We start from the raw sequence: 57,066 nt of genomic DNA, 5'->3' as shown, positions 1-57,066 counted from the left end.
TATATCACCTAGTTTGTAAAAAACATTAAGCATTGTTTGATAAATTTTGTTGCTACCTACAACCGAAATTCCCAATAGATGCTTCAACTGACTTAACACAATAATAATTGCAGCTGCGGAAGTAAAACCGCTAATAACAGGTTTGGAAAGAAAGTTGACCAAAAAACCCATTCGAAGTATACCCAATAGTAATTGAATTGAACCAACCATGAGGGCCAAAACAACCACCATTTTTATGTAGTTCTCTACCCCTGTAATCGCCAATGTCCCAAGACCAACTGCAACCAACAACGAATCCATCGCTACTGGCCCAACGGCAATTTTTCTTGATGTTCCTAAAAACGCATACGTAAGTACCGGAAACAATGAAGCATAAAGACCATGCACTGGAGGTAGACCTGCTATCATAGCATATGCCATACCTTGCGGCACTAAAACAATACCAACAGTAAGACCTGCCAGTAAATCTTTAATAAAATAAGCTTTCTTATAGGTAGATACCCAGTCCAGAAAAGGCAATAGATTCCTCACGAAGTAAATTTAATCATTTAAAAGTGCTTAGAATAGGTTTTAAAACCCCTAGTCTTATGGGTTGAGTAATTTATTGAACTCCATAGCTTTTATAACCCAAAAATATAAGTCATCTTCGCTATCAAACCCATCCGGTCCAATAAACAAAAATCCGCGTGTAGGCTTTCCTGTAAAATCCATTGGCTTACTACCTGGCAATTGCAATAACGTTTCATAATTCAATTTTCCGACCCGTACCATCAACTTATCCTCCTCACTTTTCTTATCAAATAAAATACCAATACACATTTTTCCATTGACCATAAATGTGAGTCCGCCCATCATTTTTTTCTCCTCAATTTCACCTTTACCTTTTAATCGTTGACGAACACGATCCGCTAAATACTCGTTATATGACATCAATTAAAAATTTAGTTCTTCAAATTCCAGTTCTTTATATTGAATTTCATCAGAAATAGAAGCTACATTTCCCACGTAATTTTTACCTCTTAATTTACGTACCGTGTGTGCGTCAAGTGCCACATAAGTATCAGACTCCAGTATTGATTTAAGCTCTTTTTCAAAATCCTGATTTGAATCTAACCACTGCTCCTCCGTCTCGCTAGAAAGCATCAAAGGCATACGCGGTTCTTTTAATTTCGGATTGTTATGAATCTTAGACATCATACTGTTCCCTTTTGTAGTTACAATTGAAAATGAGTGAATGATACCACCGTTATCTGGATTTATCCATTCAGACCAAAGTGCGGCAAGTGCTAAAGGTTCATTATCTTTTCGATGAATAAAAAAAGGATACACCCCATTATTAAAATGATGATGTTCATAAAACCCATCAACATAAAGAATACATCTTTTCTCGTTTGCAGCATCTCTAAATGCCGGCTTTTCGCAAATGGTTTCTACCCTTGCATTTAATGTGCTATTCCAAATTTTTTTCTGTTGCTCAACGCTATTTACCCAATGTGGTATAAGTCCCCAAGTAGCTACTATAGGGTAAAATGGGTCTTCATTGGTATAAATCAATACCTCTGGATGCGAAAATCCTGATGCATGATGAAGGGGCAAATCTGTTAGTGGAGCTAATTTTTCAATAATTTCTTCTATCGCCTTTACATCTTGATTTCTGGTCGCTCGTTTTAATTGGGCCTCTAAACTGGCTTTTATATCGTAACACATTTCTCCGACATTTAGGGTGAATTAAAACTACATTGGTTTCAATACTACTTTAAAATGCATCGGCTTATTTCCCAATTGCATAAATCCGTCTGCCAAATTTTGCTGTTTCACTGCGTAAGGATAAAAAGTAATTGGCTCTATGCAAACCATATTTGGGACTTCGGTCCAAAGCATAAAATGTTTGAATCCTTCCGTTGAAATTTGCAACTTCTTTTCATCATTTAAACTAATGACATTTGTGTCTGGCACTTGCAATGCTCTATTGCCTACAGCCATAACCTCATCTATTGAAATTTCCTTATTACCTACCGAAATCATTGGGGTTTTTGAATGAAGCATAAAAGCAGGGTGGTACCCCAACATAAATGGCATTCCTTCTTCGCCAGAAATTGTAAAGGTTATAACTAGCTCATTATCTTTAAGTTCGAAGATCTTTTTAAATTCAAAATCATAAGGCCAACTAAGCTTTTCAGCGGTCGATTTTGTTGGATATTTAGAATTCGGCACTTCATTGTTTGCACTGTACTTTTTACTAAACACAGCCTTACTTGCGGCACTTTCTGTCAACACATAACGCATCTCTCTAAGTAGGCCATGTTGGTCTTGTGTGGCATGACCCTTTGGTGTATGTACCTTAAAACCCGCTTCATTCGTTGGCCCAATGATAGGAAACATCTCTGTATCAACATTACGCCAACCGGGATTCCCTTTTTGATGCATAAACTCGTACCCAGAAACTTGGTAACCTACTAGTTCACCCGCTTCAATAGTAACATTTTGATTTCCGAACTTCAGTGTAGTTGTATTACTCATTTATCAATCTATATATTAATAATGCCGTTCTTTTGGTAAGAGCTTCAATCGTATTTAAATTAACCGTTTCTTCTGGTGTATGGGCAGCATTCCCCATAGTTCCTAATCCATCTAAACAATCTACATATTCAGCAACAAATGAGGTATCTGCAGCTCCTCGTTTACCCGGGTCATAAGCTAAAACTTCACCTTGATTCAAATCTAGGCTAACCTTATTCAATTTTACAAGCAATGCCTCGTTACCTTTTGTCGGCTGCATGGCAGGGTAACTATCTTCAAAAGTTACGGTTGCTGAAGTATGCGGTAAATTCTTCGATACCACTTCTCTCATTTTATCTCGTGCGCGTTCTTTTTGCTCTTCGGATATAAATCTAAGTCCACCTCGAACTTCTGCTTTTTGTGCCACCACGTTCGTTTTACCAAAAACAGTTCCTTTACTCGTCATTTCATCGAACTCAACAAAAGTACCACCAAGCAACGTTCCCGGATTAAAGGTCAATAAATCTTCCCCTTTTACATCGGTATAAAAACCATTTAAAATTCTTGACATTTCAAAAATGGCCCCTGCACCGGTATCTTCACTAAATATTCCTGAAGAATGTGCTCGTTTACCTTCCACTACCACTTTCCAATCAGATGAACCTCTGCGCGCTACGGTGGCATAATTAAACCCGGTTGAAGTTTCAAAACCTAAAGCAATATCACTTCTTTTGGCGGCTGCAATTAAATCTTTCCGACTTTCTTCTAAAGGGTTACCCGTACTTTCTTCATCTCCAGTAAAAGCAACAATTATCTGAGCATCTTTCAAAAATCCGTTTTCTTTCAAAGCTTTTAATGCATAAAGTATAATAACATCGCCACCTTTCATATCATTACCTCCTGGAGCATGTGCGATAGAATCATTGACCATTTCAAAAGTCTGAAACGGACTATCTTCTTCAAAAACGGTATCTAAATGACCTATTAGCAGTAATTTCTTTCCTTTAGAACCTTTAGTCTCCGCAAATAAATGTCCGGCTCTGTTCATTTCTTCCGACATCGGTATCCATGTAGTCTCAAATCCGATTTCTTCAAAAGCAGTTCCAAATTCTTTACCTACTTTTTGTATTCCTTTTAAGTTTAAAGTACCACTATTGATATTGACTACCTTTTCTAAAAAGGAAATCGCTTCAGTGTTATTCTGCTCAATATTTTTGATGATTTTCTTTTCGTTCTTAGTTAGTTTTTGGGCATTTACGATGACCATGAACAAAAGAAAAATTTGGGTAAGAAATAATTTTTGACGCATCTAATGTGTTTTACATCAAATTTACCAAAAAGGGGTTTAATGAAAGATTAAAAATGGAATTAGCTACTGAAAAACTATTACTCGAATCTAATAGCTTTAACTGGGGTTATTCTTGTTATAATATAAGATGGAATCAACAACATTAATAGACAAAGGAGCAACACTCCAATATTTAAAAGTAGAATTGTACCTAAATCTATACTTACTGGAATGTATTCGATGTAATATTCTTTTGGGTTAGGGAATTTGAACATTCGAAACTTCTCTTGCAAGAATATAATTCCAAGACCGATTAGGTTACCCCAAAAAAGACCAACACCTATAAGATAGGCTGCATTATACAGAAACACTTTTCTAATACTCCAGTTGGTCATACCTAAGGCTTTTAATATACCAATCATTGGTGTTCGTTCTAAAATTAAAACTAGAAGGGCCGTTATCATATTTATACCACCAACAATTATCATGATACCAATGATCAAAGCGATATTGAAATCGAAAAGACCGATCCATTCAAAAATCTTATAGTATTTGTCCTTTATCGATTTAGTGTCTAAGCTTGCAACCGTTTCGCCATATATTTCATTACTTTTTTCATCGATATCATCGAAGCTATTCAGAAATATTTCAAAATTACCAACTTCGGTATCCGTCCATTTATTCATATGTTGAATATGACGTATATCAACAAAAATGTAAAGCCCGTCAATCTCTTCAAATCCGCTATCGTAGATTCCGGTTATCGTAAATTTTCTTTGGTTCGGTATTCTATCGACTGCATCATCCCGAAGAAAAAAGGTAAAAAAAGAATCACCTACTTTTAGGTTCAACCGATTTGCCATTATTTTCGATATCAACACATCTGAATTCAGTTCGCCACTATAATTAGGCAAAACTCCGTCAATCAGAAATTCTTCAAATGGTGCCCAATTATAATCCTTACCAACACCTTTTGCAATAATACCCTCAAAAGTTTCTTCGGTTCGTATTATACCCGCTTTTGTAGCTACAGCTTGTATATGAACAATGCCGTCTACCATTTTAAAGTCTGGGTAAAATTCTTGGTCAGTACTTACCGGAACCACAGAGACTTCAGAATTATTATTATCGTAATTGTAGATTTGTACGTGACCGTTAAAGGCAGTTATTTTTTCTCGAATCTTCTCCTTTAGACCTAGTCCGGTCGCAATGGCTATTAACATCATGATGACACCAATAGCAATTGCGGCAATTGCTATTTTTATTATTGGTGCGGATATACTAATTTTATGCTCCTTACCCTTTATAAGCCGTTTGGCGATAAAATATTCTAGATTCAAATGATGTTATTATTATCCAATTTCAAAAGTACAGTTTTATTATGGTTTTTGGTATTGGCTACCTGCGGAAACGAAACCGAAAAGGAAGCTTCTACCACAACACCAAATGTTGAACCACAAATTGAAAAAGCCGAAAAAGAAATAATAGTTGCCGCCAACAGAACGGATACTTACCTCCCATTTTTAAAAGGAAAAAAAATAGGCATTGTTGCCAACCAAACAAGTGTCATTTTTAAATCTGGCGGTTATACACATTTAGTAGATTCTTTGCTTTCTTTGGGTGTCGACATCAAACATGTATTTGCACCAGAACATGGATTTAGAGGTGATTTCGATGCAGGTGAACATGTAAATAATAGTACCGACACAAAAACAGGACTAGAATTAATATCTCTTCACGGCAAAAACAGAAAACCAATTCAAGAACAATTGGAAGATTTAGATTTGGTGCTATTTGACATTCAAGATGTTGGTGTTCGCTTCTACACCTATATTGCAACAATGCAATTAGTAATGGAAGCATGTGCAGAAAAAGGAATTTCGGTGATGGTTTTAGACCGACCAAACCCTAACGGACATTATGTAGACGGACCAACCATGGAGACAGCACATACCTCGTTTTTAGGAATGAACGAAACCCCATTGGTTTATGGCATGACGATTGGAGAATATGCTACCATGATTAATGAAGAAGGATGGCTAGAAAATGGAAAAAAAGTCGATTTGACCGTCATCCCTTTAGAAAACTGGACACATAAGAGTTTCTACAGTTTACCAATTCGCCCCTCCCCTAACTTACCTAATGATACTTCTATAACGCTTTACCCTAGCCTCGGCCTTTTTGAAGGAACTAATGTAAATGCAGGTCGTGGTACAGAATTTCAATTTCAACGGTATGGCGCTTCATTTCTTGACAGTAAGGTGTATGATTTCACGTATACTCCAGAACCAAATTTTGGGTCAAAGCACCCAAAGGAAGAAGGAAAACTATGCTATGGTGTAGACCTTTCTACATCTGAGCGAATGAATGAAGTAACTATGGATTATATCATCGATGCTTACAACCATTCTACAGATAAAAGTGCCTTCTTTCTAACCAGTGGGTTCACCAAGCATGCTGGCACCGATAAACTACAAACACAAATAACAGCGGGACTTTCTAATGCTGAAATCAAAGAATCGTGGCAGCCCGATTTAGATAAATTCAAAAATATTCGCAAGAAGTATTTACTTTACTAAAGGTTGTTCTTTAATTGTATCAGTAGTAGGCTTTCTGTATTTTACAAATGGATATTTTAAGAGTGAGCTAATTTTTCCATTTGCGACCTCATCAGGAAAAGTGTCTACACCATAGACAATTTTCTCTCTATCTAAATGTATGTAGGTCCCAAATAAACGGTCCCACCAAGAGAAGATATTCCCGTAATTACTATCGGTATAAGGCAATACATAATGGTGATGCACTTTATGCATATCGGGGGATATGATTATATAACTTATCGCTTTGTCTATACTTTTTGGTAATTTAATATTGGCATGATTAAACTGTGATAATACCACCGATAGACTTTGGTATAGCATAATAACACCAATAGGAGCCCCTATAATAAACACACCGAATAAGGTGAAAAAATAACGAATTAAACTTTCTAAAGGGTGGTGTCTATTCGCGGTAGTCGTATCAACATTATGATCTGTATGATGTACCAAATGTACCATCCATAAAGGTTTTACCTTATGCTCTACCCAATGTGCCAAATACGCGCCAATTAAATCTAATAGGGCGACACCTAAAAAAACATAGGCCCATAAAGGCATTTCTGGTAACCAATTGATAATTCCAAAATCATTAGCAACTGCCCAATCAGATGTTTTTAAGAGCAAAAAAGCCAATGGAAAATTAATTATAATTGTAGTTAATGTAAAAAAGAAATTAGGTAAGGAGTGCTTCCATTTGTCATAGCGACCATTAAACAAAGGAACAATACCTTCTAATATCCAAAAGAAGGTTATACCTCCTACCAAAATCAATGAACGGTGAGCAGCCGGTATGGTTTCGAAATAAGATATGAGTTGTTCCATGTAGTAAAAATAGTGGTTATCGATTTAAGTTTAATCTGGACGAAGGGTTTTCATTGGAGGTGTTGCTTTGTGTAGTTATTATTTCTTTTAATTCGCTGACCATTAAGTCCATTCGTTTTTTTTCCACAGGATAGCTTATTCGTACCATCAAGGCGGCAAAACCCCATCCAATAAGTCCAAATAACATAGCACCGTAATTCCCAGATTCAATACTCATTCCAACGGTTCCAGCTGTCCAACCGACTACCCAACAAAACAAGAAAAGAGTTGGTCCTAATGGCATTCTTGCTTTAATTTCTACTCGACCATTAACCGTAATCTTTGCAGTTGCTTTGAATGGAAAAAGCGTTGTCGTTCGGAAAAATTTCCCAAAAAAGAATTGAGATAAAAAGTAAATATAACCATCCTCAGTAAATTTAAATTTACCCTCATCTTTTTTTACTACCTCTATGGGCCTTTTGAACCAATCATATTCATCAATCTTCAAAGTAGTTTTATAGACAGGAATTCCAAAACCAAAGAAGAGTCTGGAAAATGAATGTATTGCAATCATTTCAATGATTACGATAAACCATGAGACAAAAGCTAACATAATCGCTAAAATGAATAATTGACTTGACACTTATATACTTATGTTTTTTTTAATTCCACACGTCGATTGAGCTAATAATAGTAAGGAGGCAAGGAAACTTTTGGTTTCCGTCTGCGCACGAAACTAAAAGTTTTTGTTTAGTTTTATTTTTTCTTCTCTAAAGCTAAATCCATAAGATTTAGCGACTTCTTAAATACACACAGACCTTTCGATTTAGCTCTAAAGACCGCATTAAGTTTAGGTTTTGCTAGCCAACGTTATTTTTACCAAAATTTCCACCAAGGATTAGATTCCAATTTCATTGACTTTTTATTCTTTTGGTTTGGATTTATTTCTGTGATGAAATAATATTGATTCAAGTCTAAGTCTATAAAATTATAATCTTGAAGTTCTTTACTTAATTTTTTAACTCTACCACCAAAATCATAATTATAATTCTCGCCAATTTCATTTACAATACTTACTTCATCTACATCTGTATCATCTTTTGTCATAAATAATTGAACCCAATTTTTTGTCTTGAATTCAAAATTGTCCGCTATATTATTAACTTGATAGAAACCCTTGATTTTAGGCTCGAATTTATCCAATTCAAATGGCAGATATAAGTAATTAACAAAATACGCAAATCGTTCAAAATCGGGTAAATTAGTAAATACAACCGAAAATAAATCGTAGTTGTCTTTTTTTCGATAAAGTTTTATTTCGTCAGTATAACCTGAGTCAGAATAGAGATTTGCTAAGTCTTGAAGGGCTTTTAATAAATCTCTTTCAGTTACATTTTCAATATAAATAAAATTATTTTGATTTGACATATGTCTTTAATGGTGGCTAACAAATGAATAACATCATTAATGATATCTTGTTTATGTATCCAAGTTAATAATCTTAAAATTAGCAAGAATTATACAAAACTATTTAATCAACTTCTTCATCTCCTCCACTATATTAAAAGCCGCAGGGCGTATCTCAACATTTTTTATAGTAAGATTACTTATTTGCTGAAACTTCTTTCGGGCTATATACGGAGTGTTACAACCAGTTTTTATAATACTTGATTTATTCGGTATTGATTCAGTAATTCCATCTATTCTAGTTCAAAAACAACATTTCTCTCTTTATTATTCTTATAAATAGTCTTCGGAGTAATCTCTCGGTTAGCAGTTGAACAATAGTTTTTACTATTTGGGTTTAGAATATATTCGAGTTGATGGGCAATCATTTTTTCAAAAGGAATAAGAAAGTTCGTCGTATCGCATTGTTCTACACCACCTTTCTTAAATAAATTTAAGACCGTATAGACTGATTCAATAGTACTAAGGCAAAGAGATTCTGGCTGCTGCTTGATAATAAATTTCGATTCTATACTATTATCAAAGCTCACTCTTTTTAATTTTTGCAAGTTCTTACTTAGTTTAAGCATTTTACGGGCACAGGGCCATGTGCCATCGAGAATGAAGATGTGAGGATCCTCACCCATAAAAGAATTCATTTCTGAACCTTTTCTTTTGGATAGGTTAAAATTATCTTTTCCCGGGTAAAGTAAGAAAGAAAGACTTTTTTCATTGGTCAATATTTCATTTACACGATCGTTATTGTTAAAATCGACACCAACTATAATTTCTGAATTTTCAAGTTGAAGATTAGTCATATACCCCGTTCCGTTCTTTTCTTTTTTGTACTCCTTCGGGTGCATAAGAATAATGAAACGAGTTTTTGTCTTGAAAGGACTAATATGTCTACAAATACACGTACTTGAAGGTCTCATGCATTTGTAACATTTGATTCTTGGATTTTTTATTTCGACTTGCAATGTATATTTCTTTTCATTTTTCTAATTACTTACAATATTTAAATAGCATCATTGATGATATCATCTTTATATATCCAAATCTTTACTCTTTTAATTAAATCTTACACCAATCAACAAGTTACTTCATTAACTTTTTCATCTCCTCTACTATATTAAAAGCCGCAGGACATATCTCAACATTTTTCAAAGTAAGATTGCTTATTTGCTGAAATTTCTTTCGGTCGGTATGCGGAAATTCACGACAAGCTTTTGGGCGAACGTCGTAAATAGAACAATAATTATCAGCTCCTAAAAACGTGCAGGGCACTTGTTGCAGTACAAAATCATTTTCTTCATCAATCCGTAAATACGTGTCAATGAATTTTTGAGGCTTCATTCTAAATGACTTGGAAATTCGTTCTACATCGGCATTTGTAAAAAGCGGTCCCGTAGTTTTACAGCAATTGGCACAGGTTAGACAGTCCGTTCGTTTAAATTCTGCCTCATGCAACTCTTGCATAATATAATCTAAGTTCTTTGGTGTTTTCTTTTTTAGCTTTGCAAAGAACTTCTTGTTTTCGCTATGTTTTTCCTTAGCTTTCTTGGGTAATTGACGCAAAACCTCATCCATAATCTAAATTTATGACCCAAAACTAGGAAAGTAGTTCCAAAAAGAAAGATTTTTGCAACCAGAAATAACACGAATTTGAAAGAAGACATATTAGGCACCGCACTTTTAGACTATCAGCAAGGTAATTACAGTGAAGATATTACCACCTATTCTTCACTAGATGAGGAAGACAAGTTACCCCTACCTTATATGTTCAGGTCTTTCAAAGACATGCCTGAATTAGAAAAAAAGGCGTTAAAAGAATGTAAAGGTGCAGTTTTAGATGTTGGTTGTGGTGCAGGTAGTCACAGTCTGTACTTGCAGAACAAAGGTCTTTTGGTTACCAGTCTCGACAACTCACCAGGAGCTATCGAAGTCAGCAAACTACGAGGTGTAAAAAACACAATTAACGAAAATATCTTAAATTTCGAAGGCAAAACCTTTGACACTATTTTAATTTTAATGAATGGTGTTGGGTTAGCCGGCACTTTAAATGGGTTAGAAAAATTCTTCTCCAAATTAAAATTACTATTAAAAAAAGATGGACAAATACTCTTAGACTCTAGCGATATCATTTATATGTTCGAAAATGATGAGGATGGTGGCTATTGGATCCCTGAAGGCGTGAATTATTATGGCGAAGTAAGTTTCACTATGGCATATAAAAATAAAAAAAGTGAACCTTTCCCCTGGCTATACGTAGATTACAACACATTACAACGAGCAGCAAATTATAGCAATTTAGACTGTGAGCTTGTAATGGAAGGCGAACATTACGACTATTTAGCTAGATTGACTCACACCAAATAATAGCACAACTATTTTTTCGTTATGCTATCAGACAAACCAAGATTATGAATATTTTTAAAAATTTATTATTAGTACTTCTAATTGCTTTCACTGTTTCGTGTTCGAAAAGCACTTCAGATTCAGATAATGAAGACACCTCGAAAGTGGACAAAGCAGCTAATTTATTAGCCACTGGAGATTCTGCCAACGATATTCTCTCGAATGATAATTTTGATAAAATTTTAATCGAAATTGCATATGTAACCGGCTTCAAACCTACAGAATCTGCAATGACCCAGTTCACAGATTATCTGAAAGAGCATACGTTTAAAGATGAAATAGAACTTATTTACAAAGAACTGTCTAGCCCTGTTGAAGACGAACTTACTCTTCAAGAAATTGCAGATTTAGAAACAAAAAACAGAACCATCTATAATTCAGGTAGCACTTTAGCTATCTATATTTATTTTGCAGATGCACCTGCGGAAGGTGATGACATTGAAGACGGACTAGTAACTTTAGGGGCTGTTTACCGCAACACATCTATGATTATTCATGAAGTAACCGTAAAGGATTTATCATCTAGAAGTATTTTAATTAATGATGCAGATGTTGAAACCACTACCTTAAACCATGAGTTCGGACACCTATTTGGCTTGGTAGATTTAGGTTCTGATATGGTAAACGATCATGAATCGCAATCTGAAAATAGTGATGGCGAATTAGCCGGTGACAATCATTGCAATCAAAATGGATGTCTTATGCACGCAGAATTACAGTTTGGCGGATCTACAGGAAAATCTACTTTAATAAGCTCAATTGCACAGTACGAGGACGGAATAAAGGCTGGATGCGCACTCTCTGGAAATACTGTTTTAGCACTTTTACAAAATACTACTTCAAAAACTAACGCGGCTATAGCAGGCCTTGACCCAGAATGTATTTTAGATATTCGCGCCAATGGCGGTCGCTAATCACGAATTCATTTAAATTAAAAAACCGTATAATTGCACGGTTTTTTTTTGAGTTAAGGTATATTTAAGTACTTATGGGTTTGTAATGACACTTTCCATTTCGGATTTTTCATCACATAATCTACGATCATAGGAACGACCTTATCTCGTACACTCCATTCTGGCTGTAAGTACAAAATACAGTTCGAGTTTGTTTTAGCAGCTTGCTCTTCGGCAAATATTAAATCATGTTTATTGAATACAATTACTTTAAGCTCATGAGCTTCATCGTAAATTCTACCTTCAGGTAATTTATTTTTCTTGGGAGAAAGACAAATCCAATCCCAATCACCTGTAAGAGAATAAGCACCAGAAGTTTCAATATGAGTTTTTAAACCTTTTTCTTTTAACGCTTTCGTTATTGGGTTCATATCCCACATTAATGGCTCACCCCCTGTTATTACAATAGTATCTGAATATTTGGCCGCATTTGCAACTATTTCTACTATATCAGTAGGTGGATGCGTTTCGGCATTCCAACTTTCCTTTACATCGCACCAATGACAACCAACATCACAACCACCAACTCGAATAAAATAAGCCGCTGTCCCCTTATGAAAGCCTTCACCTTGTATGGTATAGAATTCCTCCATTAAAGGCAAAAACACTCCTTGATTCACTTTCTCAAGTACCTCCACATTTTTCATCTGGCAAAGATACGTTTTACTTCCTAATTTTCTAAGGGAGTACTATTCACAATAATCTCTGACTAACCTATTCTCCTAAGCTCTTCAACTGTTGAAAACTAAGTAGTATTTAAGACAGGTCTTACCTATTGGTTTCTTTAAAAATCCCCTATTTTTATCCAAAATTTACAAAATGGCCGGTACCGAAGATTTTTTCAACCATATAGAAAAGGGATATGCTACGAAAGGCGATTACATTATTATGGGTGCGGCCATGCTAAATGGTGAAGCTGTAAAGGATGCTTTCGTAAAGATTCCGTTAAAAACTTTGAACAGGCATGGCTTAATTGCAGGCGCCACAGGTACAGGTAAAACCAAAACATTACAGGTTCTAGCAGAGAATTTATCCCAAAAGGGAATTCCGGTTCTTTTAATGGATTTAAAAGGTGATTTAAGTGGATTAGCACAACCGAGTCCTGGTCATGCTAAAATAGATGAGCGACATGCTAAAATCGGCATCCCTTTTGAAGCTAGTAGTTTCCCTATCGAAATACTATCATTATCAGAACAAGACGGTGTAAAATTAAGAGCCACTGTTTCTGAATTCGGACCCGTTCTACTATCCCGTATTCTAGACCTTTCAGAAACTCAAGAAGGTATTGTTGCAGTAGTTTTCAAATACTGCGATGACCAAAAAATGCCTCTGTTAGATTTAAAGGATTTTAAAAAAGTACTACAATATGCAACGGGTGCAGGCAAAGCAGAATTCGCTAAAGAATACGGCAGAATATCTACCAGCTCAACAGGTACTATACTTAGAAAAATTATAGAACTTGAACAGCAAGGCGCCGAATTGTTTTTCGGAGAAAAATCTTTCGATGTTAATGACTTAACTCGAATAGACGAAAAAGGACGAGGGTATATCAATATCTTAAGATTGACCGATATACAAGATAGACCTAAATTATTTTCAACTTTTATGCTTAGTTTATTGGCTGAAATTTATGCCACTTTCCCTGAGCAAGGTGATAGCGACCAACCTGAGTTAGTATTATTTATTGATGAAGCACACCTTATTTTCAAAGAAGCTTCTAAAGCGTTATTAAACCAGATTGAAAGCATTGTTAAACTGATACGATCAAAAGGTATCGGTCTTTATTTTGTTACCCAGAACCCTACCGATGTCCCTAACGACGTGTTGTCACAATTAGGATTAAAAGTTCAGCATGCATTAAGAGCTTTTACTGCTAGAGACCGTAAGGCAATTAAACTGACTGCAGAGAATTATCCTGAATCTGAATACTATGACACTAAAGAAGTACTGACTTCTTTAGGTATTGGAGAAGCCTTAATTTCAGCCTTAGATGAAAAAGGTAGACCCACCCCACTTGCAGCTACTTTATTAAGAGCTCCTATGAGCCGAATGGATGTTTTAACGGATAATGAATTAGCAGAAGTTATCGATAAGTCTTCATTGGTTAAAAAGTACAATGAAATTATAGATAGGGAAAGTGCCTATGAAATTCTTAATGAAAAAATTGATGATGCAGAAAAACTAGCTGAAAAAGAAAAAAACAAACCAGCTGCCAGAAGAACATCAAGCAGAAAAAGTACAAGACAAAATCCAGTAATTAAAGTATTAACAAGTGCAACATTCATAAGAGGCGTACTTGGAGTATTAAAAAAAGTGATGAGATAGATTATGAAGTTTAGTTATATATTTTTATTGATTTTGAGCTGTTGCATACTGTTGAATTGCGCAGGCGAACAAAAAAATGATTTTCAAATATCTGGAGATCAAGTCGGCAAACTAACCAAACAAAGTTTGGCAAGAGATATTGACCTGATTTTTGAAAAAGACTCTGTGGTACAAGATACCGTAAAGTTGAATTTTGGAAGCGGTGCTAGTAAAATTAAAATATACGAAAGAGGCGGCCTACTGTTACTTACCCTTACACCAAATACAGATAGTATTGCAACCATACAGAATATTCAAATTAATGACAGCCGATTTATTACTGAAAAAGGAATTTCTAAAGAGAGTACCTTTAAAGAAATAAAAGATAAATACCCCATAAAAAAAATTATAACTTCTTTGAATAATGTGGTGGTTTTACTGAAGGATAGTGACCTATATTTTACAATAGATAAAAAAGAACTTCCAGAAAGCCTGCGTTATAATGCCAACAGTAAAATTGAAGAGGTACAAATACCTGACAAGGCAAAGGTAAAATATATGATGGTCGGTTGGGATTGATTCGTGGTTCAAAAAACACCATATCAACCAAAAATAAAGATACTTTTGAATCCATATTATAAAAGCTAAAAGAGTGCCTGTTTTACTTCAAAAAATCATCCCTAAGCTATACGGCCTATATTTCAATATTTTTGTGTGGTTTCTACCAAACAAAATAGCCCACCAAGCATTCGAAGTATTTTGCACCGTTAGAAAAGGCAAGGTTCTACCTAACCAAAAACAATATTTAGACGACGCAAAACTTGACGTCATAAACGTAGCGGGACATTCAATTCAGTTATATAACTGGCCTGGGGAAAAAGAAACCGTACTACTCGTACATGGTTGGGAAAGCAATGCATGGCGGTGGCATAAACTAATTGAAAAATTACAAAAAGCTAATTATAATATTATAGCTTTTGACGCACCAGCTCATGGGTATTCAACAGGAAAATTACTGTATGTTCCATTATATGCAGAAGCATTACAAGCTATCATTCTAAAATACCAACCTAAAACGGTTGTTGGTCATTCAGTTGGCGGCATGACTGTTCTGTATAATGAGCATAAACATTCAAATTCATGTATTAAGAAAATTGTTACGGTTGGATCACCTTCAGAATTTCATGAAATTCTCACTCATTACAAAAACCTTTTAGGTTTTAGTAATAAGGTAATGAAGGTAGTTGAAGGTTACATTTATTCAAAATTTGGATTTACCCCAAAAGAATTTTCGAGTTCAAAATTTGTACTGGCCAATTCTAAAAAAGGCCTGCTTTTTCATGACAGACTAGACAAGATAACTCCTTATAATGCTTCTGTAGATGTGCATAAACATTGGAAAGGAAGTGAATTTGTAAGTACCGAAGGTTTTGGGCATTCTATGCACCAAAAAGAAGTAAATGATAAAATAATTGCTTTCTTAGAAAAGCAATAATATAAATAAGTGATTATGCAAAACGTAACTCCATTTCACATTGCCATACCGGTTCATAATTTGGCAGAATGCAGAACATTTTATCGCGATATTCTTAACTGCGAAGAAGGTCGTAGTAGTGACCATTGGGTCGATTTTAACCTCTTCGGTCATCAATTGGTAATTCATTACAAACCAAAGTCAGAATCAGAAAGCATACACCACAACCCAGTTGATGGGCATGATGTTCCTGTACCTCACTATGGTGTGGTACTACCATGGGATACATTTCAAAGCTTTTCTGAAAAACTGAAATCGAAAAATGTAAAGTTTGTAATTGAACCCTATGTACGTTTTAAAGGAAAGGTGGGCGAACAAGCAACTATGTTCTTTTATGACCCTGCAGGGAATGCTTTAGAATTCAAGGCATTTAAAGATATGAGTCAGTTATTTGCTAAATAAATTAAGTAAATTTTTATTGCGCTTTATATAATTTTACACCGAAGTAATAACTATAAACCATCAACTCTTATATAGAATTGATGGTTTTTTAGTTAAGTAAACATTTATTTAATGGAATTATTGAGACCATGAAGTAGGTACTCTATCCCATCTATGCTTTTTTAATTCTTCATATAATTCAGAAGACAGTACATTACCATCACTTGTTGCTGTATTCGCTAGCACATTACGTTGCTTACGCATACCAGGTATTGTTGTACCCACATTATCGTTCATTAAGATAAAACGTAGTGCCATCTCAGCCATGGTCATCCCTTCAGGAATTAATGGTCTTAAGGCATCTGCATGTTCTACCGAAGAAATTAAATTTTCAGGCACAAAATAAGTGCCACGCCAATCACCTTCAGGAAAAGTAGTCTCCTTTGTCATTGTCCCCGTCAATGTACCCTCATCAAAAGGTACGCGTGCTATCGTAGCAATATCCATCTCTTTACATAAAGGAAAAAGAGTATCAACCGGTGCTTGGTCAAATATATTATAAATCACCTGAACCGCATCTAAGAGTCCGGTTTTTAAAGCTTTAATTCCATTTTCTGGCTCCCAACGGTTCATACTTATACCCATCGCAGAAATCTTCCCAGAAGTCTTTAAATCTTCAATAGCACGTTGCCACTCTTCTCTTTCACTCCAAACATCATCCCATGTGTGAAATTGCATAAGATCTATTTGTTCCAATCCTAAGTTTTTCAAAGTCTTATGGGTATAATCCATAATATGTGCTGTCGGATAAGAATCTTCAAAAGCATATTCAGGTTTCGCTGGCCACTGAAAATTCTTAGGTGGTATTTTACTAGCGGTATAGATTTTTTTTGAAGGGTGTCTTTTTACCAATTCCCCTAACAATTCTTCACTATGACCTTCACCGTAACCCCAAGCCGTATCGAAAAAATTAATTCCGTTTTCAACCGCTAAATCTAATGACTTTTCTGATTGTTCATCATCACTGGCCGTCCAACCAGCCATGCCCCACATGCCATAACCTACTTCACTAACTTGCCAATCGGTACGCCCGAATCTTCTATATTTCATATTCTATTTTGAATTCTACAATTAATTACCTTAAAGGTATTATCAACTAAATTTATTCATACCTCCAACTAGTTAAATCGGCTCCTTCCGGGGCGCTTGTCGCAATACGTTCCATAATTTTAGGTACATACATACTATTATATCGTAAACGAGTTATAGCATTAGGCAACTCCGGATCTCCGTTCCAGCAGTGTTCTGCTCGGTCACCGTATAAAACTTCACCTTCATAGTAGGGCTCAGTGGTACTTTCTAGAAAGTCTTCCATTAGATATACCGCATTGTTCAAATAGTAATTATCCATGTCACCACAGTAAATATGAATTTTACCTTTTAGATTGTCACCCAGCTTATCCCAATCACGTTCCAAAATATGTCGTAAATCAAAATTCTCCTTCCAATACTCGGCAACTTTATGGTTTATCTTTCCTGTCTTTTTGTCCCATATTCTTACCGGGTAGCCATCATCACCCTGTGGCGAATACGTTGCTTCCCAAATATCCCATTGTTGGCCTGACCTAGACTTATCCCCTAAAACTAATTCTAAATGGTTGCCCTGCTTCAACGTAGATTGTAATTGACCTAAGTAATTACGATGCGAAGGCACTTCTAACTTCTTATGGGCGCTCGGGTAATAGTATGCATTGTCATCTTCATATATATTCGTTAATGCATATGCCCTAAAATCAATAGGATCAGGACAAGCAGCAAAACAACCGTTGTACTCTTCAGGATAATTAACCTGTACCGCTAAGGCTTCCCAACCACCCGTAGAACCTCCGTACAAGAAACGTGACCAACCTTCACCCATTCCCCTGAATTGTTTTTCTATTTCGGGAATCAACTCATAAGTAATCGCATCGCCATAAGGACCTTGACTTGCAGAATTTACAGCATAAGAATCGTCATAATATGGTGTAGGATGTTGAATTTCAATTATAATGAAACGAGGAAAATCTGGCTCATTCCATCGTTTATAAAAATCGTATGCTTCCTGTTGCTCAATAACATTGTACCCTTCTAAATTAAAACGCTCTGAAAACTCTGGTTTCATTTTAGGATCTGGCGGAGTAGTTCTGAATCCACCAAAATCAGAAGGAAAATGACCATGAAAAACCATTAGTGGGTATTTAGCTTCCGGATGCTCATCAAATCCCTTTGGAAGTAAAACATGAGCTCCTAAATAAGTATCTCGCCCCCAAAATTCAGATAGTTTTTCTGACTTTACTTTTATATGCTTAATCCACTCTGTATCTTTTGGTTCCTCTATAGGTGGTATCTCTTGATCCAAAGTAACCGAGACATTCTGTATACCATTACTCGCTATTCTAATCTTAAACGGAGTACTATATAAATTACCAGGGGAACGCTGCCATTGCTGCCCCTCACCATTATCCATCGGCAATTTTACTGTTTGCCCTGTAGCCAGATCAAAAGTTTCATACACATTTAAAAGGGCTTGCACATTATATTCGCCAGGTGGAATTTCTTTTAAACTTGAATAAGGGTATCCAAATACTGAAGCATCGAAAGTAATTGGCGTATTTGGTGCCCAATCATTTACGTTAACTCCAAAAATAATTTGAGTATTTAAACCATCGTTAATTTGAAAACGAGGTTCATCACTATCATCTGTAGACAACATTAACAACAATCTACCATCTAATTGGGTATTGCTTAAACTCTCATCGAAAATGACATTGATATCATGAACTGGCTTAACGACCTTTTCACAACTAAATATTAGACAACTTAGAATCCCTAAAAAAAATATTTGCTTTTTCATGATGAAGGTTGATTATTCCCTTAAAGATAAATATTCATTTCACTATCATAAACTTTGAGAAAAGTTTATTTTAAAATAATAATTTGAGCTAGGCATTCTGATCCCTTAGACAGGAAATGTAATGCAAAAAGTAGCTCCTTTATTAGGTTCACTATCTACTGATATAACACCGCCTATACTGTTCAATTGATTCTGAATCAAATAAAGGCCAACCCCTTTTCCCTCTCGAGTTGTATCGAAACGTTGATTAAGACCAAATATCTTATCCCCTTGTTTCTCTAGGTCAAAACCTTTTCCATAATCCTTGAAAATTAATTGCTTATGGCCATCCTTAATTTGTGTCTGTATTTCAATCTCTGGAGAAATACCTGGTATATTATATTTAACCGAGTTAGTGATTAAATTTAAAAATATACTTTCCATATAAGCCTTATCAAAAACAACACTTTCGCAAGCCGAAAAATCACTCGTAATTTGCGCCTTGGAACCACTCAGTATAAAACCTAAATTATTCTTTATTTTAGACAATATACCATCAAAAAAAACTTCACTAAGACTATTGGAGCTCTTGCCGGCATTGTCGATTAAATCTAAATAATTCTCTAAAGATTCCTTTACTCCTTTTGCCGAAATTTTCATATAACGCAATACTTGCGTTGTATCTTGATCATTAATCTTATTAAAATCCAATAAATCAAAAAGAGAAATCAAATTATTCACCGGTGCCCTTAAGTCATGTGATGTGGTATAATTTAATCGAACTAAATTTTCATTGACAGTTTTAAGCTTCGCCAACTCCACCGTACGCTCATCTTTAAGGCTCATTTCTTGCGTAACGTCCTTAGCGATAGCATACACCATTTTTTCCTCTTCAACAGGAACAGCACTCCATGAGAGCCATACTATTTCTCCGGATTTAGTTACATACCTATTTTGAAAGTTGATCAGTTTTTCATTCTTATGAATTCCCTCCCGAATACCTTGTGTAGATTCTTTATCGTGTTTGTAGACAAAATCATTTATTTTCCTTGACAGTAATTCTTCTTTTGTATACCCAAGTAAACTAATGAATGCAGGATTTATATCTACAAAATAACCCTCGTAATTTGCAATACAAAGCATATCTACCGAAGAATCAAAAAAGTGTTTTAATCTCATATTTATTGTTAGTACAAAAAAATTGAATTACCTCATGTAATTAAGCAACTGATAGAGCTACTTACTATTTAAGTTCAGAAAAAACTTAAAAGCTACTAAAAAGTAGCATGGTTTTTTTAATAAATTCATCTTTTTGAAATTGTGCAGTGTTATTTACGCATTTGACAATTAATTCTTTAAAAATATGTGTAATTCTTACCTTATTAAGTAATACTGTTTCAATTAAAAATAATAGATTTTATTTAAAAAAAATACAACATGAACTATAAAAACGTTCTAATATAAACTATGACATTGTCATCCTATTCTTTTATTAAACGCTCCAAAATAAAGCAGTATGAAAAAAATTTTAGTTATATTATTCATAGTCAGTATGGTTACGACCATAGCTAGCTGCGATTATGATGACAGTAATGACATTGATATTTTAACTCCTAACGATTCTACCGAAACTGGAGTCAACCAACAGAAAACTTCAATTTAACCTTGTTAATAAAATCGAAATCGCTGATTAATTGGTTTTGATATAGGAGCTAAAAAAACCCAACATTCTAAGTGTCGGGTTTTTTATATAAAAGAATTAATTTCTATTTCTATGTCGTTCTCTAGCTAAAAGTGTATTCTTTAACAACATAGCTATTGTCATTGGTCCAACTCCACCTGGGACTGGTGTAATAAAAGATGCTTTTTTACTTACGTTCTCAAAGTCAACATCACCTGTTATATAGTATCCTTTTTCTTTTGTTTCATCTGGTACTCTTGTGATACCTACATCAATGACGACCGCTTCATCTTTCACCATTTCAGCTTTCAAGAAATTTGGCACACCTAAAGCAGATATAACAATATCAGCTTGTGAAATAATTTGGGTAATATTCTTAGTGTGACTATGGGTAAGGGTTACTGTAGAATTTCCCGGCCATCCTTTTCTACCCATTAAAATACTCATTGGCCTGCCTACTATATGACTACGACCAATAACAACAGTGTGCTTACCTTTTGTATCTACTTTATAACGCTCTAAAAGTTCTAATATACCAAATGGAGTTGCTGGAATGAATGTACTCATATCCAAAGCCATCTTACCAAAATTGGTTGGGTGAAACCCGTCAACATCTTTATCTGGATCAACGGCCATAATCACCTTTTGCGTATCAATTTGCTCTGGCAAAGGCAATTGAACTATAAAGCCATCGATATCATCATCAAGATTCAATTCCCTTATCTTTTTCAACAACTCTTGCTCGGAAGTTGTACTGGGCATTTGTATAAGGGTCGATTCAAAACCCACACGCTCACAAGAACGAACTTTACTGCCCACATAGGTTAAACTTGCGCCATCACTACCCACAATAATAGCAGCTAGGTGAGGTACTTTCTCACCTCTCTCCCTCATCTTAGCAACCTCAGCCTTGATTTCTTCTTTAATCTGATTGGATACTTTTTTACCATCCAATAATTCCATATCCGTATCTTTTAAATTTGTGTTGTTCGCTTATTATTTCATTCCTTTCATAGCACCCATCATCTGCATCATTTTCTTACCGCCACCGCCTTGCATCATCTTCATCATTTTGCTCATTTGGTCGAATTGCTTCAATAACTGATTTATCTCTTGTACTTCTCTACCTGCACCTTTAGCAATTCTCTTTTTTCTACTCGCATTTAATTTTGAGGGTGTTGAACGTTCATCTGGAGTCATAGAATAAATGATAGCCTCAATATGCTTAAAGGCATCGTCATCAATATCCAATCCCTTTAAGGCTTTACCGGCACCAGGTATCATCCCCATAAGGTCTTTCATATTACCCATTTTCTTAATTTGCTGAATCTGGCTCAGGAAATCATCGAATCCGAATTTATTTTTGGCAATTTTCTTTTGAATCTTTCTAGCCTCCTCTTCATCAAACTGCTCTTGAGCTCTTTCAACAAGGGAAATAACATCACCCATGCCCAAAATACGGTCAGCCATACGTGAAGGATAGAATATATCTATCGCCTCCATCTTTTCACCGGTACCAATGAACTTAATTGGCTTATCTACAACAGACTTGATGGATATTGCTGCACCACCGCGTGTATCACCATCTAATTTGGTTAAGATAACACCGTCAAAATTCAAGATATCATTGAAAGCCTTAGCCGTATTAACAGCATCTTGACCGGTCATTGAATCGACAACGAATAACGTTTCTTGCGGTTGTATCTCTTTATGAATGTCAGATATCTCTGCCATCATTTTATCATCGACCGCTAAACGACCAGCAGTATCAATAATAACAACATTATAACCTTCTGCTTTTGCTTTGGCAACACCTGCTTTGGCAATAGAAACTGGGTCAGTATTATCACGATCAGAATATACTGGAACTCCAATTTGGTCACCAACAACATGTAACTGATCTATAGCCGCAGGACGATAAACATCACAAGCGACCAATAGTGGATTTTTAGATTTTTTAGTTTTTAGGAAATTTGCAAGCTTACCCGAAAAGGTAGTTTTACCAGAACCTTGTAAACCTGACATCAATATAATCGAAGGGTTACCAGAAAGGTTGATTCCTTCAGATTCACCTCCCATTAATTGGGTAAGTTCATCCTTTACGATCTTAACCATTAACTGACCTGGCTGTAAAGTCGTTAATACGTTTTGCCCCAATGCCTTTTCTTTTACCCTATTGGTAAACTCTTTAGCTATTTTAAAGTTAACATCCGCATCTAATAAGGCTCGCCGTACTTCTTTGGTAGTTTCGGCAACATTAATTTCTGTGATCTGACCATGACCTTTTAGTACATGTAGAGCTTTATCTAGCTTATCGCTTAAATTATCGAACATTCTTTTCTTTTTTAAGGGGGTACAAATTTAATAATATCAATGCTAATTCTGTTGCAAGAACCCTAAAATATACAAAACAAAAGAGCACCCATTAAAAAATGGATGCTCTAAAGTTACTTGTGGGGCAAAAAAGGAATTACATTTTCATAAACTCCTGGGTTAAAACCTCCATCAATACCGCCAACGAGGCCCAACTCTTTACTGTTAACGGTATATTTCTGGATGCTTTACTTTTATTATTTTTCTAAAACTAAGTGGTCGTATAAACCAGTTTCGTTTTCATGTTTAAGCTCTAATCTCATATCATCTATCTCCAGAATCTGGTAATCGTTTGCCAATGGCAGGTAATTACTACCGGTTTCAAAAGAAATGATCATTTCTAATTTACCACTAAAGGCATTTCTATATACAAACCAGCTACCATTACTATAAATTTCACCATTTAGGTTTCTTACTTCTAAACTTCCATCATTGTCCAAATACAATTTTACATCTGCAAAAAGGTCTGTAGACTCATCATTGTTTTCAGCGAAATAAGCCACATCCCATTCGGTATCATTAAATTTATTTTTTACGAATGTGATATCTTCTTCCTCTTCATCATCATCGATACATTTTTTGACGATTACCAATTCATAAAAAGTTTCTTCAATATTGAACTTAATGATTCTTTCTTTTAGGTCTGTCAACAACCACTCAAAACTTACCGCACCTTCATCACCCATGGTAATGGCAACTACAAACCTACCTTGTGTATTGGTTGTTATTGCCCACGTACCTTCAGATACAGTATTATCATTAGATAATGTGATAACTCCATCAGCTTGAAATTCAAACTCGTTACCCACCAATCTATCAATTTGATCTCCGTTGTTCTTAACTGTTTTAATTACCCAAGTACAATCTCTCAATGTTTCTGTGATGCTTTCAACTGTTACCTCTGGCAAATCTTGTTCACAAAATTGTTTCATAACAATTCGGTTACTATCATTGTTGTACAGTTTAATTTTATCATCACCTAGATCATAAACATTCCATTCTAGGTTAAAATCGGTAGAGGCCTCAAATTCCATGGTAAGTTTTGCTCCGTCATCACCTACTGTAGTGCTCCAAGTACCTTCAACAGTAGTGGCTCCTGTAAAACCTGTTACCACCGTACCATCTTCTTTAAAGTTTAAAATATAGTTTACATATTGTGGGGTCTGGTCAACATCATTTCTTTTAAATTCTGTAACGAACCAAACACATTCAATTAATTCATTTTTAAATTCATCCTCATCGAAATCATCATCATTATAATCATCATCGTCGTCTTCATCGCACATATCTTTTGCATTCTCGATAGCAGTCGCCAATTCTTCATTATTCGCAACAGATATAATAGTTTCATCATATAATTTTAATGAAATAGGAAAATCAAAACTGATTAAATTATCATCACCCAAATCTTTAAAGAACAATCTTAAATCGCGATCACTTTCTACCACAACAGAGCTAGTTTGCTCTAAATTCACATTAAAGGTGAACAGGGTTATTGGGTAGACAAAATCGATGCATTCTATATCGTCATCATCGCCACCTTCTTTACATTCAGCCGCCAGTTCACGTAAATCTTCTAATCCGTTTATGGTAATTTCAGAGAAATCTCCCGCTGTAACTGTAATTGGAAATATAATATCCAACAAGTTTTCATCATCCTCTATACTGTCAAATATCTCTTCAATTTGGTCAAGATCATCCTCAGATTCAATGGTAAGTACAAGTCCATTAACCTCAACGGTATATGGAAAGTTTATTTCAAAGCAACTTGTACCATCTACTATATTATCACATGAACCATCATTAGAGCTTGTTCGTTGAATTAAATCTGCCGTAGAAGAATTGGCAGTGATTGCCGTAGGTTCCTCTCCCGTATTTATTTCTTCGAACTCATCTTGGCAAGCAGTAAAACTTAGTGCAATTGTTAGTAGGCTAACGTACATTGCGTAATTATAAATCTTTTTCATAATGACTTGGTATTGTTTGTTATTATGTTTCTAAAACAACCGACTTTAAAAATACCCTACCTTCATTTTTATTTTTTTTAAAATATCTTTGATAAAAAGCAATCCATTGAAAGCAGAAGAACATTTAAATGTATGTGAAGAGCAGGTCTATAAAAGGGTTTTTAATGAAACGTCTAAAACGATCTTCAATTACATTTATTACAAATTCGGTAACGAAGAAAAAGCCAATGATGCTGTACAGGAAGCTTTTGTAAAGCTTTGGGAGAATTGTTCTAAGGTTGCTCCTGGGAAAGCAAAATCTTATTTATATACCGTAGCCAATAATGTATACTTGAATGTTATAAAGGCAGAAAAAGTACGCTTGAAATATGCCGATAGTTCGTTGAAGACCACCAATGAAACTCCGGAGTTTCTTATGGAAGAAAGCCAATTCAAGAAAAAGCTGGATAATGCCCTGAACAGTCTGCCAGAAAACCAACGCACTACCTTTTTACTGAATAGAATTGATGGAAAAAAATATGCTGAAATCGCAGAAATGGAGGGCGTAAGTGTAAAAGCAATAGAAAAAAGAATGCATTTAGCACTCAAAAGCCTACGGGAGCAAATTGATGGAATATGATGGTTGTTGGTTGTTGGTTGTTGGTTGTTGGTTGTTGGAAAGTAAATAATAAAAAGAATAGAAGTAGGGTTTTTTCAATCCTAGTTGTTAATACTATATAAAGCTAAAAATATGCAGGACAATTACTTAGCAAAATGGCTTAATGATGAATTGACCGAAGCTGAATTGGCGGAATTCAAAAAATCTGAAGCATATGAAACATATCAACAAATTAAGGAGTCTTCTTCACAGTTAGAATCACCTGAATTTGATATGGATAAAGCATGGGAAACTATTGACGAACATAAAACAGAAAAAGAAACTAAAGTTTTTATACTATCTCCATTTAAGAAATTTTTACGTGTTGCCGCCATCATAGCAGTTTTACTTACGGGTTCATTCTTTTACTTAAGCACTTTGAGCGAATCGTTCAGTACAGACTTTGCTGAGAATAAAACTATTTCGTTACCTGACACCTCTGAAGTTATTCTGAACGCTGAGTCAGAATTAGCTTTTAGTAAAAATAAATGGGACACTAATAGAAATGTTGATCTTAAAGGCGAAGCCTATTTTAAAGTAGCTAAAGGAAAGAAATTTACCGTAGCTACAGACCAAGGCCTAGTAACTGTATTAGGAACCCTATTTAATGTAGAAACTAGAAGAGACTATTTTGAGGTTACTTGCTTCGAAGGTTTAGTAAGTGTAACAATTGATGGAGAAGAAACAAAATTACCAGCCGGAAACTCATTGTTAATGCTAAATGGAAAAAGCTCCATGTTAAAAGCAGCCATTAACGGGAAACCTTCATGGCTATCGAACGAAAGTTCTTTTAAAAGTATTCCCTTAAACTATGTATTAGATGAATTACAACGTCAATATAACATTGAGATAACCACAGAAAATATTAATACCACTCAATTATTCTCTGGATCCTTCAGTAATGAAAATCTTGAACTCGCCCTTAAAAGCATAAGTGTTCCTTTACAAATTAAGTTTAACTTAGATGGGAATAAAGTGCTGTTCTATGACGAAAAAGCACCTTAACAATTTATTTTTTTTGATTTCTTTGCTGCTATGCGGCCTAACTTGTCTTGCTCAGAATAAAACTGACAATTCCATATTATTGACAGATTTACTAGTACAACTCGAAACTGAGTACAATGTTAAGTTCTCTTACGCTGATAAAGATGTTTCTTCCATTCGCTTAACAAAACCCAATTATGATACTCTTGAACCTACTCTAGAGCATATACGAACTACAACAGCCTTAACTATCGTTAAATTAAATAACCGATATTATTCCTTAACAAACACTTCAACAATTTCAATTTGCGGTTATGTACTTGATAATTTCGAAGAAAATACCATACCAGGTGCAACTGTTGAAATATTTGAATCAAATTTAGCAAGCATCACAAATACCAATGGTGAATTTAATTTTGAAAATGTGCCGAAAAATTCACTGGTTCATTTTAAACATATTGGTTATAAACCCTTGTTCATCGAAGCCAAAGAATTTGCAAATACTGCCGATTGTAAAAAAATAGCCATGGCCTTAAGCTATCAAGAATTAGATGAAGTGGTTGTATCCCAATTTCTTACTACTGGTCTTAATCAATTAAAAGATGCTAGTATTGAGCTTAACATTGAAAAATTCGGAATATTACCTGGAGTTAGCGAACCAGATGTACTGCAAACCGTTCAAGCACTTCCTGGCATAAAGAGTGTTGATGAAACCGTATCGGATATTAATATTAGAGGTGGCACAAATGACCAAAATCTAATTTTATGGGATGGAATTAAAATGTACCAAACAGGCCATTTTTTCGGCCTAATATCTGCCTTCAATCCGTATGTAACAAACAATGTCAACGTCATAAAAAATGGAACTTCTGCGCTTTACGGAGACGGATTGAGTGGCACTATAGCTATGCAAACTTCAAATAACATTCCCTTAAAAATTAAGGGTAGCGCTGGATTTAATTTAATATCTGGAGATATTTTTGGACATATTCCCATACAAGAAAATATGGCAATACAAATTTCTGCTCGAAGGTCTTATACCGACTTTTTAAACACACCTACCTATACTACTTTCTCAGATAAAGCATTTCAGGATAGTGAAGTAGACCAAGAAAGTGAGTTCTATTTTTATGACTTTACAGCAAAGCTTATCTATGAAATAAATCCTTATCACCAACTTCTGGTAAGTTTGATTAATATGAGTAATAATTTAAATTACTTAGAAAACATTGAAGGCAATAGCACTCCAAATCGAAGTAATTTAAATCAAGACAATAGTTCAATTGGGGCACAATTTAAAAGTGAATGGACAGATATTTTCACTACAGATTTACATTTTTATTATACCCAATATGGCTTAGATGCAGTTACGGTAACCAACAATGAATCGCAAGAATTAAATCAGAACAACCTTGTAAAAGAATCTAGCATTAAATTGATTACCAATTATAAAGCAATAGAAAGCCTTGATTGGATAAACGGATACGAATTAACCGAAACTGGAATCGAAAATAGAACCAACATTAACCAACCGCCATTTGCCAGCAACATAAAAGGAGTTATTCGTAAACATGCCTTGTTTACTGAACTTAAATACACTTCTGAAAATTCAAAATTCTATGCCATATTAGGGGGGCGTTTAAATTATTTTGAAAATGTAAATACTTTTAAAGAGTATATTTTTGAACCACGCATTAATCTATCCTATGAGTTATTTTCTAATTTCAAGACACAACTTCTAGGAGAGTTTAAAAGTCAGGCTACCAATCAAATAATTGACTTAGAACAAAATTTTCTTGGCATTGAAAAAAGGCGTTGGATTTTATCTGATGGTGATGCATTACCAATCACCAAAAGCAAACAGGGCTCTATCGGTTTTAACTACGACACCGATACATTCTATTTGGGTGTAGAAGGATTTTACAAAAAAGTAGATGGTATTAATGTGTATACCCAAGGATTTCAAAATCAGAATCAATTTGATGGCGAAATAGGTTCTTATGCCGTAAAAGGATTAGAATTTTTAATCAATACGAAAAACAATGATTATAGTGCTTGGCTGAGCTACACCTATAATAAAAATGATTATACTTTCGATGCCTTAATACCAGCATCTTTTCCAAATAATTTAGATATAAGACATTCCATCACACTAGCTGGAAATTATACTATCGGAAATTTAAAACTAGGTTTCGGACTCAATTATAAATCTGGCAAGCCTTATACGCAACCAAACGACAGTGAGCCTGTAAACAATAGCGTATTCCCTAATGAGATAAATTACGAAAGTTCAAATAGTAACAGATTACCTGAATATATTAGAGCAGATGTTTCGGCAACCTACACCATTAAATTTAGCGATAAATTGAAAGGGACATTAGGTGCTTCAATTCTAAATTTCACCAATAGAAAAAACACCTTAAATACCTATTACAGACTGCAAGATGATAATAGTATAGAAACTGTTGAACGTGTATCATTAGGCTTTACACCAAATGCTAGTTTTAGGATAAGTTTCTAGAATTACATACGCTCAGGAACCTCAATACCCAATAACTTAAATGCATCTTGAATTACCTCAGCTACTTTATTTGATAATTGCACACGAAGCATTCGCTTCTCTTCATTAGTCTCACCAAGTATAGATACCTGTTGATAAAAAGAATTGAATTCCTTTACCAAATCATACGTGTAATTGGCAATCAACGCCGGACTATAATTGTCTGCTGCTAATTGTATTGTATCTGGAAATAACTGAAGCTGCTTTATAAGCTCTTTTTCTTTTAAATGAAGCTCAACGTTATTAGCATTATTAGAAATAGCAATACCCATACTTTCAGCTTTTCTTAAAATAGACTGAATTCTAGCGTACGTATATTGAATAAACGGACCCGTATTCCCCTGAAAATCTACTGATTCTTCAGGGTCAAACAGAATTCGTTTTTTAGGATCTACTTTTAAAATGTAGTATTTTAAAGCTCCTAAACCAATCATTTTATAAAGTGACTGTTTTTCTTCCTCGTTATAATCTTCAAGTTTTCCTAACTCTTCAGAAATGGTTGTAGCGGTTTGGGTCATATCGGCCATTAAATCATCGGCATCAACCACAGTACCTTCCCTACTCTTCATTTTACCACTTGGTAAATCGACCATACCATAACTTAGATGGTGTAATTTATTAGACCAAGAGAATCCAAGTTTTTTAAGTATTAAGAAAAGTACCTTAAAATGGTAATCTTGTTCATTACCTACAGTATATACCATACCGTTTACGTCTGGGTGGTCCTTAACACGTTGTATAGCTGTCCCGATATCTTGGGTCATATAGACTGCCGTACCATCAGAACGAAGTACTATTTTTTCATCTAATCCGTCCTCGGTCAAATCTATCCAAACACTGCCATCTTCCTTTTTAAAGAAAACACCTTGCTTAAGACCTTCCGCAACAACATCTTTTCCTAACAAGTAGGTATCACTTTCATAATACAAGGTATCAAAATCAACCCCTAAATTCTTATACGTCACTTCAAAACCTTTGTAGACCCAACCGTTCATGGTTTTCCAAAGTTCCACGGTTTCCGGTTCGCCAGCTTCCCATTTTAAAAGCATTTCTTGCGCTTCCTGTAAAATGGGTGTTTCTTTTTCAGCTACTTTTTGGTCAATACCTTCAGCTACTAATTGTGCTATTTGTTCTTTATATGCTTTATCAAAAGCCACATAATAATTACCCACTAATTTATCACCTTTCAATCCTGTAGAAGCAGGTGTTTCTCCGTTTCCGAACTTTTGCCATGCCACCATACTTTTACAAATATGTATACCACGATCATTGATAATTTGTGTCTTATATACTTTTTTACCTGATGCTTTCAATATTTCAGCTACGGAATATCCTAAGAGGTTATTACGAATGTGCCCTAAGTGAAGTGGTTTATTAGTATTTGGCGAAGAATATTCTACCATTACAGCATCTTTTGATTCTTCTATAAATCCAAAATGAAGCGTTTCTTTAATGGCATTGAAAAAATTCAAATAAAATACATCATCAATGATGATATTTAAGAAGCCTTTAATGACATTATAGCCAGAAACCTCTTCTACATGCTCTTGTAAATAAGCGCCTATCTGCTCCCCTATTTGAACAGGATTCCCTTTTACAACACGCAACATGGGGAATACTACAATGGTAATATCTCCTTCAAAATCTTTTCGGGTAGGTTGAAATTCAACCGATGGCAATTCTTTGCCATAGATAGATTGTACTGCTTCTTTTACTTTCTGTGATAGTACCTCTTGAATATTCATCAAAACGTTTAATTAAGCCTGCAAAACTAATCATTTTTTAGGCTTTTAAGGTAAACAGATTCGGCATTCATTCGTCTTTTGGTTAACTTTAATAAAAACTACCCAATAAAGCGAACATGCTGTTTAACGTATCTTATAACAATAAAGAAATTACCCGAAAGGTTGATGAGCAAGTAGGCAAGCCGTTTACGTTAAAAGAACGTTGGGAGTTGGATGGTATTGGCTCCCCAAAACTAATCATTACCGAAACTAGTGTTGAGATACGGAATTTACTGATTTTAGATAATAATAGGAATACCTGCAATGTTGAATTACGACCAAAAGGAATCATTATTCGATTTCGCTCGCTCTTAGAAACATTTGCATTGGTAATCCCTTATTACAAACTATCTCTTTATAAAGGCGAAGCTTCTGTCTATTCCATTTATCGGGATCACCACTTTATAAAGGTAGAATCGGACACCAAAGCAGTGCAGAAATTCTTTAAGAAAATAATTGGCTATAAGGCGGATAATGCCCCAACCTCTATAGAAGATTTATGAAAATATTACTTACTGGTGCTAATGGCTATATTGGCATGCGACTTTTGCCACTTCTAATGGAAATGGGCCATAGTGTGGTATGTGCTGTTCGTGATGAAACCAGATTATCCGTAGACAAGGAGACAAGAGCACAAATTGAGGTGATTGAAATTGATTTTTTAAAAGAACCAAAAGAGAACATTCTACCAAAAGATATTGATGCCGCCTATTTTTTAATACACTCCATGAGCACCTCCACTCATGATTTTGATGAACTGGAGGCTACAACGGCACGTAATTTTAATAAAATTGTAGCCAACACTAATATTCAACAGGTTATTTATTTAAGCGGAATCGTAAATGATGCAGTTTTATCGAAACACCTAAGATCTCGGAAAAATGTTGAGGATATTCTCTATGAAGGTAATTTTAACCTAACAGTTTTAAGAGCTGGGATTATAGTAGGTTCGGGAAGTTCTTCATTTGAAATAATTCGCGACTTATGCGAAAAACTTCCTTTTATGATTACCCCTAAATGGGTATTGACCAAAACGCAACCCATTGCTATTCGCGATGTAATTTCCTTTCTAACAGGAGTATTAGGCAATGAAAAAACCTATAATGATTCTTTTGATATTGCAGGACCAGATGTTTTTACCTATAAAGAAATGCTTCATAAATATGCTGAAGCTAGAGGTTTCAAAAATTGGATTATAACCGTACCAATCATGACGCCTAAATTGTCTTCGTATTGGCTATATTTTGTAACCTCAACCTCTTATAAGTTAGCTTTGAATTTGGTAGACAGCATGAAAATAGAGGTAATTGCCAAAGATAAAAGACTACAAGAAATTCTAAATATTAAACCACATACTTACATAGAGGCTATAGATATGGCCTTCAAAAAAATAGAACAGAATTTAGTTATCAGCAGTTGGAAAGACAGTATGATAAGTGGCAGGTTTAATGAGAATATAGAAAAGCACATACAAGTACCTAAATTTGGAGTGTTAAAAGATGCTAAACAACTAAAGATTAATAATCCTGATGAAGTACTTGAACGAATTTGGAGTATTGGTGGAGAAACTGGTTGGTATTACGGAAATTGGCTTTGGAAAATTAGGGGGTTTTTAGATAAGCTTTCTGGTGGTGTCGGACTTAGACGTGGTCGAACACATCCTGATCGCATATATGCAGGAGACTCCCTTGACTTCTGGCGAGTACTCTTGGCTGATAAAAAAGCCAAACGCTTACTATTATTTGCGGAAATGAAGTTACCAGGTGAGGCGTGGTTAGAGTTTAGAATAGACGAAAACAACATATTACATCAAACTGCCACATTCAGACCTCGTGGTTTAAGAGGCAGACTATATTGGTATAGTATTGTTCCTTTCCATTACTTCATTTTTGGTGGTATGATTAAAAACATAGCCAACCAATAACTAGTATTATAACAAGACCGCTCTAAACAGCTTTAGGAATTTTTAGAGGTAGTTCTGTTAACCTTTCTCCTGTTAGTCGCCTAACGGCATTTGCTATTGCTGCGCCAATTGGCCCTAAAGGAGGTTCGCCTACTGCACCAGGCGTATCTTTACCTTGGAGCAAAACCACATCTATTTCTTTAGGTGCATTTTTCATCAGTGCCATTTGATAAGGACCATATATTGTCGGCATTAATTCACCATTTTCCACATACATTTGTTCATAAAGCACTGCACTCATCCCCATGATTACACAACCTTCGCATTGTGCTCGTATTTGATCAGGATTAACGGCTAAACCCGGATCTAAAGAAACAGTTACTTTGTGTACTACAATCTCATTATCAACAATAGAAACCTCAGCTACTTGGGCACATGGTGTATTTGCATCTATGGAAGCCGCAAACCCCATGGCACGACCATCAACAATTTCTTCTGAATAATTTGCTTTTTCAGCAGCAGCTTTTATCACATTTTTTAAGCGAACACCAATGGCATCATCACCGATCTGCTGAATTCTAAAATCAACCGCATTTTTATTTGCCTTCAGAGCCATTTCATCAATGAAACTTTCCATAGCAAAGGTATTAGCCAATAGGCCCAGACTTCGCCACCAACTGGTAGCGAAAGGTAAATCTACATGCCAATAAACAGCCCTATAATTCGGGACCTTAGTATATTGTATAAAACCACCTCTTATAGCACCAATATCTGCCCCTATTATTGGAGGTAGAAATCCGGGAATGAGTGCAGAATTATTACCAACATCTCCACTTACAAAGTCATGCTCTAATCCTTCTAATAATCCATCAGTACCAAGATTTCCCTTAATTACATGATGTGTTGGCGGCCGAAACATATCATGCTGAAATTCTTCTTTTCTTGTAAAAAAATATTTTACCGGTTTCCCTACCGCTTTAGACATTACTGCAGCCTGCACTGCATGTGGTGTATGTAATCTTCGCCCGAATCCTCCACCTAAATAAGTAGGTATCACATTTACTTTTTCAATATCTAAACCTAAACGCTTAGCTACTTCTTTTCTAGTGATACCAACAACTTGTGTAGATATTTTTATAGTTGCACTATCTTCGTCCACAAAAGCGACAACGCCATTAGGTTCAATTTGTGCGTGTGCCCCTATTGGTGTTCTAAACTCTATAGTACTTATAACTTTTTCATTATTAATTGCATCTCCATTTTTTTGAATGATAGTAGACTTTCCATTACCTACGGTCATCATCTTAACGATTACCTCCGTATTTATATCTTCTAAACTGTCCCAAGTAACGATAATGGCTTCTTTCGCATTATCCGCTTCAAGCATTGTATTAGCGACTACCCCTACAAAATCTTCCTCAACAATAATTTTTACAACGCCAGGCATATTTTCGGCAGCCTTGGTTTCGGCACTTACAAAAATTGATCCTATTTTATTAGGTCTCACTACTGCACCATATAACATATCTGGCATATGTGCATCCATTCCAAAAATGGGGTCGCCATAGACTTTAGCTGCTAAATCTACTCTTGCAATGGGTTTTCCAACAAATTTGTATTCTTTTAAATCTTTTAATAAAGGTTTTTCTGGCACTTCCCACTCATCAACTCCCTCTGTTGTTTGTGCATATGTCAATGATTTTCCATTACCTGAAATGACACCATCTTCAATAGTAAGTTGTTTTATAGAAACATCCATTTTACGAGAAGCTTCTGCCAAAAGCATTTCACGTAACATTGCTGCAAGCTCCCTAAGTGGTTGCCACAGACCCGATATAGAGGTACTGCCACCTGTAGCAAAACTATCAACATTTCCTGTTGACGATGCTGCATGCACTACCTGAATCTGATTCATTGAAATAGAAAGCTCATCAGCGGCCATTTGAGCTAAACCAGTAAAAGTACCCTGGCCCATTTCTACTTTAGGAGAATATAGCAGAATATTATTTTGAGAAGTCACTTCAAACCAAATCATTGGCTTATCGGTGTTGTCGGTATAGGGTAGCTCTAAACTGTTAACTGTTCCCAATATCTCTCTACGAATACTATTTCTGAAAATATAAGTTCCGATTGCTAAAACACCCACGGTGCCTAAACCACCTTTAACCAAAAATTTACGTCTAGAAACTCTCTTTGAAGTCCTTCCCTTATCATCCATTAATTATATATTTTTTGATAAGTTAGACTCATTTTCCTCCTGTAATTTTGCTGCTCTATGGATTGCTTTACGCATTCGATAGTACGTGCCACACCTACAAACATTTATGATATTATTATCGATATCTTCATCGGTCGGGTTGGACACTTTATTAAGAAGAGCAGCAGTCGCCATCATAAAACCAGGTTGACAATACCCACATTGTGGTACTACTTCTTCAACCCAGGCCAATTGAACCGGGTGAGGATTTTCACGATTACCCAACCCTTCAATAGTAGTCACCTTTTTATCTTGAGCAAATTTTACTGCATAAGAACAAGAACGAACTGCTTCACCATCTACATGTAACGTGCATGCGCCGCATGCAGCTTTACCACAGCCAAACTTTGTACCTTTTAGATCAAGAATATCCCTTATAACCCAAAGCAAAGGCGTATTCTCATCTTCTACATTAACCGTTTGTAAAACATCGTTGACCGTAAAGGAAATTTCCATAAAGTATAAATTATTTAGCTGGAATAACCGCTCCGTTATCGAACCAATATTCCACAGCTTTTTTGAATTCTTCTTTTGATACCGGTGGAAGCTCGCGCTTTTTTCCATTTGCATCTACACCGGGTGTCCACGCCCACAGCACCAAATCATCTTCAGTCATATGCTTCACAAGCTCATCAAAACTTCTACCTCCATTTGCACTTTTATCTAAAAGTCGTTCAGCAATTTGAACTCTAGTGAGTCCTTCCCAACCCATTGAAGCTGGTGCTAAAGCCCAATGAGGCGCGCCCGGTACACCTGAATATTTATTATTTTCAGATTTATGACACGTATTACAATTTGTTGCCTGAAATCCCTTGTCGTTTTCACCCCTTTTCATACCAAAATAATGGGGATGTCGGTCATTGCCTTGTTTAGGAATATTATCGTTAGGATGACAATTCATACATCGCTGATGGGTAAGAACATCCATCATTCTGTCATAAGCCTCTTCAGATTCCTTTACTTCGGATTTCTTATTTTCGGCTAGTTTATATTCCGACACTTCAGGTATGTTAGCTAAAGCAAGCCATACAGTTATACCACTAATTATGAAAAAAATATACCAAGTTTTAAGCTTCATTCTAGTTCATTAAAATACCGTTATCAAAATCAACGGCTTATGAAGATAAAGAAAGCTTTACACTTATTTTAATCCAATAAAATTATTTACTCCTTTAAGATGCACTTTTCAATCTAGACTTTTGGAAGAAACACCTCTGCCATCATACATCTTGCACTTCCACCACCACATGTTTCTATAGTATGGAGAGAACTATGAAGAATTGGACAATGTTTCTCTATTTGTGAAATCTGTTGAGGTGTCAGGCTATTATAAGCTGCCGTACTCATCACCATATACTTATGGCCTTCACTACCTAAAACCTGTAACATATTACCTGCGAAATGATGCATTTGCTTTTCAGTAATCGATATTATTTCCTTACCATCGTTCTTAAGATGGTCTAGAACATTCTTCCTTTCTTTCTTATCATCAATGGAATCTGTACAGATCACTACAAAATTTTCAGCCAAAGCCATCATTACGTTGGTATGATAAATAGGCAACCTTTTACCATCAACAGATTGGTTAGCCGTGAAAATTACTGGAAAGAAATCAAAATCTTCACAAAACTCAATAAATAAATCTTCATCTGCACGTTGAGATAGCGCACAATATGCTTTTTTGTTCACCCTATCTATTAAAATACTCCCTGTGCCTTCAAGAAACAGCCCTTCACCTTCAGCAGAAGTATAATCAATGACATCATTAATTTTGAAACCGTTCTGTTCTAAAGTATCGAATATATCTTCCCTACGTTCATTTCTTCTATTTTCGGCAAACATAGGGTAGACACCTACCGTTCCGTTCGAGTGAAATGATATCCAGTTATTTGGAAAAATACTGTCCGGAGTATCAGGCTCCTTTGTATCTTCAACAACAATAACATTAACTCCTTTATTTTTTAAGGTGGATACAAAGGCATCAAACTCTTCTTGAGCTTTTTGATTAATTTCTTGATTCTTCATATCAATATCTTCCATAAAGTAGTTATTGACAGCGGTCTGTTCGTTCATTCTAAACGACACCGGACGAATCATGAGTATTGTATTTGTTATTTGCATATAGGGGTGACAATTAAATTTCTCTTTTTATTTATTTTTAAACTATGCTCTTATGAGCGGTAAAGTACTACAGCGTAATAGTCCCTCCTGTTTAGATATCTCTGCGTACGGAATTTCTTCTACAGTAAAACCTTGCTCGCGCAACCAATTATTAAGTCGCGTAAAATTACGTTCAGAAACAACAACATCTGGGGAAATAGAAAATACATTACTGAACATATGATACATTTCTTGGGCATCAATTTCAAAAACATTTTCCTTCCCGAAAAAATCTACCAACCATTGATATTCTTCTTCTACCAAAAATCCGTTCTTGTGCAAGATGGCTTTTCCTTTACCTAAAGGTTGAAAACAACAGTCTAAATGTAAAGCGTTATCCTGAGCAACGGTATTAGATTTTCTTAGTTCAAAAGACTTAACCGTCTTATGTGGAAATTGTTTTTTTAAATACTCTACTGCTGCTTTATTTGTTCGCGCAGTTATATAAGAAGAATAATCTGGTGCGGTATAAGTTCCCACAAAAATATAATCGTTCCATGGCATAACATCTCCACCCTCTACGTGTACATTTGCCGGTGGCTGTAGAATATTATCATCGTCAATTTTATCGAGTACATGTAAAATTGCCTCTACTTCCTGTTCACGATCAGGTAGTATATTTGCCTTAATTAATTTATCCTCAATTACAAAAGCAATATCTCTTGTAAATATTTGATTACAGTTCTCCAGAACTTCAGGTCTAAAGACCTTAACATCATATTTCTCAAAAACCTCTCTAAATGCTTCCATTTCAGCGATCATATCACTTTCAATAGGGTAAGTACCCGCCTTAATATGTTCTAAAGACTTTGGATCATAGGCTTCTTCAATTGTTGGTGTTGGACCAGAACTTCTAGCTATACCCAAAACAACCGCCTTTAAACGTGAAATCTCATCATTAATATTTAATTGTAACATATGGCTTTGTATATATGATTTAAAAAATGGCATAAAAAAAAGCCCCTTTAAAAATTAAAAGAGCTTTTTGTTTTTTTTATTATCGGTAGCAATCTACCTCTTGTCAAGTTCGACAAAAGATCTTAATTTTTCTCCAATATAAACTTGTCTTGGTCTACCAATAGGTTCGCCGTTCAATCTCATTTCTCTCCACTGTGCAATCCATCCTGGCAATCTTCCTAAAGCGAACATAACCGTAAACATTTCTGTTGGTATACCTAAAGCTCTATAAATAATACCTGAATAAAAATCAACATTTGGGTATAGTTTTCTATCTACAAAATACTGATCTTCAAGTGCTTCTTTTTCTAATCCTTTTGCAATTTCTAAAATTGGATCATCTATTCCCAAATCTGCTAACACTTCATCAGCAGCTTTTTTAATTATTTTAGCACGTGGATCAAAGTTTTTATAAACTCTATGACCAAAGCCCATTAACCTGAACGGATCAGATTTATCCTTAGCTTTTGCCATGTACTTCTTCGTATCACCTCCATCAGCTTCGATAGCTTCTAACATCTCTAATACAGCTTGGTTTGCACCACCATGAAGTGGACCCCAAAGTGCAGAAATCCCTGCAGATAATGAAGCAAATAAACCAGCATGAGAAGAACCAACAATACGTACTGTACTTGTAGAACAGTTTTGTTCGTGGTCAGCATGTAAAATCAACAGTTTATCTAAAGCATCTATAACAACTTTATTCTTTTTATAATCTTGATTAGGACGCTTAAACATCATTTTATGAATGTTCTCTACATATCCTAAACTATCATCGCCATAATCTAAAGGAAGACCTTTCTTTTTACGCAAAGTCCAAGCTACTAGAACTGGAAATTTTGCTAGAATACGCACAATTGCATGGTACATAGCCTCATCAGAACTAACATCTACTGTTGATGGGTTAAATGCTATTAATGCACTTGTTAAAGAAGATAATACGCCCATTGGATGTGCTGACTTTGGAAAACCATCCAAAATCTTTTTCATCTCTTCATCTACATGAGACTCATCTTTAATGTCTTTATGAAATTTTGCAAGTTCAGTATCATTTGGCAAATTCCCAAAAATCAATAAATAAGCTACTTCTAAGAAATCTGCTTTTTCAGCCAACTCCTCAATAGAATATCCTCGGTATCGTAAAATTCCTTTCTCACCGTCCAAGAAAGTAATGGCACTTTCACAAGAACCAGTATTTTTAAAACCTGGATCTATAGTAATAATTCCTTTGGTAACTGAACGCAAAGATTTTATATCAATTGCAAGTTCATCTTCGGTTCCCTTTATTACAGGAAACTCATATTTTACACCATTATATTCTAAAATAGCTTTATCTGACATTTTTAATTTTTACTTTTTAATACTTCTCGTAAAGTTAACAAAACAGGTTTGTTTTAACAATTTCAAAATTCTGTTTGGGCTAAAATTAACAATAACATCTATCAACTACATCACTTACAACAGATATAATGATTTATAGTATTCATCTAAAGATTTATCCCAAGTAAAACGGGCCTTTTTAGCATTTGCTTGAATCTTTTTCCAAGTAGGTTTATCCTTTTCCCATATGGTTAAGGCTTCATCAAAACTCTTTACCATATTACTTATTTGCTCATCGTAGGTATCCCCTTTAAACGCAAACCCAGTCTTCATATGATCCACAGTATCTTTTAGCCCGCCTGTGTGATGAACTAAACATGGGTTGCCATTTCTCATGGCTAACATTTGACTTATTCCACAAGGCTCAAATAAACTTGGCATAAAATACAAATCTGTCTCCAAATACATTGAATCTATCAAATCTTCAGACTGTCCATTGGTGAAAACAAAATTCTTATGCTTATAACTCATATCGCGAAAAAAATCTTCGTAATCTGGATCACCCGTTCCTAAAAGCATAAAAATACCTTCAATTTCATTTAAACGAGCAAGCATTTTCTCAAAAGCTTCGGGCGAACGCTTTAAAAAATAAAATTTTTGTTCAGTTAATCTTGCCACACTAGACACTATAAATTTGGGCCTATTACCCACATACTGCATAATTTTCTCACCAGTATGAGCTAGAAAATCTGCTTTATATTTTTTTGAAGTATCTTGAAGCCATCTGAATAAAGCCTTTACAGTATTTCTATACAATAAACCTTTTTCAGCGACTCTAATGTTACCATAATTACTAGCGTTGAGAATACCAAAAAGCCTACCTTCATTATCAGCTTTTTGCAAATCGATTTCTAAACTTTCTCCTCCAATAAACTCAGGTCTTCTACTCGGTAAAAGAACATCTTCTTTATAAGAAGGGGATACTGTATGAACAGCATCTGCTAATCTAATACCGACAGCCATTAAGTTTATACAATCTTGATAACGATAATCCATTAAGGCTTTATGATCTAACTGCACTTCAGGAAACCAATTATTAACAGAAGCGTGATTATTATAAAATGGTCGAATACCTTGAATTGCTAAATTATGAATACTATACACATACCGCATCTTCTTCAAGTCTTGGTAATTTGGATGATACTTCTTTATGAATAATAGTGCCGCAGCATGCCAATCATGCATATGGACAATATCTAAATCTCCAAAAGCACCTATTTTTATAGCTTCGGCTGTAGCTGTACAGAAAATTATAAATTTTATAAAATCATTAAAGAAAGGTTCTGTTGGATCGTCATGATATATATGCGCAATTCCACCTTCAAGAATCTCAGGATGATGAATAACATAATGAGTGATATTAGCATCTACCTTTTTAGGTATAACTTCATATAATTCTGCCGTGTAAGGCATACCTCTGAGACTAAACTCTAATTTAGTTTTAAATATTCCATTTTTATGCAATCTAGAATATGCAGGTACAACTACATGAGCTCTATCACCACGTTTTGAAATTTCCCTTGGCACATCTCTAACTACATCACCCATTCCACCAGCCTTACAATCAGGGATGGCATCATTCTCCGCTGAAACAAAAAGAAAGTTATTCATACGCTAACAAAGGGGGGTTATTATTGGATTATTCTCAAAAGATAGTTAAAGTTTTGGATTGCGCCAAAAAAAAAAGCCTTTCCAAAAGGAAAGGCTTAAATCATGTAAATATTATGCAAATTACTTTATTTTAAAGGCTTTTTCTTGAGGATAATATGCTGTACTCCCCAATTCCTCTTCAATACGAAGTAGTTGATTATATTTTGCCATTCTATCTGATCTTGAAGCAGAACCGGTCTTTATCTGACCAGTGTTTAATGCAACTGCTAAATCTGCAATCGTATTATCTTCTGTTTCTCCCGAACGATGAGACATAACTGAAGTATACCCAGCATTTTTAGCCATGTTCACTGCTGCTATAGTTTCAGTCAAGGTCCCTATTTGATTTACCTTAATCAAAATTGAATTTGCAATACCTCTTTCAATTCCTGTAGCTAAACGCTCAACATTAGTAACAAATAAATCATCCCCTACCAATTGAACTTTATCTCCAATTTTATCAGTTAATGATTTCCATCCGTCCCAATCATTCTCATCCATTCCATCTTCAATAGATATAATTGGATATTTAGCACTTAAATCTGCTAAGTATTGAGCTTGTTCTTCCGATGATCTAATTACACCGCTTGCACCCTCAAATTTAGTATAATCATATTTTCCATCAACAAAAAATTCTGCTGCTGCACAATCTAAAGCAATCATTACATCATCACCCAAAGTATAACCCGCATTTTTAACTGCAACGGCAATAGTATCTAAAGCATCTTCAGTACCACCTGCTAAGTTAGGAGCAAATCCACCTTCATCACCTACCGCCGTACTAAGACCACGATCATGTAATACTTTTTTAAGATTATGGAAGATTTCAGTCCCCATTTGCATTGCATGGGAAAAGCTTTTAGCCTTAACAGGCATAACCATAAATTCTTGAAAAGCAATCGGAGCATCCGAATGTGAACCTCCATTAATAATATTCATCATTGGTACCGGAAGTGTATTTGCACTAACACCACCAATATATCTAAATAAAGAAAGGCCTAATTCATTTGCAGCAGCTTTTGCAGCAGCTAAAGAAACTCCAAGAATAGCATTAGCACCCAATTTAGATTTATTAGGAGTACCATCTAAATCAATCATAGTTTGATCCAAAAGATTTTGGTCAAATACATTCATTCCTAAAATCTCTTCTGCAATAATACTGTTTACGTTATCGACAGCCTTGCTTACGCCTTTACCCATGTACGCTTTTCCTCCGTCTCGAAGTTCAACCGCTTCATGTTCACCAGTGGAAGCTCCCGAAGGAACCGCTGCTCTACCCATCACTCCATTTTCAGTCACTACATCTACTTCAACTGTTGGATTTCCTCTTGAATCTAATATTTGCCTTGCGTGAACGTTTAATATGATACTCATATATTATTTTTATTCGTTGATAAATTAAAAGTAAAGATACAAAACCAAGGTTTTACCAAGTTTGTTTCACCTCTACAATTGCCTATTAATTAATGTTTATTTAAACTATTTCGTTATGTTTTGAACTTTTCTCAATTAATTTAAAAAAATCGTCGAAAAGATAATCGGCATCATGTGGCCCAGGACTAGCCTCTGGATGATATTGAACAGAAAACACATCTTTATTCTTCATACGAATACCAGCTACGGTTTTATCATTAAGATGAACATGAGTAATCTCTAAATTGTCATTAGCCTCAGTTTCCTCCCTATTTATAGCAAATCCATGATTTTGAGAAGTTATTTCTCCTTTGCCCGTTAATAGATTCAATATCGGATGATTAATACCCCTGTGACCATTATGCATTTTATAAGTGGATACACCATTAGCCAATGCTAATACTTGATGACCTAAACAAATTCCAAATAATGGTTTATCTGTTTGAATAATTTTCTTTGCGGCAGCAATTGCATCTAATAATGGCTCAGGGTCACCAGGTCCGTTAGAAATAAAGTATGCATCTGGATTCCACGAAGACATCTCCTCAAAACTTGTATTGTAAGGAAATACCTTAACATAAGCTCCACGTTTTATAAGGTTACGTAGAATATTCTTTTTTATTCCGATATCTAGTGCTGCTATTTTATAGGTGGCATTTTCATCTCCTATATAATAAGCTTCTTTAGTTGAAACCTTAGAAGCCAATTCAAGCCCTTCCATACTAGGTACCTCACTTAGTTGTTTCTTTAAATCATCTATGTTATCAACATCAGTAGATATAACCGCGTTCATAGCCCCATTATCCCTAATATAACCTACCAATGCCCTTGTATCAACATCAGAAATCGCAAAAAGTTCATTCTCATTCAAGAAATCTTGCAAACTGCCATCTGCTACTGGTCTAGAATATTCGTAACTAAAATTTCTACAAACCAAACCTGAAATTTTGATTGACTCAGATTCAACTTCCTCTTTGTTAACACCATAATTACCTATATGTGCATTAGTAGTTACCATTATTTGTCCAAAATATGATGGATCGGTGAATATCTCTTGATAACCTGTCATACCAGTATTAAAACAAACTTCACCAAAAGCAGTCCCTTCTTTGTCGCCTACTGATTTACCATGAAAAATTGTTCCATCGGCAAGTAAAATTAATGCTCTTCTCTTTGCTTGATATTTCATTCTATTCTAAAATTTATTCGTTCACAAAAAAACATAAAAAAAGGATAAGCTAGAAAGCTTATCCTTTTACATTATAATTATTTATTGACAATTTATTCCTTAGAATCATCTGCCTTTACTTCATTATCAGTTTGTGCTTCAGCTTCAGGCTTAGATTCTTCTGACACTTTAGTTTCTTTTACTTCAGAAACAGATTCAGCTTCACTACCACCAGATCTTCTACTACGTCTTGTAGATTTTTTCTTTGGCTGCTTACCAGCATTGTACAATTCGTTGAAATCAACCAATTCTATCATTGCCATATCAGCATTATCCCCTAAACGATTACCCAATTTAATAATTCTAGTATAACCTCCTGGTCTATCAGCAATCTTTTCAGACACTACACTGAATAATTCGGTTACTGCATATTTATCACGTAGATTTCTAAAAACTATACGTCTATTGTGCGTTCCCTTTTCAGCACTTACATTATTTTCAGCTTTTGATTTTGTAATCAATGGCTCAATAAATTGCTTCAAAGCTTTTGCTTTAGCAACAGTAGTGTTGATTCGTTTGTGCTCAATTAAAGAACATGCCATATTGGCCAACATTGCCTTTCTATGTGCAGTTTTTCTACCTAAATGATTAATTTTTTTACCGTGTCTCATTTTAAAGTTTTATCATCTTGCTACCAAACCCGTTAGAACGAGGAGCAAAATATGATTATTTAATCCTTATCTAATTTATATTTTGATAAATCCATTCCGAAACTCAATCCCTTGTTAATAACAAGTTCTTCTAATTCCGTTAAAGATTTTTTACCGAAGTTTCTAAACTTCATTAAGTCATTCTTATTAAAAGAAACTAAATCACCTAAAGTATCAACTTCAGCTGCTTTTAAACAGTTTAGAGCACGAACAGAAAGGTCCATATCTACTAATTTAGTTTTCAATAATTGTCTCATGTGCAAAGACTCCTCATCGTAAGTCTCAGTTTGAGCTATTTCATCAGCCTCTAAAGTAATACGCTCATCAGAGAAAAGCATAAAGTGATGAATAAGAACTTTAGCCGCTTCAGTTAAAGCATCTTTAGGATGAATTGAACCATCTGAAGAAATCTCAAAAACCAATTTTTCGTAATCGGTCTTTTGCTCTACACGAAAGTTTTCAATACTATATTTTACATTTTTAATAGGAGTAAATATAGAATCGATTGCTATTGTTCCTAATGGAGCTCCAGACTTTTTATTCTCTTCCGCAGGCACATAACCTCTTCCTTTTTCAATAGTAATTTCCATATTGATGCTAACTTTAGCATCCATATTACAAATCACTAAATCAGGATTCAATACTTGATATCCAGAAATGAATTTCTGAAAGTCACCAGCAGTTAATTGATTTTTACCGCTTACTGAAATAGAAACAACTTCAGCTTCAGAGTCTTCAATTTGCTTTTTGAAACGAACTTGTTTCAAGTTCAATATAATCTCTGTTACATCTTCTACAACGCCAGAAATTACAGAGAATTCATGCTCTACTTTATCTATCCTTACAGACGTTATAGCATGACCTTCCAATGAAGAAAGTAATACACGTCTTAATGCATTCCCAACAGTTAATCCATAACCAGGTTCCAAAGGGCGAAATTCAAACTTCCCTTCGAAATCAGAGGAATCGATCATTATTACTTTATCGGGTTTCTGAAAATTAAATAATGCCATAATTGGATCAGTGTTGTTTATTTAGAGTATAACTCCACGATTAATTGTTCTTTGATATTTTCTGGAATCTGTAATCTTTCAGGAATAGAAACATAAGTACCTTCCTTCTTTTCATTATTCCAAGAAATCCACTCATAAACGGCACTACTTGCAGTTAATGAATCTTGTATACTTTGAAGTGATTTTGATTTTTCTCTAACACCAACTACATCACCAGCTTTTAATGAATACGATGGTATGTTTACCAATTCGCCATTAACTGTTATATGTCTGTGAGATACTAATTGTCTAGCACCGCTTCTAGTAGGAGATATTCCCATTCTATAAACTACATTATCTAAACGTGATTCACAAAGTTGAAGTAAAATTTCACCAGCAACACCTTCTTTTCTTTTTGCTGTTTGGAATAAGTTTCTGAATTGCTTTTCTAAAATACCATAAGTATATTTAGCTTTTTGCTTCTCCATCAATTGAACAGAATATTCAGATTTTTTACCTCTTCTTCTGTTATTTCCGTGTTGCCCTGGAGGGTAATTTTTCTTTTCGAAAGACTTATCGTCTCCGAAAATTGCCTCGCCAAATTTACGAGCAATCTTTGATTTTGGTCCTGTATATCTTGCCATTTTCTTTAAATTTGAAAGTGAGATTATGAATTAAGGCTTATCCTTCGATAATCGTAACTACACTTTCGGTGAAATATTAGTAATTAATTAAACTCTTCTTCTTTTAGGAGGTCTACAACCGTTGTGAGGCATAGGAGTAACGTCAATAATTTCTGTCACTTCAATTCCTGCATTATGTAAAGATCTAATTGCAGACTCTCTACCATTTCCAGGTCCTTTTACATATACCTTAACTTTTCTTAACCCTGCTTCGTGAGCAACTTTAGAACAGTCTTCTGCAGCTACTTGAGCAGCATAAGGTGTATTTTTTTTAGATCCTCTAAAACCTAATTTACCAGCAGATGACCAAGAAATCACATCTCCTTTTTTATTTGTCAAAGAGATAATGATGTTATTGAAAGAAGCACTAATGTGCGCCTCACCAACTGAGTCAACTATAACTTTACGTTTCTTGGTAACTTTAGTACTTGCCTTTGCCATACCTAATTATTATTTAGTTGCTTTTTTCTTGTTGGCAACTGTTTTACGCTTTCCTTTTCTTGTTCTAGAGTTATTCTTAGTACGTTGACCTCTTAAAGGTAAACCTGATCTATGACGAATTCCTCTATAACAACCAATATCCATTAAACGCTTAATGTTCAACTGAGTTTCAGAACGTAATTCACCTTCGATTACGAAACTAGAAACAGCTTCCCTTATACGACCAATTTCATCATCATTCCAATCAGAAACCTTAGTATCCTCACTAACTTGGGCTTTACTCAAAATTTCCTGTGACCTACTTCTTCCAATTCCAAAAATGTAGGTTAAGGCGATCACGCCTCTCTTTTGTTTTGGTATATCAATACCTGCGATTCTTGCCATAATTACCCTTGTCTTTGTTTAAATCTAGGATTCTTTTTGTTGATTACGTACAACCTGCCTTTTCTGCGAACAATCTTGCAGTCGGCGCTTCTTTTCTTAACTGATGCTCTTACTTTCATCTTGTATCTTAGTATCTATATGTAATTCTTGCTTTCGTAAGGTCATACGGACTCATTTCCAATTTAACCTTATCACCAGGTAATAGTTTAATATAGTGCATACGCATCTTACCTGAAATATGCGCTGTTACTACATGCCCATTCTCCAATTCTACCCGAAACATTGCATTTGATAATGCTTCTATGATAGATCCATCTTGTTCTATTGCTGCCTGCTTAGCCATAAATTATGCTACTTTTCTATTTTTACCGGTTTTCATTAAACCGTCATAATGTCTATTCAACAAATATGAATTCACTTGTTGTACTGTATCAATGGCCACACCTACCATAATTAATAGAGATGTACCTCCGTAAAATAAAGCCCAACCTGCTTGAACATCCATTAACTTAACTACTACAGCCGGTAAAATAGCCAGCAAAGCTAAGAAAAATGATCCAGGTAGCGTTATTAAAGACATAATCTTATCTAAATAATCTCCAGTTTCTTTCCCAGGACGTATTCCCGGTATAAATCCACCACTTCTTTTTAAGTCATCCGCCATTTTATTGGTAGGAACTGTAATAGCAGTATAAAAATATGTAAAGATGATAATCAATATGGCAAATAATAAATTATAAGCCCATCCAAATATATCACTAAACTGTACTTGCATCCATTGTCCAAATGCAGTATCATCGAAAGCACTACCTATCAAACCTGGAACAAACATTATAGCCTGTGCAAATATTATTGGCATTACTCCAGAAGCATTTAATTTTAAAGGAATGTATTGTCTTGAACCCATTATGTTCTTCTCATATCCACCAGAAGCAGTACGACGTGCGTACTGTACTGGTATTTGTCTTGTAGCCATGACTAATAGAATACAAGCCAATATAACCAAGAACCAAATGATGACTTCAATTAATATGAACATTAGACCACCATTATTATCAGTTGTTCTTGAAATAAATTCTTGAACAAAAGATTGTGGCATAGTCGCTATGATACCAATCATAATTAATAAGGAAATACCGTTACCAATACCCTTATCGGTTATTTTTTCACCAAGCCACATTGCAAACACAGTACCTGTTACTAATATAATAACAGCAGGAACCATAAAGTCTAAACCTTTACCTAATAGAAATGCACTATCCCTAACACCAAAAGCTTCTAAACCGTACAAATAAGCAGGAGCCTGAACTATACAAATACCGATAGTCAACCATCTAGTAATTTGATTAATTGTCTTACGACCACTCTCACCTTCTTTCTGCAATTTCTGAAGATATGGAATTGCAATACCCATCAACTGCACAACAATAGATGCAGATATATAAGGCATAATACCTAAAGCAAAAACAGAAGCGTTAGCAAACGCTCCTCCTGTAAATGCATTTAAAAGACCAAAAATACCCTGGTCAGTACTATCTGTCAATCCACCCAATTGTGTTGAATCTATACCTGGAAGTACGATTTGACAACCAAAACGATAAACCAACAATAGACCCAACGTAATAAGAATTCTATTTCTTAGTTCTTCTATCTTCCAAATATTGGATATTGTATCAATAAAATTCTTCATGCTCTCGTTTATTCTTACAAACTTATTGCCTCACCACCTGCTGCCTCAATAGCTGCTTTGGCAGAAACTGTAAACTTATGTACTGAAATCTTTAGTGGTGTCTTTAATTCACCATTACCTAAAATTTTCACTAATTCGTTTTTTCCAACTAAACCGTTTTCAATTAAAATATCTAAAGACACTTCATTGGTTACAATTTTATTATCAACAAGTTCTTGCAACTTCTCTAAATTGATACCTTGATAATCTTTACGATTAATGTTAGTAAAACCAAATTTAGGTACACGACGTTGTAAAGGCATTTGACCACCTTCGAAACCAATTTTCTTAGAATAACCAGATCTTGATTTTGCTCCTTTATGACCTCTTGCAGCTGTTCCTCCTTTTCCAGAACCTTGACCTCTTCCAAGACGTTTTCCGTCTCTATTCACTGAACCTTCTGCAGGCTGTAGACTATGTAAACCCATTATATTCTATCTTTAAGCCTCCTCTGTGGAAACTAAATGTTTAACTTTATTTATCATTCCAAGAATGTTAGGCGTATCATCATGTTCAACTACCTGTCCAATTCTTTTTAAACCAAGAGCCTCTAAAGTCCTTTTTTGATTTTGAGGTTTCTTAATTCCACTTTTTAATTGTGTTACTTTAATCTTTGCCATAATTCTACGCTTAGCCTTTAAATACTTTTTCTAAAGAAACACCTCTTTGTGTTGCAATTGTCTTTGCATCCCTAAGTTGTAATAGAGCATCAAAAGTAGCTTTTACAACATTATGTGGATTTGATGAACCTTGAGATTTAGAGAGTACATCTTGAACTCCTACAGATTCTAATACCGACCTAACAGCACCACCAGCAATAACACCAGTACCATGAGATGCAGGTTGAATATAAACTCTTGCACCACCAAATTTACCTTTTTGCTCATGTGGCAAAGTACCTTTATTCAAAGGTATACGAACTAAATTCTTCTTACCGTCTTCAATAGCCTTAGCAATTGCAGTAGCAACTTCTTTAGATTTACCTAAACCATGACCTACAACTCCGTTTTCATCACCAACAACAACAATAGCAGAAAAACCAAATGCTCTACCACCTTTTGTTACCTTAGTTACACGTTGAATGCCAACTAATTTATCTTTTAAATCTAAACCGCCTGGTTTAACAGTTTCTACGTTTTTATATTTTTGGAACATACTAGTTTATTAGAATTTTAATCCTGCTTCTCTTGCACCATCTGCCAAAGATTTTACTCTTCCGTGATACAAATTACCACCTCTATCAAAAGCAACTTTATCCAAACCTGCTTTTACAGATTTTTCAGCAATCGTTTTACCAACCAAAGCAGCAATCTCTGTTTTATTTCCCTTTACTTTTGCAATATCCTTATCTCTTGAAGAAGCAGATACTAAAGTAACTCCATTAACGTCATCTATTACTTGCGCGTATATTTCACTATTACTTCTGAAAACAGATAACCTAGGTCTAGCTGCAGTTCCAGAAGAAACCTTACGGATTCTACGTCGGATTCTAATTTTTCGTTGTGTCTTTGTTAATCCCATAATACACTTATATTAAGCTGATTTACCAGCTTTTCTTCTTAATATTTCACCTACAAACTTAATACCTTTTCCTTTGTAAGGTTCAGGTCTACGGAATGCTCTAATTTTTGCAGCAATCTGACCAACTAATTGTTTGTCATGAGATGTAAGCTTAATTACAGGATTCTTACCTTTTTCAGAAATAGTCTCTACTTTAACCTCAGAGGCTAAATTCAAAACAATATTATGAGAAAAGCCTAAGGCTAAATCAAGTTTTTGACCTTGATTACTAGCTCTATAACCAACACCAACCAATTCCAATTCTTTAGTCCATCCTTTTGAAACACCTTCTACCATGTTTACAATAAGAGACCTATATAAACCGTGTTTTGCTTTATGCTCTTTAGAATCAGATGGTCTTGTTACCCAAGCCTGTTCATCTTCAATTTTAATCGCTACACCAGAAAACTCTTGAGTCAACTCTCCTAACTTTCCTTTTACAGAAATGATATTATCATTGATTTCAACTGTAACTCCCTCAGGAATTGCGATTGGATTATTACCTATTCTAGACATCTTCTAAATCTTTAATCAATTAATAAACGTAGCACAAAACTTCACCACCAACATTTTCCAACTTTGCTTGCTTACTTGTCATAACACCATGAGATGTCGAAACAATAGCAATACCCAAACCATTCAATACACGTGGTAAATCTTCACTACCAGCATATTTTCTAAGACCAGGCTTACTTATACGCTGAATTTTTTTAATGACAGGCTCTTTAGTGATTTTGTCATATTTCAAAGCTATCTTGATAGCTCCTTGAATCTTATTGTCTTCAAATTTATAACTTAAGATATATCCTTGATCGAATAATATTTTAGTTATTTCCTTTTTTAGATTAGACGCAGGAATTTCAACAACCCTGTGTCCCGCGCTACTCGCGTTTCTAACTCTCGTTAGGTAATCTGCTATAGTATCTGTTACCATTTATATATAATTCGGTGACGGTTTTTAACTTTAATGCTAAACCTGAAACCATTAATAATTCAATTTTTTACCAACTAGCTTTTCTAACACCAGGTATTAACCCAGCATTTGCCATTTCTCTAAAAGTAACCCTAGAGATACCAAAAGTTCTCATGTAACCTTTAGGTCTTCCAGTCAGCTTACATCTGTTATGTAAACGTACAGGAGATGCGTTTTTAGGCAATCTTTGTAATGCTTCATAGTCTCCAGCTTCTTTCAAAGCCTTTCTCCTTTCAGCATAAATTGCTACAGTTCTTTCCCTTTTTCTCTCACGGGCTTTCATTGATTCCTTAGCCATACTAATTCTTTTTAAAAGGTAATCCTAATTCAGTTAATAAAGATTTTGCTTCCTTGTCAGTTTCCGCAGAGGTTACAAAAGTAATATCCATACCGTTAATTCTATTGATTTTATCAATATTAACTTCTGGGAAAATAATTTGTTCTGTTATACCTAAATTATAATTTCCTCGGCCGTCAAAACCAGTGGCCTTAATTCCTTGAAAATCACGAACACGTGGTAAAGCAGAAGTAACTAAACGATCTAAAAATTCATACATACGTTCACCTCTAAGTGTAACCTTTGCACCAATTGGCATACCTTTTCTTAACTTAAAGGCAGCAACATCTTTTTTAGATAATGTTGGAACAGCTTTTTGACCTGTAATCATTGTCATTTCATCCAATGCATGATCAATAAGCTTTTTGTCTGCAACAGCAGCACCAACACCTCTACTCATTACTATTTTTTCTAACTTAGGAACCTGCATTACATTACTGTAACCAAATTCTTCGGTAAGGGCAGCTACTATTCGCTCCTTATATTCTTTCTTTAATCTTGTAATGTATGCCATAACTAAATTACTTCATTGGATTTTTTGGAAACCCTAACTTTTTTACCATCCTTTACATCATAACCAACTCTAGTTACATCTCCAGATTTACTGTCGATTAGAGCCAAATTAGATATATGGATTAAAGCTTCTTTTTTTACAATACCACCTTGAGGATTTTTAGCACTTGGTTTCTCATGCTTAGACACCATATTGGCTCCCTCAACAATAGCTTTATTTTTCTCAAGATTAACACGCATAACCTTACCTTCAGTTCCCTTATGGTCACCAGCGATAATTCTTACCGTATCTCCTGTTTTTATTTTCAATTTTTTCATCTTGTCCGTTATATTATAATACCTCTGGGGCCAATGATACAATCTTCATGAATTGCTTATCCCTAAGCTCTCTTGCAACAGGTCCAAAAACACGAGTCCCTCTCATTTCTCCGGCAGGATTCAATAAAACACAAGCGTTATCATCAAATCTGATATAAGACCCATCAGGTCTTCTTACCTCTTTCTTTGTACGAACTACAACAGCAGTTGACACCGCTCCTTTTTTGATACCTCCGTTAGGAGTAGCTTCTTTAACAGTAACAACAATTTTGTCACCTATTGAAGCATATCTTCTTTTAGTACCACCTAGAACACGGATAGTTAAAACTTCCTTTGCTCCTGTGTTATCCGCTACCTTTAATCTCGATTCTTGCTGTAACATAACTTATTTAGCTCTTTCTAAGATTTCTACTAATCTCCAACACTTGGTTTTACTCATAGGACGAGTCTCCATGATTTTCACTGTATCACCAATATTGCAATCGTTTTTTTCGTCATGTGCAACATATTTCTTTGTCTTCAAAACGAATTTACCGTACATAGGATGCTTTACTCTTTTCACTTCAGCAACTACAATAGATTTCTCCATTTTATCACTAGTGACTACTCCTACTCTCTCTTTTCTTAAGTTTCTTTTTTCCATAAAGCACAACCAATTATTGGTTTTCCCTATTAGTTAATTCAGTAGCTAATTTTGCGACTGTTCTCCTTACTTTTCTAATCTGAAGTGGATTTTCTAACGGAGTTACAAAATGTGCCATTTTCAAATCTCCATGTTGCTTCTTGTACTCGGCCAATTTCTCCGTAAGTCCTTCTACAGACATTTCTTTAATCTCTTGTTTTTTCATCGTTACTTACGTTTAATTTGCTACCTCGTAATCTCGAGCTACAATAAATTTTGTTTTAACAGGAAGTTTTTGCGCAGCTAATCTTAAAGCCTCTTTTGCTACTTCCATTGGAACTCCAGCCACTTCGAACATAATTCTACCTGGCTTAACCACAGCAACAAAATATTCAGGTGCACCCTTACCTTTACCCATACGTACCTCTAAAGGCTTTTTGGTTATCGGCTTATCCGGAAATATTTTGATCCACAATTGACCTTCTCTTTTCATAAACCTAGTAGCAGCAATACGAGCAGCTTCTATTTGGCGTGAAGTCAAAAATGTAGCACCATCAACATTCTTTATACCGAACATACCATTTGAAAGTTGGTGTCCTCTTCCAGCTAGACCTTTCATACGGCCTTTCTGCATCTTACGGAACTTCGTTCTTTTCGGTTGTAACATTACTTTAGTTCTTTAAAAAATTACTTTCTACGACGTTGTTTTCTTCCACCTTCTTGCTTACCACCTTTAGAGGAATCTTTTTGCATACCTACTAATGGAGATAAATCTCTTTTACCATAAACCTCACCTTTCATAATCCAAACTTTAATACCAAGTTTACCATATGTTGTTTGAGCTTCTTGTAAGGCATAATCAATATCAGCCCTAAAAGTTGATAATGGAATTCTACCATCTTTATAAGATTCTGAACGTGCCATTTCAGCTCCATTCAATCTACCAGAGATTTGAATCTTAATACCCTCAGCATTCATACGCATTGCTGCAGCGATTGCCATTTTAATTGCTCTTCTAAAAGAAATTCTACTCTCAATTTGACGAGCAACACTTGCCGCAACTAGATTTGCATCTAATTCAGGTCTCTTTATTTCAAAGATGTTGATCTGAACCTCCTTATTGGTGATTTTTTTCAACTCTTCTTTCAATTTATCAACCTCTTGACCACCTTTACCGATAATAATACCAGGTCTAGCCGTTGTTACTGTAACAGTAATCAATTTTAAGGTACGCTCAATAATTACTCTTGAAACACTAGCTTTAGAAAGTCTGGCATGAATATACTTACGTATTTTATCATCCTCAGCCAATTTATCTCCGTAATCGTTTCCACCATACCAGTTAGATTCCCAACCTCTAATGATTCCTAGACGATTTCCTATTGGATTTGTTTTCTGTCCCATCCTAGTTTTCTGTATTATTTTTTGACCCCAAAACCAATGTTACGTGGTTTGAACGTTTTCTAATTCTATGCGCTCTTCCTTGTGGAGCAGGACGCAATCTCTTAAGCATTGCACCACCATCAACTCTTATCTCAGCAACAACTAAATCAGCATCTTCTAAACTTGCCTCTTCATTCTTTGCTTGCCAATTTGCCAAAGCAGATAGTAACAATTTTTCCAACTTTCTAGAAGCTTCTTTAGGATTGAACCTTAAAATAGCCAAAGCTTTCTCTACTTGTACACCACGAATTAAATCAGCAACCAAACGCATTTTTCTAGGTGAAGTAGGACAGTTATTCAACTTAGCGAAAGCTACCTTCTTCTTCTCAGCCTTTATTCTTTCGGCCATCTGTTTTTTACGAACTCCCATAGCTTACTTTTTTCCTTTGTTTTTCGCACCTATATGACCTCTAAAAGATCTAGTTGGTGAAAATTCCCCAAGTTTATGTCCTACCATATTTTCTGTTACAAAAACAGGTACAAATTGTTTTCCGTTATGAACCGCTATAGTCATCCCAACAAAATCAGGAGTTATCATAGATGCTCTTGACCAAGTTTTGATTACCGACTTCTTACCGGATGAAACACTTTGTTGGATTTTCTTTTCCAAGCTATAGTGAACGTATGGTCCTTTTTTTAGTGAACGTGCCATTTCTTTCTACTTTTTTATTTCTTTCTACGTTCTATTATATACTTATTGGTGCTCTTGGTCTTAGAACGAGTTCTGAATCCTTTAGCAGGTATTCCATTTCTCGATCTTGGATGACCTCCAGAAGCTCTACCTTCACCACCACCCATTGGGTGATCGACAGGGTTCATAGCTACCGGTCTAGTTCTTGGTCTTCTACCTAACCATCTACTTCTACCGGCTTTTCCAGAAACCAACAACTGATGATCTGAATTTGACACAGCACCTATCGTAGCTAAACAACCAGAAAGAATTAATCTTGTTTCACCAGATGGCATTTTCACAGTAACAAATTTACCGTCCTTTGCCATAAGCTGAGCGAATGTACCAGCACTTCTTGCCATTACAGCACCTTGACCCGGTCTTAACTCAATACATGATATTATAGTACCTAAAGGTATTTCACTTAAAGGCAAAGCATTTCCAATTTCTGGAGCTACTGCGCTACCTGAAGATATTTGCTGATCAACCTGTAGTCCGTTTTGAGCAACGACATAACGCTTCTCTCCATCAGCATACTCTAAAAGAGCTATAAATGCTGTTCTATTTGGATCATATTCTATAGACTTAACAGTAGCAAGCACATCTTGCTTATCTCTCTTAAAATCTATTACACGATACCTTCTTTTATGACCTCCACCTTTTTGGCGTATGGTCATTTTTCCTTGACTGTTTCTACCTCCGGACTTTTTTAACGGAGCAAGCAAGCTCTTCTCCGGCTTATCAGCAGTAATGGCGTCAAATCCATTTACTACTCTAAAACGCTGTCCTGGAGTGATTGGTTTTAATTTTCTAACTGACATTTCTTGTCTTTATAGATTACTGTAAAAATCGATAATATCACCTTCTACAACATCAACAATTGCCTTTTTAATAGCATTTGTTTTCCCATGCTGCACACCAGTTTTTGTATATCTGGATTTTCTAGAAGGACCATAGTTCATAGTACGAACCTTCTTAACTGAAACACCATAAGTAGCCTCAATAGCATCTTTAATCTGCAATTTGTTAGCCTTAGGGTTAACTACGAATCCATAACGGTTATTCAACTCGCTATCAGCAGTCATCTTTTCCGTTATAATTGGTTTTATCAACACACTCATGATATTATTGTTTATTTAAATTCAATTCGATTCCTTCTAAAGAGCCTTCTAACAACACTAGACTGTTAGCGTTAAGAATTTTGTAAGTACTTAATTCTGAGTTAGTTATAACTTCAGACCCTTTGAAATTACGCGAAGACAAATATACACCTTTATTTGAATCACCCAACACTATTAAAGATTTTTTGTTTTCAAGACCAAAAGTCTTTAAAACTTCAATAAAATCTTTTGTTTTTGGAGCGTCAAAATCAAAATCCTCAACTACAATAATTGCATTTTCCTTTGACTTCAAAGTAAGTGCAGATTTTCTAGCTAGTCTTTTTAAATTCTTATTTAATTTTTGACTATAATCCTTAGGTCTAGGGCCGAATATTCTACCACCACCTCTAAAGATTGGCGATTTAATACTACCAGCTCTTGCTGTACCCGTACCTTTTTGCTTTTTTATCTTTCTGGTACTTCCTGCAATTTCGGCTCTTTCTTTAGCCTTGTGCGTACCTTGTCTTTGATGTGCTAAATATTGTTTAACATCCAAATAAACCGCATGATCATTAGGCTCTATAGCGAAAACATCATCAGAAAGGTTTGCCTTTCTACCTG

Annotated in this window: 68 protein-coding genes and 1 pseudogene (1 of these 69 only partly in view); 13 read left to right on the top strand and 56 right to left on the bottom strand. The window is 35.1% G+C overall.

Going from position 1 to position 57,066, the window contains the following annotated elements; genetic code table 11:
- The 6 genes from sulP to AAC084_RS07685 form a co-directional block, all read right to left on the bottom strand.
- Positions 1 to 531, bottom strand: partial view of a sulfate permease gene (gene sulP / locus AAC084_RS07710; RefSeq protein ID WP_339839091.1) — the 5' end (the start) only. It extends 1,209 nt beyond the left edge of the window; the window shows 531 of its 1,740 coding nt (coding positions 1-531); it begins with the start codon at positions 529 to 531; its stop codon lies off the left edge, out of view.
- A gap of 54 nt (positions 532 to 585) precedes the next feature.
- The gene (locus tag AAC084_RS07705; RefSeq protein ID WP_339839088.1) at positions 586 to 930 is read right to left on the bottom strand and encodes a TfoX/Sxy family protein; all 345 of its coding nucleotides are present in this window, start codon (positions 928 to 930) and stop codon (positions 586 to 588) included.
- A gap of 3 nt (positions 931 to 933) precedes the next feature.
- Positions 934 to 1,707 carry an SOS response-associated peptidase gene (locus tag AAC084_RS07700; protein ID WP_339839085.1) on the bottom strand — a complete coding sequence of 258 codons (774 nt, stop codon included), beginning with the start codon at positions 1,705 to 1,707 and terminating at the stop codon, positions 934 to 936.
- A 27-nt stretch (positions 1,708 to 1,734) separates the two neighbouring features.
- A complete protein-coding gene (locus tag AAC084_RS07695) occupies positions 1,735 to 2,520 on the bottom strand; it encodes an aldose 1-epimerase (protein ID WP_339839082.1) in 786 nt (261 codons plus the stop codon).
- Positions 2,513 to 3,808, bottom strand: coding sequence for a M20/M25/M40 family metallo-hydrolase (locus AAC084_RS07690; protein WP_339839080.1), 1,296 nt, complete (start codon positions 3,806 to 3,808; stop codon positions 2,513 to 2,515). Before AAC084_RS07690 ends, AAC084_RS07695 begins: the two co-directional genes overlap by 8 nt.
- A 77-nt stretch (positions 3,809 to 3,885) precedes the next feature.
- The gene (locus AAC084_RS07685; RefSeq protein ID WP_339839078.1) at positions 3,886 to 5,127 is read right to left on the bottom strand and encodes an FtsX-like permease family protein; all 1,242 of its coding nucleotides are present in this window, start codon (positions 5,125 to 5,127) and stop codon (positions 3,886 to 3,888) included.
- Between the two features lie 3 nt (positions 5,128 to 5,130).
- Here AAC084_RS07685 and AAC084_RS07680 point away from each other — a divergent pair, with 3 nt between their 5' ends.
- Positions 5,131 to 6,366: a DUF1343 domain-containing protein gene (locus AAC084_RS07680; protein WP_339839398.1), complete on the top strand. Its 1,236-nt coding sequence runs from the start codon at positions 5,131 to 5,133 to the stop codon at positions 6,364 to 6,366.
- Here the strand turns inward: AAC084_RS07680 and AAC084_RS07675 are convergent.
- The 6 genes and pseudogenes from AAC084_RS07675 to AAC084_RS07650 all read right to left on the bottom strand — a co-directional run bounded on the left by AAC084_RS07675 (position 6,355) and on the right by AAC084_RS07650 (position 10,224).
- On the bottom strand, positions 6,355 to 7,209 hold the full coding sequence (locus AAC084_RS07675) for a sterol desaturase family protein (RefSeq protein WP_339839076.1): 855 nt from the start codon (positions 7,207 to 7,209) through the stop codon (positions 6,355 to 6,357). The two genes, AAC084_RS07680 and AAC084_RS07675, sit on opposite strands and share 12 nt — an antisense overlap.
- A 16-nt stretch (positions 7,210 to 7,225) precedes the next feature.
- Positions 7,226 to 7,831: a hypothetical protein gene (locus AAC084_RS07670; protein WP_339839073.1), complete on the bottom strand. Its 606-nt coding sequence runs from the start codon at positions 7,829 to 7,831 to the stop codon at positions 7,226 to 7,228.
- Between the two features lie 233 nt (positions 7,832 to 8,064).
- Positions 8,065 to 8,616 carry a hypothetical protein gene (locus AAC084_RS07665; protein WP_339839071.1) on the bottom strand — a complete coding sequence of 184 codons (552 nt, stop codon included), beginning with the start codon at positions 8,614 to 8,616 and terminating at the stop codon, positions 8,065 to 8,067.
- 99 nt (positions 8,617 to 8,715) lie between these two features.
- Positions 8,716 to 8,829: pseudogene (locus AAC084_RS07660) on the bottom strand (YkgJ family cysteine cluster protein); the annotation flags it as partial.
- A gap of 59 nt (positions 8,830 to 8,888) precedes the next feature.
- Positions 8,889 to 9,614 carry a tRNA-uridine aminocarboxypropyltransferase gene (locus AAC084_RS07655; protein WP_339839068.1) on the bottom strand — a complete coding sequence of 242 codons (726 nt, stop codon included), beginning with the start codon at positions 9,612 to 9,614 and terminating at the stop codon, positions 8,889 to 8,891.
- A 118-nt stretch (positions 9,615 to 9,732) separates the two neighbouring features.
- Complete coding sequence (locus tag AAC084_RS07650) at positions 9,733 to 10,224, bottom strand: YkgJ family cysteine cluster protein (RefSeq protein WP_339839065.1); 492 nt, start codon at positions 10,222 to 10,224, stop codon at positions 9,733 to 9,735.
- A 75-nt stretch (positions 10,225 to 10,299) separates the two neighbouring features.
- Here AAC084_RS07650 and AAC084_RS07645 point away from each other — a divergent pair, with 75 nt between their 5' ends.
- Complete coding sequence (locus tag AAC084_RS07645; RefSeq protein WP_339839062.1) at positions 10,300 to 11,013, top strand: class I SAM-dependent methyltransferase; 714 nt, start codon at positions 10,300 to 10,302, stop codon at positions 11,011 to 11,013.
- A 44-nt stretch (positions 11,014 to 11,057) separates the two neighbouring features.
- Positions 11,058 to 11,966: a hypothetical protein gene (locus tag AAC084_RS07640; protein WP_339839060.1), complete on the top strand. Its 909-nt coding sequence runs from the start codon at positions 11,058 to 11,060 to the stop codon at positions 11,964 to 11,966.
- A gap of 53 nt (positions 11,967 to 12,019) precedes the next feature.
- On the opposite strand, the gene AAC084_RS07635 is transcribed toward AAC084_RS07640, so the two are convergent.
- Positions 12,020 to 12,652 (bottom strand): 7-carboxy-7-deazaguanine synthase QueE, encoded by a 633-nt coding sequence (locus AAC084_RS07635; protein WP_339839059.1) that lies wholly within the window; start codon positions 12,650 to 12,652, stop codon positions 12,020 to 12,022.
- 172 nt (positions 12,653 to 12,824) lie between these two features.
- On the opposite strand from AAC084_RS07635, the gene AAC084_RS07630 reads away from it, so the two are divergent.
- The 4 genes from AAC084_RS07630 to AAC084_RS07615 all read left to right on the top strand — a co-directional run bounded on the left by AAC084_RS07630 (position 12,825) and on the right by AAC084_RS07615 (position 16,245).
- Positions 12,825 to 14,330, top strand: a complete 1,506-nt coding sequence (locus tag AAC084_RS07630; protein ID WP_339839058.1) for a helicase HerA-like domain-containing protein — start codon at positions 12,825 to 12,827, stop codon at positions 14,328 to 14,330.
- A gap of 3 nt (positions 14,331 to 14,333) precedes the next feature.
- On the top strand, positions 14,334 to 14,888 hold the full coding sequence (locus AAC084_RS07625; protein WP_339839055.1) for a hypothetical protein: 555 nt from the start codon (positions 14,334 to 14,336) through the stop codon (positions 14,886 to 14,888).
- Between the two features lie 73 nt (positions 14,889 to 14,961).
- Positions 14,962 to 15,804: an alpha/beta hydrolase gene (locus tag AAC084_RS07620; protein WP_339839053.1), complete on the top strand. Its 843-nt coding sequence runs from the start codon at positions 14,962 to 14,964 to the stop codon at positions 15,802 to 15,804.
- Between the two features lie 15 nt (positions 15,805 to 15,819).
- On the top strand, positions 15,820 to 16,245 hold the full coding sequence (locus AAC084_RS07615; RefSeq protein ID WP_339839049.1) for a VOC family protein: 426 nt from the start codon (positions 15,820 to 15,822) through the stop codon (positions 16,243 to 16,245).
- A 117-nt stretch (positions 16,246 to 16,362) separates the two neighbouring features.
- On the opposite strand, the gene AAC084_RS07610 is transcribed toward AAC084_RS07615, so the two are convergent.
- From AAC084_RS07610 to AAC084_RS07600, 3 genes are all read right to left on the bottom strand, one after another.
- Positions 16,363 to 17,334, bottom strand: coding sequence for an aldo/keto reductase (locus tag AAC084_RS07610; RefSeq protein ID WP_339839046.1), 972 nt, complete (start codon positions 17,332 to 17,334; stop codon positions 16,363 to 16,365).
- Positions 17,335 to 17,386: 52 nt separating this feature from the next.
- Positions 17,387 to 19,117: an alpha/beta hydrolase-fold protein gene (locus tag AAC084_RS07605; protein ID WP_339839044.1), complete on the bottom strand. Its 1,731-nt coding sequence runs from the start codon at positions 19,115 to 19,117 to the stop codon at positions 17,387 to 17,389.
- 105 nt (positions 19,118 to 19,222) lie between these two features.
- Positions 19,223 to 20,275: a PAS domain-containing sensor histidine kinase gene (locus tag AAC084_RS07600; RefSeq protein ID WP_339839041.1), complete on the bottom strand. Its 1,053-nt coding sequence runs from the start codon at positions 20,273 to 20,275 to the stop codon at positions 19,223 to 19,225.
- A gap of 337 nt (positions 20,276 to 20,612) precedes the next feature.
- On the opposite strand from AAC084_RS07600, the gene AAC084_RS07595 reads away from it, so the two are divergent.
- Positions 20,613 to 20,759: a hypothetical protein gene (locus AAC084_RS07595; RefSeq protein WP_339839038.1), complete on the top strand. Its 147-nt coding sequence runs from the start codon at positions 20,613 to 20,615 to the stop codon at positions 20,757 to 20,759.
- Positions 20,760 to 20,855: 96 nt separating this feature from the next.
- Here AAC084_RS07595 and AAC084_RS07590 read toward each other — a convergent pair whose 3' ends face one another.
- From AAC084_RS07590 to AAC084_RS07580, 3 genes are all read right to left on the bottom strand, one after another.
- A complete protein-coding gene (locus AAC084_RS07590) occupies positions 20,856 to 21,740 on the bottom strand; it encodes a bifunctional 5,10-methylenetetrahydrofolate dehydrogenase/5,10-methenyltetrahydrofolate cyclohydrolase (RefSeq protein WP_339839035.1) in 885 nt (294 codons plus the stop codon).
- 33 nt (positions 21,741 to 21,773) lie between these two features.
- Positions 21,774 to 23,111, bottom strand: coding sequence for a signal recognition particle protein (gene ffh, locus AAC084_RS07585; protein WP_339839031.1), 1,338 nt, complete (start codon positions 23,109 to 23,111; stop codon positions 21,774 to 21,776).
- Positions 23,112 to 23,347: 236 nt separating this feature from the next.
- A complete protein-coding gene (locus AAC084_RS07580) occupies positions 23,348 to 25,117 on the bottom strand; it encodes a hypothetical protein (protein WP_339839028.1) in 1,770 nt (589 codons plus the stop codon).
- 106 nt (positions 25,118 to 25,223) lie between these two features.
- Between AAC084_RS07580 and AAC084_RS07575 the strand changes: the two genes are divergently transcribed.
- The 3 genes from AAC084_RS07575 to AAC084_RS07565 all read left to right on the top strand — a co-directional run bounded on the left by AAC084_RS07575 (position 25,224) and on the right by AAC084_RS07565 (position 29,259).
- Entirely contained in the window at positions 25,224 to 25,736 is a 513-nt protein-coding gene (locus AAC084_RS07575) for a sigma-70 family RNA polymerase sigma factor (protein ID WP_339839025.1), read from the top strand.
- A gap of 111 nt (positions 25,737 to 25,847) precedes the next feature.
- Entirely contained in the window at positions 25,848 to 26,759 is a 912-nt protein-coding gene (locus tag AAC084_RS07570; protein WP_339839023.1) for a FecR domain-containing protein, read from the top strand.
- The gene (locus AAC084_RS07565; protein ID WP_339839019.1) at positions 26,740 to 29,259 is read left to right on the top strand and encodes a carboxypeptidase-like regulatory domain-containing protein; all 2,520 of its coding nucleotides are present in this window, start codon (positions 26,740 to 26,742) and stop codon (positions 29,257 to 29,259) included. The genes AAC084_RS07570 and AAC084_RS07565 overlap by 20 nt, the downstream gene beginning before the upstream one ends.
- 2 nt (positions 29,260 to 29,261) lie before the next feature.
- Here the strand turns inward: AAC084_RS07565 and argS are convergent, their stop codons facing one another.
- Positions 29,262 to 31,043 carry an arginine--tRNA ligase gene (gene argS / locus AAC084_RS07560; RefSeq protein ID WP_339839017.1) on the bottom strand — a complete coding sequence of 594 codons (1,782 nt, stop codon included), beginning with the start codon at positions 31,041 to 31,043 and terminating at the stop codon, positions 29,262 to 29,264.
- A 116-nt stretch (positions 31,044 to 31,159) separates the two neighbouring features.
- Between argS and AAC084_RS07555 the strand changes: the two genes are divergently transcribed.
- Positions 31,160 to 31,585 (top strand): hypothetical protein, encoded by a 426-nt coding sequence (locus tag AAC084_RS07555; RefSeq protein WP_339839014.1) that lies wholly within the window; start codon positions 31,160 to 31,162, stop codon positions 31,583 to 31,585.
- Positions 31,582 to 33,006 (top strand): SDR family oxidoreductase, encoded by a 1,425-nt coding sequence (locus AAC084_RS07550; RefSeq protein WP_339839012.1) that lies wholly within the window; start codon positions 31,582 to 31,584, stop codon positions 33,004 to 33,006. The genes AAC084_RS07555 and AAC084_RS07550 overlap by 4 nt, the downstream gene beginning before the upstream one ends.
- A 22-nt stretch (positions 33,007 to 33,028) precedes the next feature.
- Here AAC084_RS07550 and AAC084_RS07545 read toward each other — a convergent pair whose 3' ends face one another.
- From AAC084_RS07545 to rplD, 36 genes are all read right to left on the bottom strand, one after another.
- Entirely contained in the window at positions 33,029 to 35,203 is a 2,175-nt protein-coding gene (locus AAC084_RS07545) for a molybdopterin cofactor-binding domain-containing protein (protein WP_339839010.1), read from the bottom strand.
- A gap of 3 nt (positions 35,204 to 35,206) precedes the next feature.
- Positions 35,207 to 35,698 (bottom strand): (2Fe-2S)-binding protein, encoded by a 492-nt coding sequence (locus AAC084_RS07540; RefSeq protein ID WP_339839007.1) that lies wholly within the window; start codon positions 35,696 to 35,698, stop codon positions 35,207 to 35,209.
- Between the two features lie 10 nt (positions 35,699 to 35,708).
- Entirely contained in the window at positions 35,709 to 36,320 is a 612-nt protein-coding gene (locus tag AAC084_RS07535; RefSeq protein WP_339839004.1) for a hypothetical protein, read from the bottom strand.
- A gap of 113 nt (positions 36,321 to 36,433) precedes the next feature.
- A complete protein-coding gene (locus AAC084_RS07530) occupies positions 36,434 to 37,363 on the bottom strand; it encodes an arginine deiminase-related protein (protein ID WP_339839002.1) in 930 nt (309 codons plus the stop codon).
- 42 nt (positions 37,364 to 37,405) lie between these two features.
- A complete protein-coding gene (locus AAC084_RS07525) occupies positions 37,406 to 38,320 on the bottom strand; it encodes an arginine deiminase family protein (RefSeq protein WP_339838999.1) in 915 nt (304 codons plus the stop codon).
- Between the two features lie 93 nt (positions 38,321 to 38,413).
- A complete protein-coding gene (locus AAC084_RS07520) occupies positions 38,414 to 39,700 on the bottom strand; it encodes a citrate synthase (protein ID WP_339838996.1) in 1,287 nt (428 codons plus the stop codon).
- A 114-nt stretch (positions 39,701 to 39,814) separates the two neighbouring features.
- Positions 39,815 to 41,350, bottom strand: a complete 1,536-nt coding sequence (locus AAC084_RS07515; RefSeq protein WP_339838993.1) for a glycogen/starch synthase — start codon at positions 41,348 to 41,350, stop codon at positions 39,815 to 39,817.
- A gap of 120 nt (positions 41,351 to 41,470) precedes the next feature.
- The gene (gene eno / locus AAC084_RS07510; protein ID WP_339838991.1) at positions 41,471 to 42,763 is read right to left on the bottom strand and encodes a phosphopyruvate hydratase; all 1,293 of its coding nucleotides are present in this window, start codon (positions 42,761 to 42,763) and stop codon (positions 41,471 to 41,473) included.
- A 100-nt stretch (positions 42,764 to 42,863) separates the two neighbouring features.
- A complete protein-coding gene (gene carA / locus AAC084_RS07505) occupies positions 42,864 to 43,991 on the bottom strand; it encodes a glutamine-hydrolyzing carbamoyl-phosphate synthase small subunit (protein ID WP_339838988.1) in 1,128 nt (375 codons plus the stop codon).
- A gap of 92 nt (positions 43,992 to 44,083) precedes the next feature.
- A complete protein-coding gene (gene rplQ / locus AAC084_RS07500; RefSeq protein ID WP_339838986.1) occupies positions 44,084 to 44,641 on the bottom strand; it encodes a 50S ribosomal protein L17 in 558 nt (185 codons plus the stop codon).
- 59 nt (positions 44,642 to 44,700) lie between these two features.
- Entirely contained in the window at positions 44,701 to 45,693 is a 993-nt protein-coding gene (locus AAC084_RS07495) for a DNA-directed RNA polymerase subunit alpha (protein WP_339838983.1), read from the bottom strand.
- A gap of 17 nt (positions 45,694 to 45,710) precedes the next feature.
- Positions 45,711 to 46,316, bottom strand: coding sequence for a 30S ribosomal protein S4 (gene rpsD / locus AAC084_RS07490; protein ID WP_339838980.1), 606 nt, complete (start codon positions 46,314 to 46,316; stop codon positions 45,711 to 45,713).
- A gap of 87 nt (positions 46,317 to 46,403) precedes the next feature.
- Positions 46,404 to 46,796, bottom strand: coding sequence for a 30S ribosomal protein S11 (rpsK, locus tag AAC084_RS07485; protein ID WP_027064807.1), 393 nt, complete (start codon positions 46,794 to 46,796; stop codon positions 46,404 to 46,406).
- A 9-nt stretch (positions 46,797 to 46,805) separates the two neighbouring features.
- Positions 46,806 to 47,180, bottom strand: a complete 375-nt coding sequence (rpsM, locus tag AAC084_RS07480) for a 30S ribosomal protein S13 (RefSeq protein WP_339838977.1) — start codon at positions 47,178 to 47,180, stop codon at positions 46,806 to 46,808.
- A gap of 2 nt (positions 47,181 to 47,182) precedes the next feature.
- Positions 47,183 to 47,299, bottom strand: coding sequence for a type B 50S ribosomal protein L36 (gene ykgO, locus AAC084_RS07475; RefSeq protein WP_013305171.1), 117 nt, complete (start codon positions 47,297 to 47,299; stop codon positions 47,183 to 47,185).
- An 8-nt stretch (positions 47,300 to 47,307) separates the two neighbouring features.
- On the bottom strand, positions 47,308 to 47,523 hold the full coding sequence (infA, locus tag AAC084_RS07470; RefSeq protein WP_013305172.1) for a translation initiation factor IF-1: 216 nt from the start codon (positions 47,521 to 47,523) through the stop codon (positions 47,308 to 47,310).
- A gap of 3 nt (positions 47,524 to 47,526) precedes the next feature.
- Complete coding sequence (secY, locus tag AAC084_RS07465; protein WP_339838974.1) at positions 47,527 to 48,870, bottom strand: preprotein translocase subunit SecY; 1,344 nt, start codon at positions 48,868 to 48,870, stop codon at positions 47,527 to 47,529.
- 14 nt (positions 48,871 to 48,884) lie between these two features.
- Positions 48,885 to 49,337 carry a 50S ribosomal protein L15 gene (gene rplO, locus AAC084_RS07460; protein WP_339838972.1) on the bottom strand — a complete coding sequence of 151 codons (453 nt, stop codon included), beginning with the start codon at positions 49,335 to 49,337 and terminating at the stop codon, positions 48,885 to 48,887.
- Positions 49,338 to 49,349: 12 nt separating this feature from the next.
- Complete coding sequence (gene rpmD / locus AAC084_RS07455) at positions 49,350 to 49,529, bottom strand: 50S ribosomal protein L30 (protein WP_036152161.1); 180 nt, start codon at positions 49,527 to 49,529, stop codon at positions 49,350 to 49,352.
- 10 nt (positions 49,530 to 49,539) lie between these two features.
- Positions 49,540 to 50,064, bottom strand: coding sequence for a 30S ribosomal protein S5 (gene rpsE, locus AAC084_RS07450; protein WP_027064812.1), 525 nt, complete (start codon positions 50,062 to 50,064; stop codon positions 49,540 to 49,542).
- A 9-nt stretch (positions 50,065 to 50,073) separates the two neighbouring features.
- Entirely contained in the window at positions 50,074 to 50,430 is a 357-nt protein-coding gene (gene rplR / locus AAC084_RS07445; RefSeq protein WP_079510399.1) for a 50S ribosomal protein L18, read from the bottom strand.
- Positions 50,431 to 50,442: 12 nt separating this feature from the next.
- A complete protein-coding gene (gene rplF / locus AAC084_RS07440; protein WP_079510398.1) occupies positions 50,443 to 50,985 on the bottom strand; it encodes a 50S ribosomal protein L6 in 543 nt (180 codons plus the stop codon).
- Positions 50,986 to 51,004: 19 nt separating this feature from the next.
- Positions 51,005 to 51,403 (bottom strand): 30S ribosomal protein S8, encoded by a 399-nt coding sequence (gene rpsH / locus AAC084_RS07435; RefSeq protein ID WP_339838968.1) that lies wholly within the window; start codon positions 51,401 to 51,403, stop codon positions 51,005 to 51,007.
- Positions 51,404 to 51,470: 67 nt separating this feature from the next.
- On the bottom strand, positions 51,471 to 51,740 hold the full coding sequence (rpsN, locus tag AAC084_RS07430) for a 30S ribosomal protein S14 (protein WP_079510396.1): 270 nt from the start codon (positions 51,738 to 51,740) through the stop codon (positions 51,471 to 51,473).
- A gap of 1 nt (position 51,741) precedes the next feature.
- Positions 51,742 to 52,293 (bottom strand): 50S ribosomal protein L5, encoded by a 552-nt coding sequence (gene rplE, locus AAC084_RS07425; RefSeq protein ID WP_339838966.1) that lies wholly within the window; start codon positions 52,291 to 52,293, stop codon positions 51,742 to 51,744.
- A gap of 2 nt (positions 52,294 to 52,295) precedes the next feature.
- On the bottom strand, positions 52,296 to 52,610 hold the full coding sequence (rplX, locus tag AAC084_RS07420; RefSeq protein ID WP_339838964.1) for a 50S ribosomal protein L24: 315 nt from the start codon (positions 52,608 to 52,610) through the stop codon (positions 52,296 to 52,298).
- A gap of 13 nt (positions 52,611 to 52,623) precedes the next feature.
- The gene (gene rplN, locus AAC084_RS07415; RefSeq protein WP_027064819.1) at positions 52,624 to 52,992 is read right to left on the bottom strand and encodes a 50S ribosomal protein L14; all 369 of its coding nucleotides are present in this window, start codon (positions 52,990 to 52,992) and stop codon (positions 52,624 to 52,626) included.
- Between the two features lie 3 nt (positions 52,993 to 52,995).
- Complete coding sequence (rpsQ, locus tag AAC084_RS07410) at positions 52,996 to 53,253, bottom strand: 30S ribosomal protein S17 (protein WP_079510393.1); 258 nt, start codon at positions 53,251 to 53,253, stop codon at positions 52,996 to 52,998.
- A 13-nt stretch (positions 53,254 to 53,266) separates the two neighbouring features.
- Positions 53,267 to 53,458, bottom strand: a complete 192-nt coding sequence (gene rpmC / locus AAC084_RS07405) for a 50S ribosomal protein L29 (RefSeq protein WP_339838962.1) — start codon at positions 53,456 to 53,458, stop codon at positions 53,267 to 53,269.
- Positions 53,459 to 53,470: 12 nt separating this feature from the next.
- The gene (gene rplP, locus AAC084_RS07400; protein ID WP_079510391.1) at positions 53,471 to 53,899 is read right to left on the bottom strand and encodes a 50S ribosomal protein L16; all 429 of its coding nucleotides are present in this window, start codon (positions 53,897 to 53,899) and stop codon (positions 53,471 to 53,473) included.
- Positions 53,900 to 53,919: 20 nt separating this feature from the next.
- A complete protein-coding gene (rpsC, locus tag AAC084_RS07395) occupies positions 53,920 to 54,636 on the bottom strand; it encodes a 30S ribosomal protein S3 (RefSeq protein WP_027064823.1) in 717 nt (238 codons plus the stop codon).
- A 1-nt stretch (position 54,637) separates the two neighbouring features.
- A complete protein-coding gene (rplV, locus tag AAC084_RS07390; RefSeq protein WP_068483647.1) occupies positions 54,638 to 55,045 on the bottom strand; it encodes a 50S ribosomal protein L22 in 408 nt (135 codons plus the stop codon).
- A gap of 3 nt (positions 55,046 to 55,048) precedes the next feature.
- Positions 55,049 to 55,327: a 30S ribosomal protein S19 gene (gene rpsS, locus AAC084_RS07385; RefSeq protein WP_339838958.1), complete on the bottom strand. Its 279-nt coding sequence runs from the start codon at positions 55,325 to 55,327 to the stop codon at positions 55,049 to 55,051.
- 14 nt (positions 55,328 to 55,341) lie between these two features.
- Positions 55,342 to 56,166 (bottom strand): 50S ribosomal protein L2, encoded by an 825-nt coding sequence (gene rplB / locus AAC084_RS07380; RefSeq protein ID WP_339838955.1) that lies wholly within the window; start codon positions 56,164 to 56,166, stop codon positions 55,342 to 55,344.
- A 9-nt stretch (positions 56,167 to 56,175) separates the two neighbouring features.
- Positions 56,176 to 56,466, bottom strand: a complete 291-nt coding sequence (gene rplW, locus AAC084_RS07375) for a 50S ribosomal protein L23 (protein WP_339838952.1) — start codon at positions 56,464 to 56,466, stop codon at positions 56,176 to 56,178.
- Between the two features lie 4 nt (positions 56,467 to 56,470).
- Positions 56,471 to 57,066, bottom strand: a 596-nt coding sequence (gene rplD, locus AAC084_RS07370) for a 50S ribosomal protein L4 (protein WP_339838950.1), incomplete at its 5' end; no start/stop codon positions are given.

This window comes from uncultured Maribacter sp. (assembly GCF_963977385.1).
Lineage (GTDB): Bacteria > Bacteroidota > Bacteroidia > Flavobacteriales > Flavobacteriaceae > Maribacter.
This window is presented reverse-complemented; position numbering and strand designations above follow the sequence as displayed.

Coding starts and splice junctions, on each gene's coding strand:
- AAC084_RS07705 (WP_339839088.1), bottom strand. CDS start 930: ATGTCATATAACGAGTATTTAGCGGATCGTGTTCGTCAACGATTAAAA.
- AAC084_RS07700 (WP_339839085.1), bottom strand. CDS start 1,707: ATGTGTTACGATATAAAAGCCAGTTTAGAGGCCCAATTAAAACGAGCG.
- AAC084_RS07695 (WP_339839082.1), bottom strand. CDS start 2,520: ATGAGTAATACAACTACACTGAAGTTCGGAAATCAAAATGTTACTATT.
- AAC084_RS07690 (WP_339839080.1), bottom strand. CDS start 3,808: ATGCGTCAAAAATTATTTCTTACCCAAATTTTTCTTTTGTTCATGGTC.
- AAC084_RS07680 (WP_339839398.1), top strand. CDS start 5,131: ATGTTATTATTATCCAATTTCAAAAGTACAGTTTTATTATGGTTTTTG.
- AAC084_RS07675 (WP_339839076.1), bottom strand. CDS start 7,209: ATGGAACAACTCATATCTTATTTCGAAACCATACCGGCTGCTCACCGT.
- AAC084_RS07665 (WP_339839071.1), bottom strand. CDS start 8,616: ATGTCAAATCAAAATAATTTTATTTATATTGAAAATGTAACTGAAAGA.
- AAC084_RS07650 (WP_339839065.1), bottom strand. CDS start 10,224: ATGGATGAGGTTTTGCGTCAATTACCCAAGAAAGCTAAGGAAAAACAT.
- AAC084_RS07640 (WP_339839060.1), top strand. CDS start 11,058: ATGAATATTTTTAAAAATTTATTATTAGTACTTCTAATTGCTTTCACT.
- AAC084_RS07635 (WP_339839059.1), bottom strand. CDS start 12,652: ATGAAAAATGTGGAGGTACTTGAGAAAGTGAATCAAGGAGTGTTTTTG.
- AAC084_RS07630 (WP_339839058.1), top strand. CDS start 12,825: ATGGCCGGTACCGAAGATTTTTTCAACCATATAGAAAAGGGATATGCT.
- AAC084_RS07625 (WP_339839055.1), top strand. CDS start 14,334: ATGAAGTTTAGTTATATATTTTTATTGATTTTGAGCTGTTGCATACTG.
- AAC084_RS07615 (WP_339839049.1), top strand. CDS start 15,820: ATGCAAAACGTAACTCCATTTCACATTGCCATACCGGTTCATAATTTG.
- AAC084_RS07610 (WP_339839046.1), bottom strand. CDS start 17,334: ATGAAATATAGAAGATTCGGGCGTACCGATTGGCAAGTTAGTGAAGTA.
- AAC084_RS07605 (WP_339839044.1), bottom strand. CDS start 19,117: ATGAAAAAGCAAATATTTTTTTTAGGGATTCTAAGTTGTCTAATATTT.
- AAC084_RS07600 (WP_339839041.1), bottom strand. CDS start 20,275: ATGAGATTAAAACACTTTTTTGATTCTTCGGTAGATATGCTTTGTATT.
- AAC084_RS07595 (WP_339839038.1), top strand. CDS start 20,613: ATGAAAAAAATTTTAGTTATATTATTCATAGTCAGTATGGTTACGACC.
- AAC084_RS07590 (WP_339839035.1), bottom strand. CDS start 21,740: ATGGAATTATTGGATGGTAAAAAAGTATCCAATCAGATTAAAGAAGAA.
- ffh (WP_339839031.1), bottom strand. CDS start 23,111: ATGTTCGATAATTTAAGCGATAAGCTAGATAAAGCTCTACATGTACTA.
- AAC084_RS07580 (WP_339839028.1), bottom strand. CDS start 25,117: ATGAAAAAGATTTATAATTACGCAATGTACGTTAGCCTACTAACAATT.
- AAC084_RS07570 (WP_339839023.1), top strand. CDS start 25,848: ATGCAGGACAATTACTTAGCAAAATGGCTTAATGATGAATTGACCGAA.
- AAC084_RS07565 (WP_339839019.1), top strand. CDS start 26,740: ATGACGAAAAAGCACCTTAACAATTTATTTTTTTTGATTTCTTTGCTG.
- argS (WP_339839017.1), bottom strand. CDS start 31,043: ATGAATATTCAAGAGGTACTATCACAGAAAGTAAAAGAAGCAGTACAA.
- AAC084_RS07555 (WP_339839014.1), top strand. CDS start 31,160: ATGCTGTTTAACGTATCTTATAACAATAAAGAAATTACCCGAAAGGTT.
- AAC084_RS07550 (WP_339839012.1), top strand. CDS start 31,582: ATGAAAATATTACTTACTGGTGCTAATGGCTATATTGGCATGCGACTT.
- AAC084_RS07545 (WP_339839010.1), bottom strand. CDS start 35,203: ATGGATGATAAGGGAAGGACTTCAAAGAGAGTTTCTAGACGTAAATTT.
- AAC084_RS07540 (WP_339839007.1), bottom strand. CDS start 35,698: ATGGAAATTTCCTTTACGGTCAACGATGTTTTACAAACGGTTAATGTA.
- AAC084_RS07535 (WP_339839004.1), bottom strand. CDS start 36,320: ATGAAGCTTAAAACTTGGTATATTTTTTTCATAATTAGTGGTATAACT.
- AAC084_RS07530 (WP_339839002.1), bottom strand. CDS start 37,363: ATGCAAATAACAAATACAATACTCATGATTCGTCCGGTGTCGTTTAGA.
- AAC084_RS07525 (WP_339838999.1), bottom strand. CDS start 38,320: ATGTTACAATTAAATATTAATGATGAGATTTCACGTTTAAAGGCGGTT.
- AAC084_RS07520 (WP_339838996.1), bottom strand. CDS start 39,700: ATGTCAGATAAAGCTATTTTAGAATATAATGGTGTAAAATATGAGTTT.
- AAC084_RS07515 (WP_339838993.1), bottom strand. CDS start 41,350: ATGAATAACTTTCTTTTTGTTTCAGCGGAGAATGATGCCATCCCTGAT.
- eno (WP_339838991.1), bottom strand. CDS start 42,763: ATGAGTATCATATTAAACGTTCACGCAAGGCAAATATTAGATTCAAGA.
- carA (WP_339838988.1), bottom strand. CDS start 43,991: ATGAAATATCAAGCAAAGAGAAGAGCATTAATTTTACTTGCCGATGGA.
- rplQ (WP_339838986.1), bottom strand. CDS start 44,641: ATGAGACACGGTAAAAAAATTAATCATTTAGGTAGAAAAACTGCACAT.
- AAC084_RS07495 (WP_339838983.1), bottom strand. CDS start 45,693: ATGGCATTATTTAATTTTCAGAAACCCGATAAAGTAATAATGATCGAT.
- rpsD (WP_339838980.1), bottom strand. CDS start 46,316: ATGGCAAGATATACAGGACCAAAATCAAAGATTGCTCGTAAATTTGGC.
- rpsK (WP_027064807.1), bottom strand. CDS start 46,796: ATGGCAAAGGCAAGTACTAAAGTTACCAAGAAACGTAAAGTTATAGTT.
- rpsM (WP_339838977.1), bottom strand. CDS start 47,180: ATGGCAAGAATCGCAGGTATTGATATACCAAAACAAAAGAGAGGCGTG.
- ykgO (WP_013305171.1), bottom strand. CDS start 47,299: ATGAAAGTAAGAGCATCAGTTAAGAAAAGAAGCGCCGACTGCAAGATT.
- infA (WP_013305172.1), bottom strand. CDS start 47,523: ATGGCTAAGCAGGCAGCAATAGAACAAGATGGATCTATCATAGAAGCA.
- secY (WP_339838974.1), bottom strand. CDS start 48,870: ATGAAGAATTTTATTGATACAATATCCAATATTTGGAAGATAGAAGAA.
- rplO (WP_339838972.1), bottom strand. CDS start 49,337: ATGGGTTTACATAGTCTACAGCCTGCAGAAGGTTCAGTGAATAGAGAC.
- rpmD (WP_036152161.1), bottom strand. CDS start 49,529: ATGGCAAAGATTAAAGTAACACAATTAAAAAGTGGAATTAAGAAACCT.
- rpsE (WP_027064812.1), bottom strand. CDS start 50,064: ATGTTCCAAAAATATAAAAACGTAGAAACTGTTAAACCAGGCGGTTTA.
- rplR (WP_079510399.1), bottom strand. CDS start 50,430: ATGGGATTAACAAAGACACAACGAAAAATTAGAATCCGACGTAGAATC.
- rplF (WP_079510398.1), bottom strand. CDS start 50,985: ATGTCTAGAATAGGTAATAATCCAATCGCAATTCCTGAGGGAGTTACA.
- rpsH (WP_339838968.1), bottom strand. CDS start 51,403: ATGGTAACAGATACTATAGCAGATTACCTAACGAGAGTTAGAAACGCG.
- rpsN (WP_079510396.1), bottom strand. CDS start 51,740: ATGGCTAAGGAATCAATGAAAGCCCGTGAGAGAAAAAGGGAAAGAACT.
- rplE (WP_339838966.1), bottom strand. CDS start 52,293: ATGGCATACATTACAAGATTAAAGAAAGAATATAAGGAGCGAATAGTA.
- rplX (WP_339838964.1), bottom strand. CDS start 52,610: ATGAAAAAATTGAAAATAAAAACAGGAGATACGGTAAGAATTATCGCT.
- rplN (WP_027064819.1), bottom strand. CDS start 52,992: ATGTTACAGCAAGAATCGAGATTAAAGGTAGCGGATAACACAGGAGCA.
- rpsQ (WP_079510393.1), bottom strand. CDS start 53,253: ATGGAAAAAAGAAACTTAAGAAAAGAGAGAGTAGGAGTAGTCACTAGT.
- rpmC (WP_339838962.1), bottom strand. CDS start 53,458: ATGAAAAAACAAGAGATTAAAGAAATGTCTGTAGAAGGACTTACGGAG.
- rplP (WP_079510391.1), bottom strand. CDS start 53,899: ATGTTACAACCGAAAAGAACGAAGTTCCGTAAGATGCAGAAAGGCCGT.
- rpsC (WP_027064823.1), bottom strand. CDS start 54,636: ATGGGACAGAAAACAAATCCAATAGGAAATCGTCTAGGAATCATTAGA.
- rplV (WP_068483647.1), bottom strand. CDS start 55,045: ATGGGAGTTCGTAAAAAACAGATGGCCGAAAGAATAAAGGCTGAGAAG.
- rpsS (WP_339838958.1), bottom strand. CDS start 55,327: ATGGCACGTTCACTAAAAAAAGGACCATACGTTCACTATAGCTTGGAA.
- rplB (WP_339838955.1), bottom strand. CDS start 56,166: ATGTCAGTTAGAAAATTAAAACCAATCACTCCAGGACAGCGTTTTAGA.
- rplW (WP_339838952.1), bottom strand. CDS start 56,466: ATGAGTGTGTTGATAAAACCAATTATAACGGAAAAGATGACTGCTGAT.